We start from the raw sequence: 57,671 nt of genomic DNA, 5'->3' as shown, positions 1-57,671 counted from the left end.
ACTTCAATGCCCTCTGATGCATTTTTGTGGATATCAGTAGCATCATAAGTAAAATTTTCTGACGCCATATTCATGATATTGGTCGCATTCAGATTATAATTTAAACTCGCATTCTGCCAGATATTGGCTCCCGCTGTTTCCGTAATATTCAATCCTACAGAATTGCTTTTATTCATTCCGACATTCGTATTCATATTCTCCAGAACATCAATATTAAAATTCCTGCATTTAATATTGATCGTTTCAGGGGCTGTAATATTGATATTGCTTCCCGTGGTATCCAGATGGATCTTATTGCCGGATTTATCGGTAATGATAATGCTTTCATCTTCCGTGAAAACCACTCGGTGGCCGCTCCGCGTCTGGATCGATTTTACACGGTTATCCATCCCGCCACCCAATCCGATGCCGCCATGGAACATTCCGCCCATGACAAAAGGACGGTCAGGATGATTGTGTACGAAGTTGACCATCACCTGATCGCCTACTTCGGGAATCGCAACATACCCCCGGTTTTGGGTGATCTGCTCTGTACCTCCCGCATCAGGACTCATCATTCTGATAAAATGAGTTGTATCGTTCGTCTGCCAGTCGAACCTCACCTGAACCCTGCCCTGTCCTTCCGGATCGGTGTTCGAGATCACCGTGGCGATCTGTGGTTCGGCTTTCGGGGTTGAAAAGTCAGGTTTCGGGAGAAAGCCCGTGTCTGAAGCGATCCCGTGGAAGCTTCCCGTGTAATGACCGATTGCATCAATTTCATGCGTGGTTTCCGTCACCATGATTCTCGTGAAATAGGAGGTTTCATTCGTATCAGGTTTCCGCATTTCGATGTCGACTGCGCATCCCGGATGTAAAAAAGGAACCGTTGTAGAACCTGAAAGATTAAAAACATTCACGCCCTCACTTCCCGATGTGCTTTTCTGCGAATATTCTACATCCAAATGGGTCGTAGCTTTAATGGGGGCAACACGCAGTGAAGGAGTTTTATAAATACTATCGTTGTGCTGATACGCTGTTTTGGCCAAATCTCCGACATGACGGATCGGGGTCTCTCCTGAAGTCAGCTTCTCGTTCTTGCTGCTGTTGTAACCGTAGAACTGAGGTTTGGTGTGTACCGCTTTCAGCTCTACTTTAATGTCGTTGGCACTGCTTCCGTACGTCAGTCTGATCGGTGTGTTCTGAGCAGGAAGTTTCCCGAAGTGAAGCACTTCGCCGTCGTAGTAGAACTGTTCGCCATACGCTTCTGCCATTCTCGCCAGGTAATTGTAATGCGTCTCGTCGTACTGGCTGCTGTAGACAATCTGTGAATAATCGTGGGTATCGATCCGGATATCGAAGCGGCTTTTATCTAAACCCTGTTTGATGACTTCTTCGGCGATGATTCCCATATTCACAGGCTGGCTGCCTCCGAAGCTTTGGATGTGCGGTGCTCCGTCGAGTAAAATGGTCGGGCTGTAACCGGATAAAACAATATTCCCAAGACTCATTTTTTCCTGACTGAAACCTACCCCCGTAATAACGCCCACAAAGGTGCGTTCCGGACTCCTGTCGATGTCTTTGTAGGAAATAACGGCGGTCAAACGTTTGCCTAAAAACCTGTTGGCTTCTTCTAAAGTATGGGTCTGACGGTCTCCCAAAGTGTCGTGAGCCAGAGTAAGGGTAAACTCATGATGGCGGCGTGCGCTCTGGGTGAGCTTAAAATGTTTGTAATATCTGATCACCTTACCTTCTATCACCAAAGATAATTTTACCAGACGGTTGATCCCCGTATGATGGCTCTCTGAGATTCCTTCTGCATTCTGAGAAGGGCGGAAGGATGAACCTCGGCTTTGTTCTGCGGTATTCATATTGTTGTGATTGTGTGGTGGTTTAAAGTTATTAAATTTTATCTGTTCTTACCGTTTTTTAAAGATTAAATTTTGGATTTTTAACTTTTAAATTCGTCAATACTTATGAAAAATAATCCTTTCGCTGACAGGGATTTCTAAAACCTACTTCCCCGGAGACCGGAGAGAAATCCTTCAACTTCACTCAGGATAAACTATAGACGGAAAATTGCTGCAAATAACATTTCAGGCAAAAAAGACCGTCCTGCAGGACGATCTTTGCTTTGTATACAATAATACTGAAAAGTGAAAAATTTTTAGCTTGACGGCCAAAGACCTTCGTAAGCTGCGTTTCCGTAATTGATCTTCTCGGCACTCACTACAAAGCTGATGAGCATTGAGTTTTCGTCTACCGCATCGAAGTCTACCTCATGCTGGATCACGTAGCCGTTTTCCCAGTTCAGGGTAATCAGCGTGCCTTCTTCATGAGATTTGTTGAACGTGATCTCGCCCGAAGTCGGCTTGTATTTTCCGTTCAGTAAAGATTCCAGAATGTCTGACTTTTCTGTAGCCTCGATCGTTAATTTGATGATTGCATTCGACGGATCTGAAGCCACTCTCCCAGAAACATCCGTGGAGCGCGATACGCTGTAATTAAGCTTTAATAACTTCTGACCCTCGCTCCCGTTGAATTTTAAGATTCCTCTTGAATTTGATGCCATGTGCCGTAAATTTTAATCGTTAATATATGTTGATTTGTATTTTGTTTACCAAAGATAATTCCAACCAAACTCATTCTGAAAATTTTAAAGCATTATTTCAAAATTTGTAGTAATTCTACGATTTTAATATAATAAATCACAATCTAAGGAAGTGTAAAAAGATTTAAATAATTTCATTAAGCTTGAAATCTGTGGTGTACAAAACTTTATATTGAGTATAGGAATGAGTGATTTCCAAAGATTTGATGAGACCTTTGTCTTTTGAAAGAATATATTTTCCTGTGTAATAAATTCCGGAATGAGAAGCTTGGTTGAGAATAATCTCATCATCATTTTCTGAAATATCCGCAACCTGATGAATAGCTGTCAATTCATTCTCCAAAATTATTTCAAAGTGAGATTTCCCGTTTTTGAATTCGTTACGAATGGGTGCAAAATAGGTTTTGATCAACTCATCATCCTTCATTTTTTTCTGAAATAATTCTTCATTTTGAACAACATATTCAAATTCTTCAATATAGATTTCGGCATACTGATCCGGAAACTGATCTTTCAGTTTTTCTTTTATTTTAGGGAAATTTTCAATGGTCTCTTGTAAAAGATTTATTCTCAGAATTTCACCTTTTTGATTGGTGTGAATTTCTATCGGATTGATTGATTGAATACAGCCCATTGCCAAATCTCCCATCTTTGCGTGATTTTTATTGGAGAAATTGTTTTTTGAAAGATGAAAAGTATGGTTTCCAAATTCATTTTTTATCCATTTTAAAGAAAACTCATAAGAAAAGGAATTTTTTGTCTGTATTTCATCATCTGAAGCTGATTCTGTGATACTTACTTTATATTTTGAATGTAAATTTTCCGGGATAAAATTGATTTTCGGATTTTTCTGCGGACTTTTGAAAGGTGCATCATTTCTTGAATTGTATTTTTGAACCATTACATTATTGGGAAGAAACAATTTTTTTCCTGCAATGAGATTTTCATCAATCAGATCTTCGCTCGCACAATTCTGATTGTGAAATTCTTTAATGTATATTGGATTTTCTAAATTGATCTGATCGGCAACGCTTTGCAGAGTGTCTCCCGGACGAATGAAATGAAGCATCATACCTTTTCTTTGTTCTTTAAGTTAGTCAACTAAATACTGCTGTTGATTATCGTAATCGCAAATTGCTGCTTGATAATTATTTTCCTAATCAGCATTGTATATAATTTTTCTAACGACAGATTCATTTTTTTTATTCAGTTCAATATCTGTAATTCCACCTTCATAAAGCATCTCAATCAGAACTTGATTTTGCTTTATTTTATAGGAAATCTCAATGATCCCATTCTTGTTAATTTTTTCGGATGTATTACTCTTAGGAAGCTTTTTCAATAGAAATTCTGCATCTTTCACTAATGATTTTTTAACAATTTCCTCATAAACCTCGTCTAAAGATTGATTTGAAACCGTACATTCTTCACCTGAAAGCATATCTCCCGTAATTTCTTTACAATTTGTTTTATTTAAGCCTGCGGCTTTATTTTCTGTTCTTTTTTGAGCAGTTATTCCGCAAAGCTTTCTAAAATCATATTTTTTCAGAAGCTCTTTATTGTAACTGACGTCAGATGGCTCTTGCGGATCTGATGTGATATCATAGAGTTTCTCTGTATCCGGAAAAAAATGAAGCCAGGCAACCGCACTTTCTATGGTCTGTTTCTCTACAGATTCTGACTGATTTTTTACAAAGACTTCCAAAACAATCTTATCATCAGACTTACTTTCTATTTTAACAAAAATATCTTTGTAATTTTTTACTGCTGTAATATTACTCGATAAAACAATTTGCCGGAAAAACTCTTCACAATTAATTTCAGAATCTTTTGTATCAATTTGCTGTTGTGGACTTTGAGCTGTTTGTACTATGGCATTTCCATCTACTTTGCTGGAAGCCTTTTGGCATCCAAACATGAATAAAACGAAAAAAACTATTGCGGTGTGCTTCATTTTAATTTGATAAATATTTTAAATTTTATTACAAGGCATCAGTAAATCTTGCTCTAACGTTCTGAAGAGATGTTCTGTATGCGGTTTGTGCGGTTGTATCTCTACTGTTAAACCATCTTGCGTAATTTCCCTGATACTTGATGATGTATTTTGCTTTGTATTCCATTCCGGCGATTACTGAAGGTAATTTCACAAATTCTTTTGGCTTGTCGGTAATTTGCGCATTTCCACCGGCACCACTTAATCCTTTTCCTTCAAATGCACTCCATGTTCCTACCGGCTGCTCGACAAAAAGTGTAGAATCCCAGCCGTAATAAGGTGGCTCTCCAAATGCTTCCATACCTCCGGTACCACAGTGCTGATACTGTTTTGAAGCAAAATGCGCAGTTTCTAATCTGTACATTTTCTCGACAATAGTAACCAAATCTTTTCCGGTAACCTCAACTTCTTCTTCAGAACCTTCCCATTTCCAATTCCATTTACTATCCTTGTAACGGTTGTAAAGTTCCTCTATCGCTTCTTTACCGTCTTCTACAGTAAACAATTCATCATCACCTGTATCTTCTTCAAAAGTGTTGCGATAACCTTCCTTCAGAATTTCCAGAGGGTCTACCAAATCACTTCTCCTTTTATAACGGTTATCTCCAGACAAAATATGATTGGCGTTTAAATCAAATCCTTCGCTTCCCGTATAATGTTCAAAATGAATCATATAAATCGTATGACCGCTGATTACAGTAATCCCCTGAAGATAACCTGTAACGCCCAATTTTTGACCCTGTACTACTTTATCACCTTCTTTCACTTCTTTTTTGCTTGGAGCAACCTCTCCGTAATTAATGATAAATTCTCTTCCGTCATTGGTGGTATGATGTACCGCAATATAATCTGTTCCTGCATAGAAAGGTGCTGTTTTCAGGACTATACCATCTGCCATTGCTACAATTTCGGTTTCCGGTAATGTATATAAATCTCGACCGGCGTGTTTTCGCTTGCCTCCGCTTCTATTAGAATTAAAGGTGGTCATGTTACTTCCTTGGCTTGCTGCCCAATAATAATTTTGTCCCCATGTTTTACCTGTATCATTTTCAGGTTTTACAAGCAATGGGAAGATTACCGGTTTTGTTTTTGTCATCTGGAAATATGCCCCGTCAGACTTGAGGAAATCTTTTTCATGCGATTTTTCACCTTGCGCTTTTGCCTGCAGGTATAAAAATTCAGGTTGTTTTTTATAGAGCTTAAATTTAATCGTATCATTTTGAGCATATGCTTTTATTGCTAATACACTTTCAATGTCGCTTACAAAAGCTGTTTTATCATCTGCAATTTTAGGGTTGTTGGCATTTCCTTTTTTTGCGATATCTAAGATAATCCCGGCAATTCTTTTCTTATCGGCCTCATTGCTTATCGTATTCGGACCTCCAAATTTATACGTATATTCTCCTTCTTCTTTTCCTTTTGCTATTTTTTCTCTCCAAATTTTAAAATCATCATTAGATTTAGGTCTCAGATGAACCGGTACTTTCGCAACTCCGTTTTCTATGGTTGCTTTAAATTCTGTTTTCTCAGTTCCCGGAACTTCTCCTGTCGTAGGTGGAGCTTGTTCCATTTGAGCTTCGGTTATTTCTAAAATTGGCAGTATAGCTCCCGCAGAGCCCTTCAGTAAGCCATCTTTTTCTTTGATGATGATTGTTGCCTGTGTTCCATTCAAACCAGATGTTCTGGCAACCAAATAAACTTTAGAATCTATCGGAGCACTGTTAATTTTTTTGAATTCTGCGCCTAATTTAAAGGCTGGAATGGTAACTGTTTTATTATTTACAGTATCTGTTCCATATTCATTTGCAGTGAGAGCACCTATGATGGCTTCCTTTGTGGTATACTTTTTTTCTTTCTTTAAAGTACCTGCAACTCTTCTCAAAATAGAATCAGCAACTTTTGTTTTTTCTTCAGCTGTTGATGTTTTGTTATTTGCTTTTCTTCCGCCAAAAGTGTAAACATGATTTCCATCTGCTTCACCCGTTAGTTTCGAATATTCTTTTTTGGCAAAATAAGCGTCCAATAAATTTTCAACTCCAGAATCTTGTACGATACTTACCGTTCTTCCACCATCAGTCTGTCGCGTGGGTGGTTTTGCAGGTGTAATTGTTCCTGGAGACTCTGCCCAATCCCAAAGATCCAGATTATTCCACCAGTCAGTTACCGTATCCACAATTCCTTTCTCTTCTTTTTGAGACTGTGGTTTGTCGGCTGCTGGTGAGTTTGGAGCTCTTGGCGGAACATTATTGTTACGAGGTTGGGTTGGTTGAGCCGTTGTAGAATTATTTGCAGGTTGCTGCGGTCTTGGCTGTGCGGTTGATCTCGGAGTGTGTGAGGGGTTATTTACATTAACATTTTCAGTTGCATGTTTTCTGTTCTGAAAATATTCTACCGTAACATAAAATTCTAGCTTTTGAGGATCTGTCTCGCCACGCATTGCTTTTTGCATCAATGCTCGGGTTAACATAAATTCTGCTACGGCAACTCCGCTGGAATTAACGGTTGCTTCTTTAGTTTCAATTAAAAGATTGCTGGTGTTATGACCATCTCCTGTTGCATCATCTTCCCATAGAGAGAATTTTAGTTTTTGTCCTGATAAGTTTACACATTGTGCTCTTGCACGCATTTTTTCGGTATAACTAAAAACTGTTCCGGGTGAATCATCAACATACTGAAGTTCAACTTTATTAATTCTTGGAATAGCAACAGGCTGCGGCGAAATTTCTATGGATGAAGGTCCGTCTCCTTCAGACTCGTACAGATATGCCTCAAGACGGTATGTATTTCTTTGAGCCACCTCCCCGAATGTGAAAACTCCTGCACCTGTTTTTTTTATATTTGTAGTGGTAAATCTACCATTGGAACGTTTTTTAAACAATTCCCAGGTAACACCAGTTGTATTTCTTTCTGTTTGCGGTGTTGCAGGGTACCAATCGGTAACGGTATAAGTGGTTTGTTCTCCTATTTTTGGAGAAGGATTTCCTGCTATTTTTGAAACTCCTCTTTTTGTCATCACAGAACTATTTACAGATTAATAAGCGTCTAATTCACTTTCCAAAGCCGTTTCTTTGAATGCTTTCACATCCACAAGAGGATTTATATGTCTAACGATTTTCTCATCAGCATTTCTCACATTTTGCTTGCTCATTTCGCCACGTTGTCCGTGATCTTTAATGGTAATTTTACCGCCGACAGTACATTGAAGCTCAGAAATTTCAGTCACGACTTTTTTACCCATAACCAAAACTTTCTCGTAGGTTTTCTGCCATTTTCCTGCAGGAGCATACGAGCAGGGAAGGTATCCGCTGGAGCTTGGCTTGAGTTTACATTTTCCGAAACTGGGACCTGCCGGATTAAACTGCAAATCGTCTTCTGTAACGGCGAGATAATCTGCACCGCCTTCAGCATCATTCCAGTAATGTTTTTGATGGGTTGTAACTTTATGCTGTGGGAACTGATCACCTTGATTACACTGACATTTCCCTTTTTGAACGACAAAGTGTTTGCCGTCATGAGATGATGATTGCTCTGACATATTTTGTGATGTTTGGTAACCAAAGATAACGAAAAGATATTAAACATAAAAAAAACGGAAAGTAAATTTCCGTTTTTTTTGTATTATAAGTTATTAATGTTGAGTATATTCCGGTGCATCTGCAGGTAAAGTAGTCGGCATAAAATATTCATTAAGCCAGTAAAATTCCTGTCCGTTCTGCTTGATTTTTACAGCAGGATTATTTCTGTGGGTAAGCATTCTTTCAGCCAAATCTTTGTAAAATTTGAAATAGGTTCTCGCCTGATCGTTGGTAATGATCTTTGATTTTTTCCAGCCTTTCAATTTATATTTTGACATCAATTCAGCTTCAGAATTATCAAACCCGGTACTCACTCCTACTGCGTAAGACATGGGCTGCTCATACAATTCTCCTTTATCTAAAAATTTAAGGGTAGGATTGTATTTTTTCAGAAGTTTGATGTACTCTCTGACCGCTCTTGACTGTTTAAAATCTGTTCTTGCAGCTCCTGTATTTTCATATACTTCAGAATAAAAAGCTTTAAGCTGATCATATTCGGTTTCAGAAATTAAAATTCCCTTTTCCATTCCCGGATCAAATTCTTTTAGTTCTCTCGGAATATAACCTTTCACTAAAAAAGGATTCCCGTAATTAATCAACTGTGCCGCAATACCGGAAGGAACCGGATTGGTAAGTCCGGGGTAAAGATATTTATATTTAAAATCTACATCTGTTCTTCCCGCTCCAACAGATGAATGGAAATAATCATTTAAAGATTTATCGATCATATTGTTGTCTAATGTCACCTGAGCGATAAGACTATCAACCGATTTTTTCAGGAAACCGGGTGCTGTAATATCACCTTTTTTAGGAAAAATAACAAACCCCGGAGCCATACTCTGCTTAGGAAAATCTAGTGAATAAAAGCCCGCATCACCTTCAATTAAATTAAAATTATTCTTCGTTAAAACATCACTTTGATTGATGATTTTCTGTTTTTTTAGCTCAGCAACGTTTTTGGCAGTATTTGTAACAATATTCTCTGCCATCAAAACGAAGTCATTGTACGTATCTGAAGATCTTGCACTCGTCTGGAACATAATCACTTTCGCCTGAGCCTGCGTTAAAGAATTGATAACGCCGTACATATTGCCGCTGTTGGCAGAGGTGCCGATTGTGATCACGATATTGGTTTCGTCCGGAACTTCAGACAGTAAGTTACCAGCTGCAATCAAACCTTCGTTGACAGGTTGGTTACCGCCTATACTCTGGCAATTCATCTCATTGACTTTCTGATCAATAAATGTTGTGATCTTGCTGTAATCTTTGCTTAAAGGAGACGGAACTACGTTTTCACCGCAAGGATTATTTTTATAAAGTACAACACCATATTTAACTGAATTAAAATATGACGGTTTTTCAAATCTTAGCTGCAGATCCTGTAAAAGTGATTTTACGATTGGGGCATACGGTGCATTTGATGAGCTTATGTCTAAAACAAAAACGATGTTTGCTCTTTTATTTTTTTCTGTAATTTCTCGGTATCTGTCAAAATAAATCGGTTCGCCCAAAACATTGTAGACGTAATTTTTGCTGTAGTCTAAAATATTGGTGAAGTATTTTGTTTTGGTATCTGCTGCAAGAGTATCATTGAGGGGTAAGTTTACAGGGAAAATATTTTCAAGAGGTGTTCTTTTATCAACATCTGTAAGTAATATGGCTGTTCTTTTTTCTGAATCTGTCCCTCCCGGGGAACCTTCGTGAATACCTAACGCAGTCTCTTTTATTCCGGTAGGGTTTTTCATTTTAACAGCAGAACGTTCTCCCCATGCGGAAATTACATCTGAACTTACCCAGCCATATAACCCTGTACTGATGCTGTCTATATCAATAGACGGTCTTTTTCCCACTAAAAATCTTTTGTTATTTTCAGCTTGTTTGTAGACATACACCATCTGACCGTTCGGAATTTTCACAGGAGCATTTTCTATCAGGCTTGGCGAATTAAAAACCATTATAGAATCGTTTTTATAGTAACGTTCTGCACTTCTGATCACTTCCGGATTGCTGGGTACTACGGCAACTTTCACAGGATAGCCTGTCTGTTCGCTTTTCAGAGAATTACTCCACAGAAGAAGGTCAGATTCCGGAATCCAGCCGTAAGTTTTTATATTTTTTGACGAAACTTTTTTCATTAAAGCATCAGGAATATATTCTGCTACTTTTACCATGCCGTCTCTATGTTTCAAAACCATCAAAGGCTCCAAAAATTTGACTTCTTTATACGATTTTTCGTCACTTTTATCAAGATAGGCTGTGTTTCTTGAACGATCTGAGATTGCAATCCACGGGACAGATTTCTTCGGAAATCCATCGATTACTGAAGCTTTATCGATATGACCATACTGTTTGGGTTCAGGTGTTTTTTTTGAAGGTAATTTTACCTGACAGCTTACGAGCAATATAGAAAAACCTATATAATATACCGCTAGAGGAAATTTATTTTTCATCTTAATTTTCTTTATGATGGTGGTGTGTCCGAAAAAATTCAGAACGATAATATTTATTTGCTTTGGTTGACATCTACTTTGGTAACGCAGTTTTGTGCATCATCGTAATTCAGTTTTACAGTCTGTATCACATTATTTTTATCAAACTGAAGACCTGCGCAGTAGAGATAAAAATTATTGACCTTGCTGTCGCTTACCTGTACAATAGAGTTTTCGTTATTACACAAATATTTGCTGAGTAAATAATTGTAATGCATATTAAAACTGTTGCCATTGGCAATTTGCTGCAGGTGGTATTTAAAGTCATTATCTCTTTTTTCATAAAAATCATCTACGGCAACTTCTTCTTCAACCTCATTGTATTCTGCCACAATTCTTATTCTGTGTAAAATAGGTTCTTTATCTGCATCGGTAGTTAATGTTACGACATAGTCACCTGGGTTTTTGTAAGAATATGTTGACAGTTTATCTCTAGAATTTATTCCTGATGTTTCTCCAAAGTTCCAGGTAAAAAGTTTGCCGTCTGATAATGCCCTGAAGTTTACATTTTCAAACTGCATCGCCTGAATAGGTGCATCTATGGTGGTAGGTATTCTTATACTGTCTTTTGCTTCTACCCTTTTTGAAGAAACAATGATGGGATACGTTTTGGTGTATTTATCATCAATAATCAACGTTACGCTGTAATAACCTGGCTTGTTGAAAAAATGATATCCTTTATTCTTATCAGAAGTGTTACCATCTGCAAAATTCCATTTTCTCTGTTTTGCAAAAGGTGTTTTATCTTCAAAAAACAACGTATCTCCCACGAGAATTGTAGAAGGATATACAGCGCCTACAATATCATCCGACGAATGAATAACTTTTTTTTGAAGCCACAATGCGACGAGTGCGGCAAGCAGCAATGTAGCAACAACACCGATAATGATGTTTTTCCTGTTCTTCTGAAAATAATTCATAATAAATTTTTGTGATGTGTGTTGATAACTTGGTTCTTTTTATTTTGATCTGAGTGCGTTGGTTCGGTCAAATAATCTCTGCTCGTTGTCTTTATAGCCCATTTCGCAGTTTTTTACGATTACTTCCAGCCTTTTGACATCGTCAGTGATATATTTTATCATCTGTTTATCTTCCCTATACATATCATAAAAATCTGCAATGAGAGGATATGCATCTACTCTTCTATCCGGAGTAATAAATCTTTTTTTTGTTGATGAAATAAAATCACTATTCTTTCCAATCTCATGAATTGCCATCACATCAGAATTTTCCGGGCTGAGATGCGATATCTTAACAAAAGTGCTGTCTACGGTGGGCTGTAATTTCTTTTGTTCGATATCAAACTGTGATTTTTGCTCAAGAACTCTCAATGTAATAACATCAGATGAATCAAAAGGTGACTGAAATTTATTTAAAAAGATAATCCCCAAAAATATCATTGCTGCTAAAAGCATAAGAATGAGATATAAAAACTGAAAACGTTTTTCTTTTTTCGATAATGTAATTTGTCCCTGCATACTTTAATATTTAAATTGATCTATCTCCTTCTACCGGTAAATTTTCTGGTGGGATCTACTTTTAGCTCTTTTACAACACCTGCATTTTTCCCCTGGCATCTCAGCAGCTGGCTTCGGTGATATTCTTTCTGGTTAGAAACATCAATGATTTTTGTTTTAAGTTCCAGCATAGGACCTATGTTTTTTAGTAAAACAGCATACGGTTTCAGATTATCTGAACTGTCTGCGCCCATGATGCTACGGGCATCATACAATTCATCGGTGATCTGCCTTCTGAGGGCGATGTCATTTTCTACTTTATTGATGTCAAGAAGAGACATCAGATGATGGATACTGTCAACTTTTATTCTCAGGACTTCGCTTCGTCCCAGAAGTTCTGCGTATTTTTCAGCTTCATGTTCCATACCTTGCCGTTGGGTATGGTAACTTTTGAAAAAGAAAAATACTGCACAAAAAGAAATTAATGATAAAACTACGAACGACAGAATAAATTTCCAAACACCTATCCTGACGTCGGATTTATTCAATTTTTTATCTCTATTTACAGACATAATCGTGATTTGGTTTGGAGTGTGAAAATAGAAAAAAAATATATATTCACAAAATAAAATGCAGACTTTGCAACATATTTACTATTATTTAATATTAAGTTTAATTTTGTAATCCAAAAGATTTTATTACTTTAGTAATCGAAATTTTACTTTAAAGCTACCAAATCACAAAAATAAAATGAGTAAAATGCTAACCAATACGGTTCGGTTTTCTATAGCCGACAGCGATTTTTATTTTAAAAAAATAATGATCAAAATGCTGCTGGAAAACCCATTCAATATGCTTCTTAATGACTGTAATAATGGGCACGAACTCATCAACAGAATTTACAGAAAACAGGAAGACGTTTTCATCATAGAGTTATTTATGCCGGTACTGAGCGGCCTTGAAGCGATTAAATTTATCCGGAAAAACAATCATGAAACCCCTATTATCACTTATTCCGGAACTTACCAGGAAGATATGGCTGAAATTTTAAATAAAATCCCGAATATCTATTACTGCCAAAAAAACAGCACGGTTATTAAAGATATTATCAAAGGTCAGATTACTTCTAAAGATTTTGATTATCAAGCTTACTCCGAAAGCTGGAAACAGCAGCCACTGGCGGTTCAGGAATACATGAACCGACAGAAAAAAGCCAGGAAGAGCTGTCTTCAACAGAAATTCAGTTGATCAAATTCTGCTATGAAGGCTTCAGTAACAAAGAGATAGGGGAACAACTGAACCTGAGTACGAGAACTATTGACACCTACATCAACCGACTTACAGAAAAGCTCGGTTTAAAAACAAAACTACACCTCATCCGCTTCTGTGTAGAAAATGGATACTATAATTCTAGCATGTAAAAGGTCTTTTTGCAGATTAAATTTCCACTAAATATAAAATTGTCAGTCTCTTAAGCGAAATATTTTCGCTACTAATTTGCTACTATTCATTTTTTTTGACTAAATTTGCACACCTAAAATTTAAAATTAAAAAAGGAAATGACAAAGGCAGAATTGGTAAACACCATCTCAAATAAATTGGGAACAGAAAAGAATGAAACACAGAAAGTTGTAGAAGCTTTTATGCAGGAGATCAGGACTTCTATGTATAATGGAGACAATGTTTACTTAAGAGGTTTTGGTTCTTTCATCGTTAAAACTAGAGCAGCAAAAACGGGAAGAAACATTTCTAAGAACACTGCAATCGAAATCCCTGCACACAATATCCCTGCTTTCAAACCATCAAAATCTTTTGTGGAAAAAGTAAAAACTAAAGTTGCAGTAAAATAAGAATAACAATTGAATATTAACTAGTTACAAAAAAATTTAACATTATGCCAAGCGGAAAGAAAAGAAAAAGACACAAGGTTGCAACACACAAAAGAAAGAAAAGAAGAAGAGCAAACAGACATAAGAAAAAATAATCTCAACTAGAGATTTTGTAATATAATAATATAGTTGGTGTTTATATTTTGTAATATTCGCCAGCTATATTTTTGTTTGTTACCACAAGATTTCAAAGTGCCAGAATTTAATTATTAGAATTTCAATAATTTATCATTATCATTACTAAATTAAAAAAACTAATAGTATAAATATCTGAATCAACTTTAATCTCAAAAAAATTATCTTATATCAAAATGAAGAAAGAACTTATAATTTCGCACGAAGATGAGCTTACAAAAATTGCTTTGTTGGAAGACGGAAGATTATGTGAACTTCATGAGGAAGAAGACAAAAATGATTTTGTAGTCGGAGATTTGTTTATAGGAAAAGTAAAAAAACTGGCTCCCAACCTTAATGCAGCATTTGTAAATATCGGGTATGATAAAGATGCCTTTTTGCATTATCAGGATCTTGGGCCACAGTATCTTACCTATAAAAAATTCTTAACAGATACGGTTTCTAAAAAGCAGAATGCTTCAAGCTTAAAAAATTTCGAATTACAACCCGAGATTGATAAAAATGGAAGTGTAGAAAAGGTAATCGCAAAAGATGATGTAGTCATTTTACAGATCACCAAAGAACCGATATCAACAAAAGGCCCGAGAATTTCTACCCAGATTTCTCTTACAGGGCGTTTTTTAGTCTTGATACCATTTGATAATAAAGTTTCTATCTCAAAAAAAATAGGCAGCTCTGAAGAAAAAATAAGACTCAGAACATTGATAGACAGCATAAAACCTGAAGGTTTTGGCGTCATCATCAGAACTGTTGCCGAAGGAAAGAAAGTTGCTGATCTTCACAATGATATGAATCAACTGATTCAAAAATGGGAAAATACTTTTAAGAATATTCAGAAAAATAAGGTTCCTTCTAAAGTATTAAGTGAAGACAATAAAGCATCATCTATTTTAAGAGATAATTTCAATCAGGATTTCGTAAATGTCTTTTGTGACGACGAACAAATGGTTGAAGAAATGAAAAATTATCTGGAAGTCATTGCTCCTGAACGGAAAAATATTGTTCAGTATTATGATTCCCACATTCCTCTCCTCGAATATTATAACGTTGAAAAGCAGCTTAAACAAAGTTTCGGAAAACACGTTAATATTCCAAGTTCAAAGGGTGCTTACCTTGTGATAGAACACACTGAAGCACTGCACGTAATCGACGTCAACTCCGGAAACAATATTACAGCCGGAAATACTGCTACCAAAGAACACGGACTGAACGTGAACAGAATGGCAGCCACCGAAATAGCAAGACAGCTACGTCTGCGTGATATGGGCGGTATTATCGTCATCGATTTTATCGACATGGTAAACCCAGATCACCGAAGAGATTTGTTTGAACATCTGAAAACAGAAATGAGCCGTGATAAAGCACGTCACAAGATTCTGCCACCAAGTAAATTTGGACTGATACAAATTACCAGACAGAGAAACCGTCCGGAAAAACAAATCGACATTAAAGAAGAAAACCCCAACAAAGACGGAGAAATTGTTGCTCCGATTGTCATTGTTGAGAAAATGGAAGATACCATCAGAACCATCATGCAAAAAGGTGATAAAGGGAAACTTTATCTGCATGTACATCCTTTCGTAGAAGCATTCCTCACAAAAGGAATCAAAAGTATACGGGTAAAATGGTATTTGAAATACAAAAAATGGGTCACCATTATTCCAAGGGATTCTTTTAAATATTTAGAATACAAAATCTACAATTCGAAAAAAGAAGAATTAAGCGGATATTCTAATTAAAAAATCATTAAAACCTTCAGAAATCTGAAGGTTTTTTCTTTAAAATCCACCTATTTCCATCCCTATAACTATATTTTTATAATTTATAAATTCAATCAGATTTTATAACTGTGTATTACATCCCTACCTGCATTTTTATAATTCACTTTTTATATCTTTTCGATATTTCGTAAAAGCCCACCAATAAAGGATTTACAACTCTAAAATTGGTTTTTTATTCAAGTTATATATCACAAAATTTAGAAATAAAAATGATTCATTACGAATAAGTTAAAATAACCTCGATTAAATTACATTATTCAGTAAAAACTTACGTTTATTTGCCAAAATTTGATAGTTTTTTCGTACATTTATTTAGTAAAAACTAAGACCGATGAACCATAATTTAACAATTTTTGATGAACCTCTTTTATACACACAAGGTTTATCTAAACTGCTCGTACAGAATAAAATATTCAGTTCCATCGAGATTTTTAATAATGTAGAAGATTTACTGGAACACGTAAAAGAAAATCCTCCAAAATTTTTAATGATCAGTTCCAATATCCTGATGTTGAGCGAACTGTATCATTGTGTTGACAATATCATTTCACAAAACAAAACGATTAAAATTATGATCATAGGTAACTCATACGATGTGATCGTGATCCGCAAACTTTTTAACAAAGGCATCAAAAGTTATCTCGATAAAAACAGCTGCTACGAAGAATTTATCAAATCTGTAAATACTTTGAAATCTGATGAAATATACATCTGTGAATATGCCAAAAAAATGATGATTAACTTTATCAGCAGCGAACAGGAAAAACACAGTCCAAACATTAAGGAACCACTTACCCGACGCGAAATGGAAATTCTGAAATTAATTTGTGACGGACTGAGCAGTAAAGATATCGGCGAACAACTTTTCATCAGCATTAATACAGTAGAAACACACAGAAAAAGAATCCTCATGAAACTGAATGTAAAAAACTCAGTAGGTGTTGTAAAATATGCAATGGAAAATAATATTCTCAACTGATTTTCAAAATCCTGAATAAAAAAAAATCAAAACCCTCATAGGTTTTGATTTTTTTTTAGATTAATTACCAATTTTCTACTCGTAATCTGGCATTTCTCCATTGGTGAAGAGTATAGCTCTGTTAAAATCTATCATCAGATTATTTAGATCAATTGCCACTATATTTTTTTGTGAAATATTATCGTTTGAAGTATTCATCAAAATGATTTGAGAATTGTTGGGTGAGAATCTAGGGTCTAGATCGTTAGTACCAATAGGTCTGTCACTTTCCTGAGTGACATCCAAAATAGTATTGTTGACCATATTGTACAAGAAAACATGAGAGTCTAACTGTCTGTAATTAGAATCCTGATAACCTGAAACATCATGGGTGAATAAGAGTTTTTGTCCGTCTACAGAAAAATTAAGTCCTCCCGAAGCACCTGTTGGAGCAGAAAATACGTTTTGTAAAACATTTCCCAGCATATCAATAATCAATATTTTGGTATTATAACCGCTGAAATTGTTGGTCTTGATTGCAATTTTGGTGTTATCATAGCTCCAGTCTACTTCTGAAATCAGACTTCCATCCGGGGTTGTATACATTAATTGCTGTCCTGTACCGTCTTTATTGATTTTATACAATTTATCAAAATTTGAATAAATGAAAGCACTTCCTGTAGTGTTCCAGGAAAAATCTAATTCGTTCTGATTAAATCCTGCAACAGGAATCTGGGTTACTTTAAAAGGATTTGATCCGTCAGGATTCACTGTGAAAATATGGCTTCCGCCTGCATCTGTTCTCAAAAAAGCAATTAATCCGGCATTATTATTTTTTCTTGGTCTCCAGCTGTTGTGAGATGAGCCGGTGAGCTGAAAATTATTTCCCAAATGATCACTTGAGATAATCACAAAGTTTCCGTTTTGTTTTCGAACATAATGATAGCGATTAGCAGGAACACTATTGGTCGTAAATTTAAATAATGGACTCAAAACATCCGGATGAATACCATCTGATACTGCAATCTGCCAAAAATAACTTACCCCAAACTGCAAATTTGATAAAGTATAATTTTTAACCTTTAAATCGTTGACCTGAATAACATCTGTATTGATATTATTTTTTACGGTAAGTTTGTATGTTAGACTGTCGGTTTTATCAGGATCGGTGGCGCTCCAGCTCAACTGTACAGATAATGGCTGTGTTACTGCATTATCAATCGGGCTTAATAATTGCGGAGTTGCGGGCGGAGAATTCAGAGATTCGTCATCACTCATCTCAAAAACGATGGTAACGATTTGGTTTTCACTTTGAAGATTCACTGCCTGAAAATTGGAAACATACCCCGAAAGTTCAGCTTTTACAGAATAATTTCCTGTGGGAAGATCTTTTATTTCAAACATCCCGTCTTTATCACTGAACACCGTCTGTGTACTTGGCGTGGTAAATATTTTTGCATTTACTATCGGCTCGTTGGTTCCTTTTTTACAACTCTTCCTTTCAGTACACCTTTTTGAGCCTGCTCTACCAAATCTTCACTGCATGAAGATAGTGAGAAGAGTAAAATCAGTATTGAGAGTATTTTTATAGATGTTTTCATAGTAAGTCTTATTTTTTTCCGATATAAAAATTGATTCCTAAAGCGAATCTTAAGGCCTGATCTTTCCTTTTGCCATTCACAAAATTATCCCAGTCATCTGTGAAGCCCATATCATATTGTGATGAAAGCCTAAGACCTAAGTTTTTTTGAACTAAATATTCCAGTCCGCCCCCAAACTGACCTTTGTATCTTGTTTTATCTGTGGAAAACATAGAGCCTAAACCTGCATAAACATAAGGTGAAACTTTAAACTGAGGAATAATAAGATATTCCAGATTAATTTCTGTTGCTACAAAAGTGCGGGATATAATATTTTCGTTTTCTATTGTAAAAATATTGGCGTTGGCTTCGAGATTAAAATTGTCGGCAAAAAAATATTTAACTCCTAATTTTCCACCCACGGTGGTTTTGGGATTTACATAATCTCCTCTTCCTTTATTGGCTTCTATCTGTCCGAATATTGAAACATTCTGTCTATCTGTGACAGGATATTTATTTCCGATCAGGCGGTCATTACTCATTTTCTGCTCTGCATTATATTCATCAATCAATTTTTGATATTTCGAAGGCACATCAATCGCTTTTCCCCAGATTTTATCTCTTATTCCTTCTACAATTAAAGATTTAACGGCTTTTTCAATTGCATCTGTCACCGCCATTTGGATAGGTTCGTTTTGAGTTACTCCTACCTCAGCTTCTAATAACCTTTCTGCATCTACATATTTGAAGAAACTTCCATTGACACTTGTTGAAAGAATTGTTTTTGAAACATATACGGTTTTGAGGATTTCACCATTTAAAGTAGAAACAGCCCGAAGATAAATAGTGATTCTGTCTTGTCTATATTGCGAAGAAGCTCCGATACCGAAGTATCTCGCACCAATCCCACCAGTCATGATATTGCTGTCATAAGAGATTACACCGCCTTCTAAGAGCGTTCCTGCATAAAGTAACGGTGGTAAAGCCTGGCTGTTTTTGTCTGCATCTTTAAGATATTCCTGACGTGTTGATCTGATGATTTGTCTTTCGTTGAGAAGATTGGCAATATTTTCTCTTTCGATAGGCGTAAACCATCTGCTGTCTTCCAGTGCTTTAATAAGAATGGTTGTTGTGCCTTGCGGAACTGCTGTACTCCAGTTATTACCATTTTCTGAGGGTTTGTACTGCCCGGTCTGGTCACGGAATTTGTAGACTCCTATTACAATTTTTTCTTTCGGTAACGGTAAGTTGCGAAGTTCTGCAGTATAGGGTGTAATTTCTCCCATCATCGACTTTTCTTTCTCAGCAGGAAGCCCCAGAATAGAAGTGCAGGATTGCATTACATACAGAAACGCAGTGCCAAATACGATTCTGAATTTCGTATAGATTTTCATGGTAAATTATTAGTTTATTTTAAATTACTTCGGAATTACAATTTCGGATTGCTCACCCGTATTGGTATCCAAAATACTGATCATCATCCCCTGTCCTGTATTGGTTATCTGGAGATAAAGCGATCCGAACATATAATTGCCCGCCTGTACACCTCCCGAACCAAACTGATCCTGAAATAATTTTCTTGACAACTCACTCAGAACCTGACGATTGAGACTGTCTGTAAAATTACTCAGTGAACCGGAATTTCCCGAAAGTCCTGTAGTATCTTTATCATCAAATTGATTTTGAGCAGATGCTGAACTCAGTAACCATTGATAATTAAACGTATCTCCGCCGAATGCAGGATTGATCGGTTTATAAACAAGCTGCTGAGATTTTGCCAGAAAAATTCCTGAGAAAAACAGGAGTGTTATGATAAAAGTTTTCATGGTAATTGGTTTTTTAGTAGATGAATTCATTCTTGATGAGGTTCTTCCGGGCATTAAAATCTTTGATATACCTCAAAGTATAATCAAGCTGTTCTTTCAGATAATCTTCACTGGGACTGGTCATAAAACTGTAAACCAGTTTATCATCCATCTGAATATTGATCTGTCCGTTTGTGCCTCGTGTGGGCAATTCGGTAATCGTAATAGCAGAATTACTCTTATTAGGCATCTGACTGTACTGGATGTAAAACAGATCGTAAAAATCTTTCCCTACCTTGCTTTTCGTTTCATCAATAGTCAATCCGCTAAGTTCGAAAGCTTCTGCTTTTTCTACAGTATTTGCTGTTTGTTTAAAAAAATCCTGATTGATTTCTAAGCTATCTTTAGCCAAAAGTTTTTGGGTCTGCTCATCACGAATGTACAGGAAGGCTTTTAAAGCATCTTTTTTATCCAGATTCACGTTCATTTCAGATAAAGCTTTGCTGTCATTGGGATTAATAGAAAATTTTCCGCTTTGCTTATTATTCGAGAGATTTCCGCTTGCTCCTTTTTTAATCGAAACCAAAAGATAATTCAGTTCCTGATAGGTAGAAGTATTATTGGTAATAAAAGCTTTTATTTTTAATTGCTTTTCGACAAAATCCTTTTCAATTTTTGCAACAATTTTTTTGTCGTCCTGCCCATAAATATTTACAGACAGGAAAACAAAAAAAAATGTCCGAAATATGAATATGAAATTTTTCATCTTTGTGAATTAATAATTTCTCATAAACACAGCCATATTATCGCCTTTTACATTCAGATGCATTCCTTCTGATATGCTGTTGCTTCCTGTGATATCAACAATATTGTTATGACCTTGAGTTGTAATGGCTGTTTTTGCTTCTTTTGATGTGAAAGCATTGTTATAATATATACTGTTTTGGTCGCCAAATTGCTGAATAACAATCTGCGTTCTTGAGTTAATCTGTAATTCTGCATTATTCTGATTTCCTGCCTGAATTATTTGAGATACAGAAGATGTGGATGATAATTGTTCAGAATTTTGCATGGTAATCAGATCGATCGCCGTTTGGCTGTTGATTTGATTCCAATCTATTTGTTGCGACTTCGCCAACATCGTGGAGAGAAGTACAAGAGTAATAAATATTTTCTCAAAAATTTTCATTTTTATTTTTTTTAAAGGTACTTGAATACAGTGCCACACGAAACACGTTAAACAGTTATAGTATAAAAATCATGGTTTCCCGTTAATGCATACAGTGTTTATACGGATTGTTTATTTTACCAAAAAGGAGAAACCGAAGTCTCTCCTATTGCTAAATTTAAATTGAATGAAATTAATTTCGGTTTGAAAAATAGGTAAGAAATAAACTTCCTACTGATTTCAATTGAAAGAAATTCTCTTATTGTAATTATTGATTTACTGTAATCATATTTCCGCTACCTGCCTGCATAGAAGAGTGTAAGTTACCATTGCTCATCTGATTTACAGAAACTGCATTACTTGTACCGTTTTGAGTAACATAAGATTCGTTACCAGTTACATTAAGAGCTGATGCACCTTGGTTGATTGTAGCCGTGTTGCTGCTTCCGATCTGGTAGCTTTCTGAGGTATTTCCAGTCCCGTATTGATTAGAAACCAAAAGGTTGCTGTTTCCGTTAGATTGTTCTCCCACAGATACATTGTCGTTTCCTTGTTGATACATATCAATAAAATTTCTGTTGCTCATACCACTTGCAGTTCCGCTTTGTGAAGAACTTGCATAATTATTATTTCCGATCTGATCGATCTCAGTTCTGTTATAATTATTGCTTTGAGTAACGTAAGCTTCGTTATCATTACCGTTTTGATCAGACTCCATAGAGTTACGGTCACCGGTTTGCATTCCGTCTGCATAGTTTCTCAACCCTGTTTGATATTGTCCGGCTTCATTGCTGTTTCCTACCTGATCCAGATAAGCGTCGTTATTTCTGTTGTTTTGGCTTTGCATTGCTGAATTATATGTTCCGCCAGATTGGTTAGCAGATACCATGTTGCTGGTTCCGTTTTGATTTTGTACAATCCAAGAAGAACCTCCTGATTGTATTGCAGCGGCACTGTTTAAGTTTCCGTCCTGATTTTGCTGTACAGAATGATCATTACCCGCTTGAGTGGCAGACGCATTATTTAAATTTCCATCCTGATTTTGATTGGATGTCTGACGAGATCCTGACTGTACTAAAGAAGCATTGTTGAAATTTCCGTCCTGATTTTGATTGGCATCATGACCATTTCCTGCCTGACTTGCAGTTGCAGTGTTGAAGTTTCCGTCCTGAACCTGATCTAAATCATTCAAATACCCCACCTGAGAAGAAGTAACAGTATTAAAACTACCATCCTGTGTTTGGATAACATCATTTGCTGTGCTGTATACACCTGTTGGACGAGTATATCCTACCTGACTTTGTGAAGCGGTAGCATTGTTAAAATTACCATCCTGATTCTGAAGTATTTTAGATCTTACATCTCCACCACCCTGAGTAGCAGTAGTTGTATTGAAAGTACCATCCTGATTTTGTGCAATTTTAGACCCGTAAGAAAATTGCTGAGTTGCAGTTGCGTTGTTTCTTAAACCATCCTGATCCTGAGCTACTTCAACTCCTCCGGCTGAAAAACCCTGACCCTGTGATACAGTTGCATTATTCAATGTTCCGTTTTGAGTAGTCTGTGCCTTATTGCGTGCGCTGTTACTTCTTTGGTATACATTTACACTGTTATTGTTACCAGTCTGCGTAGAAACGTTTTCATTACCAAAAGATTGCAAACCTAGCTGTGTAACTGTTGCGGAGTTATTGTTTCCTCCCTGTGTTACTGTGTTATCACTGTTTTGAGCATAAATGAAGCCTGCTGATAAAACAACAAATGCTCCTGTTACAAATTTTTTCATGGGTAAATTTTTATTGGTTAGTGATACAAATGTAAAACTATAACAAGTCGTAAAAAGCCATCATAAAAAGGTAAATTGTAAATATCACTACATACAGTTTGTACCGTAACTGTTTTCAGTTTTGGCTGATCATTAATAACAGGTATTAATAGTTTAGGTATAAATACGTAAAAATTTTTGCTGAAAATTATCTGTTATTAATATCAATTTCTGTTCCTTTTTATAAGATATATTAGTAAATTTGAGATATGGAAAGTTTTGGAAAAGATTTATTGCAAAAAATCAAAAAAGCCCAGTTAGGAGGCGCCAATGCCCACGGAGTTTTCTCACCGCCATACCGTGAAGTCTTTACCCATAAAGAAATCTTAGAAAAAAACCCGAAATTTGCCGCCGTAAATATTGTTTTATATTTAAGAGATAATGAATGGTATTTTCCGCTCATTCTGCGTACAGAAAATGAGCGCGACAGACATAGCGGACAAATATCTTTACCGGGAGGAAAACGCGAAGAATTTGATCGGGATTTTGCAGATACAGCGATCCGCGAGACTTCAGAAGAAATCGGTTTAGAAAAACCTTATGTAAGAATTATCCGTGAGATGTCTCCCATTTACATTCCGCCCAGCAATTTTTATGTTTATCCGTACATATCATACTCAAAAAGAAATCCTGAGTTCATTTTACAGGAAAGTGAAGCCGTAGAGGTGATAGAATTTCCGATTACATCATTTTTAAATCTTCCTGATTCGCCGGAGATTATGTCTTTACCGGGAGCCGGAGGAAAAGAAGTTCCTGTAATCAATTTCAATGATTATATCATTTGGGGAGCTACAGCAATGATCCTCAGCGAATTCAGCCAGTTGATTAAAAAAATGTAACTTTGCACATATTATGTTTAATTGAAAAATGGCGAAGAAAAACATATTTACCGATTCGTTCGGCACCCCTTATTTTCTTAAAAGATTAATTATTTTTATTCTGGGGATCGTTTCTTACAGAAGATTTAATGGTTTTAATAAACTCAAAATCACCGGTACAGAAAATTTGGTAGATCTTCCTGATTCTAATGTCCTTTTCGTATCCAACCATCAGACTTACTTTGCAGACGTCGCAGCGATGTACCACGCATTCTGTGCAGTGAATAATGGATATTTAAATACCATAAAAAATCCTATTTATCTCCTTAATCCTAAAATAGATTTTTACTACGTTGCTGCCGAAGAAACCATGAATAAAGGGATTCTTCCAAAAATATTTAAAATTGCCGGCGCAGTAACCGTTAAAAGAACATGGAGAGCTGAAGGCAAAAACGTCAACAGACTAGTTGATCTTAGTGAGATTGATAATATCATGAAGGCGCTTGACAACGGCTGGGTAGCTACTTTTCCGCAGGGAACGACCGCTGCTTTTGCACAAGGCAGAAAAGGAACTGCCAAACTGGTGAAAAATCAAAGACCTATTGTTATTCCTATTAAAATAAACGGGTTCAGAAGAGCGTTTGACAAAAAAGGACTTCGTGTAAAAGTAACCGGTGTAAAGCCTACAATGGAATTTAAAAAACCTTTGGATATTGATTACGACAAAGAAAATGCACAGCAAATTCTTTTGAAAATCATGACTGCCATTGAGCAAACAGAAGATTTTAATCTACTCCATACCTACGATGAAGAATTAAAAATAAAAAAGACAGAGCAACCCAACCCATAAAAAATTAAAAAGTCATTATGAAAAAATTAATAGCAATATTATTATTAATCATGATTACTGTTTCCTGCAACAGCCAGAAAATTTATTCAGATTTTGACATCAGTTATTCTAAAAGCGGCGGTCTTTCACCTATCTACGAAAATCTATTGATCAAGGGAAATGATGTAAATTATTCTTTTGAAGGTCAGAATAAGAAAATTAAAACAAGTTTTAAACTTACCAACGAAGAATTACAGAATTTAAATCAGATTCTGACACAAAATAATTTCAGACACATTGCAGAAGATCATAAAAAGATCTATGACCGAGTTGCCATTGCCATTAATGTAAAAAAAGGAGATAACAGCGCCAATAAAACCGATGCAAGCATGATTATGCCCAAACATCAGAAAAATTGGGATCAGATTGTTACTGCTTTCCAGAATATCATCAGTAAAAACGTAAAAAACACTCAATAATTTTGAAAACACATTTCATTGCCATCGGAGGAAGCGCCATGCACAACCTCGCCATTGCGTTAAAAGATAAAGGATATGAAGTTTCAGGCTCAGATGACGCCATTTTTGAACCTTCAAAATCAAGACTTGAAAATAAAAATATTCTTCCAGAAGAATTAGGATGGTTTCCCGAAAAAATCACCTCAGATATGGATGCTATAATTCTTGGAATGCACGCTCATCAGGACAATCCCGAATTGGCAAAAGCAAAAGAACTTGGCTTAAAAATATATTCTTATCCTGAATTTCTTTACGAACAGGCAAAAAATAAAACCCGTGTTGTAATCGCAGGATCTCATGGGAAAACTACCATTACTTCAATGATTCTGCATGTTCTGAATTTCCATCAGAAAGACGTAGACTTTATGGTAGGAGCTCAGCTGGAAGGTTTCGACTGTATGGTAAAACTGACGGAAGACAATGATTTTATGGTTTTGGAAGGGGACGAATATTTGTCTTCCCCCATTGATCTGCGCTCAAAATTCTTGTTGTATCAGCCAAACATTGCTTTAATGAGCGGAATTGCATGGGATCACATCAATGTGTTCAAAACTTTTGATGATTACATTGAGCAGTTCAGAAAGTTTGTAGCAAGCATTACTCCGGGCGGAATTCTGGTGTATAATGAAGAAGACACAGAAGTAGTAAAGGTGGTAGAAAATGCGGAAAATTATTTCAGAAAAATACCTTACAAAACTCCGGAATATGAGCTTAATGACGGAAAAGTATATCTAAAAACTGAAATGGGTAACATCCCTCTTTCTGTTTTTGGAGCGCATAATCTTCTGAATCTTGAAGGTGCAAGAAATATCTGTCATCATCTGGGAATTATGGATGAAGAATTTTACGATGCCATCATGAGTTTCAAAGGTGCTTCAAAACGTCTTGAAAAAGTTGAAAGACCGGATAATGGAATTTTATATAAAGATTTTGCACACGCTCCAAGTAAAGTAAAAGCTGTGGTGAAAGCGTTTTGCGAGCAATTTAAAAATCAAAGAAAATACGGTTTTCTTGAGCTACACACTTATTCAAGTTTAAACCCTGTGTTCTTAGAACAATACGATCATGCAATGGACGGATTGGATGAAGCGATCGTTTTCTATTCTGAAGATGCTTTGAAAATTAAGAGAATGGAACCAATTTCTCCCGATTTAATCAAAGAAAAATTTAAAAACGAAAACTTAAAAGTTTTTACCAATGCAGAAGAACTTCATGCATATTGGGATTCATTAGATAAAACGCAAGGTGTTTTTATGATGATGAGCTCGGGCAATTTTGGCGGATTGGATTTAACGAAATAAAATAGATCAAAAAAAATAAAAAACTCCTTTTCTGATTGAAAAGGAGTTTTTTTGTCTTAAATATCTGCCACAGCATTCAGCATTTTCTCTTCCCAGGCCGGATCTTTCGGATCGAAAAACAGTCTTTTATCTGTGTTCAGAGAACGAACAATATTCATTTCATCCTCAGTTAATTCAAAATCAAAAACATTGAAGTTTTCCTCAATTCGGGACGGTGTTACAGATTTTGGAATCACACAGAAACCCTCCTGCAAATGCCATCTTAAAATCACCTGAGCAACGGTTTTATCATATTGTTCAGCAATTGATTTCAATTCCGAGTTATTCAGTAATTCTTCGTTTCCATTTCCAAGCGGGCTCCATGGTTGGGTCACAATATTATTTTCTCTGTTGTAAACCTGCAATTCATTCTGTTGGAAAATGGGGTGCAATTCAATTTGGTTGACTACAGGTAGTATTTTTGAATTTGATTTCAGTTCCTCTAGTTTTTCTACCGTAAAATTACAGACTCCGATTGCTTTTATTTTCCCTTCACTGTACAATTCTTCCATCGCTTTCCAAGCTCCCAAAAAGTCTCCGAACGGCCAATGTATCAAATACATATCCAGATAATCGAGCTGTAATCGGTCTAAAGTTCTCTGAAATGCGCTTTTTGCTTTTTCATAGGTGAAATCCTGAACCCATAATTTTGAAGTGATAAATAAATCTTCTCTGTTTACACCACTGTTCTTGATGGCATTTCCGACACCAATTTCATTTTGATAAATTGCAGCCGTGTCAATCATTCTGTAACCAGTGTGGATTGCTTTGATTACGGTATCTTCACAAACTTTCTGATCTTCTATTTGCCAAACTCCAAAGCCAAGAGCAGGAATTTCAACATCATTATTCAGTTTAATGACTGGTTGATTGGGGTAAGTTTTATTTTGCATAATTCTAGTTGTTTCGTAATTTAATATTATTAATTAAAGTATATTTTTTTCATATCAGTCCTTAGGTTATTCAGATTTTGTACCAAAAAAATTGTCATATCTTCTTCATATAGAGTTTAGCTCATCATTTTTCTGAACAAACTTTTAATATGATCAATCTCAGTTTGATACATTGTTTTTTTTCTGCAGCCGAAGTACAAAGTGTTTTCTAATTTTTTACCACCTTCCCAAATCAGTTTCACCTCACCATTTTCCAGTTCATTTTTACATAAAAAATCAGGCACGACCGCCAAACCTGTTCCGCCCTTCAGACAACGGATGATTGAATTCAGATTAGGTACGATATAATTGGGTCTGAACTTAGGTTTATGCCCAAAATTCATCAGCCAGAACTGAAAAAGATGCTCCATATCTCCTGTAGTTCCGTACCATTTTTCCTGTTTCAGCCAATCTTCAATTTTTTGGAGATCTTTCGTTTTTAAAACCTGATTAAAACTTTCTGTATCCATGTTTTTTCCGCCAATTAAAATTATTTGTTCAGACGAAAAAGCTTCGTGCAAAATATTGGGCGAAGTTCCTTTTTTTGGAGTAATAATTAAATCCAGAATACCTTTATCCAGCTGGTCAAGCATTTCAGGATATTGCCCAAAACCAATAATTAAGTTAAAATCTAAAGATGAAACATATTGCTCTAAGGTTGTCTGAAAAGTCTCAAAACACATTCCTACACTAATCGTCGGTGTGCTTTTTTCGGTAGATTTCTGAAAGTTTTTTTCTACTTCTTCAAGTTTTGTTAAATGTTCCGAAACTGCGTTAAATAAAACTTTTCCTCTCTCGGTCGGAATCATTTTTCTTCCGGTCCGGTCGAATAATTTATACCCTACATACGCTTCCAGAGAACCAAGATGCAAACTCACTCCGGGTTGTGAAATGAAAAGCGACTCTGCAGCTCCGGTTAATGTTCCGGTTTTATAAATCGCTTTAAAAGTTCTGTACCATTCTAAATTGACCATAGAATTTTAATTTTAAAATGAACTCGTTGACTTGCATTTTCACTTCGCAAGTTAAGAGTTAGTTTTTAATAATTGATATTTATAGTATTATAATTATAATACAAAGGTATAATTTATACTATTTTTATTATACATATCCCTGTTATAACTTTGCAGTATAAAATTTAAACATTTACCAAAATGAAAAAAATACTGATCATAAACGCCGGGCAAAATTTCGGACATTCCGGAGGAAAATACAATCAGACAATTGCAGAAAACACTTTGGAAGCTTTGAAGCCTTTTGAAAATATTGATATAAGAATCTCGAATATCAGTGAGGGTTATGATAAAAATGCAGAAGTTGAAAAATTCGTTTGGGCAGATTACATCGTTTATCACACTCCAATCTGGTGGTTTCAGTTACCCAATGGTTTCAAGAAATATATTGACGAAGTTTTCACAGCCGGTCACGCAAAAGGAATCTACATGAGCGACGGAAGATCTTCAGACAATCCGAAAATCAATTACGGAACAGGTGGAATGTTAATGGGCAGAAAATACATGCTTACCACAAGCTGGAATGCACCGGAAACCGCTTTTACACTTCCCGGAGAGTTTTTTAATGAAACAAGTGTTGACGACGGACCTTTGTTTGGTTTCCACAGAATGAATGCATTTATTTCTTTAGAAAAATTAGAAAGTTTTCACTTCCATGATGTAGAGAAAAATGCGGATATCGAACGTGATATGAAACTGTACAGAGAGCATGTAAAAAATGTTTTTGAAAAAGAATTACAACCACAATTTGCCTCATGAAAATTTATTTAACAGCCATCATAAAAGCGAAAGAAGAATACCAAACTGAAGTTTCGCAAGTTCTTCAAAACATGGTTGTACAGACCAGAAAAGAGGAAGCTTGAGAATTGTATACGCTTCACCAAGGAATTGAAGACAAAAATCAATTTATTTTTCTATGAAATCTGGAAAAGTGAAGAAGGTTTAGAAAAACACAATCAGCAACCATATATTCAAGATTTTGTTTCTTTGATTGATGAAAAATTACAGGAAAAATCACAGATTTATAAAACTCATCGTATTTAAACAAAAAAACCACTTTTCAGAATTGAAAAGTGGTTTTTTAATACTGATTTTAATTTTTTCCAACCGGCAAATGGGTGCTGATCGCAATCCTGTTCCATGCATTGATGGTTACTATTGCCATGATAATTTCTACAATCTGCTTTTCGTCATAAACCTGTTTTGCCTTATAATAAGTTTCTTCAGACAATCCTTTTTGGTGAATTAAAGTAATTTCTTCTGTCATCTCAAGAAGAAGTTGCTCTTCTTCGGTATACAATTTTTTCGCTTCTCTCCAAGCGCTCAATACAAAAATTCTTTGCGGGGTTTCTCCATATTTTATAGCATCTTTCGTATGCATATCGAGGCAAAAAGCACATGCATTAATCTGTGAAGCTCTGATCTTTATTAATTCTTTTTGAATATGGTTGAGCGAAATATTCTGAAGATAACCTTCAAGCCCTATCATAGCTTTGTAAGCTGCTGAATCTGTGTTTTCGATGTTTACTCGTGTACTCATTTTGTTTGTTTTAAATTTCTGATACAAAGGTCAGTCATTCAAACATCAAAAATCTTAAACTGGTTTAAGAACGTAATTTCGCTCTTATTTCGCTCAGATATTCCGGAGTAAAACCCAAAAATGAAGCCAGTAAATATTGCGGAATTCTCTGTATAAACCAAGGATAAAATGTACTGAAGTGAATATAGTATTCTTCTTTATTCATTTCATAGATGTAGCGGATTCTTTTCTCGGCTGCAGCATAAGCACGCTGATAAACCATTCTGAAATATCGTTCCATTGTTGGGTGTTTTTCAAGTAAAAGTTCCTGAGATTGGAAATCTATGACCACAATTTCCGATTTTTCAACCGCCTGTATATTAAACTGAGATTTCACTTGTTGTTCGAATGCGAAATTATCAGCAATCCACCAGTTTTCGATGGCAAATTCTGTAGTTTGCTCTACCCCTTTTTCATTGATGAAGAACTTTCTGAGGCAACCTTTTAAAACAAAATATTTAAACTTACAAACCTCACCTTCTGACATCAGATTTTCTTTTTTATTGACCTCCAAAACCTGAAAGTAAGAAAATATTGAAGCAAATTCTTCGTCACTTATTTTGATAAATTTATCTAAATGTGCTTTGAAAGTTTCCATTTTTGAAATTGTATAACCAAACTTAACTTTATTTTTTTAGTTTTACAATCACAAAACAATAATTATGGAAATCGTTGCTAAAATACTCATCGCCGTTGTCGCTTTAGAACATTTATACATTCTCTGGATGGAAATGTTTGCCTGGGAAACCAAAGGAAAAGAAGTTTTTAAATCGGCTTTACCTGCTGAATTATTTAAACCCACAAAAGGTTTAGCCGCAAATCAGGGATTATATAATGGTTTTCTTGCAGCCGGTCTGATCTGGTCGTTCTTTATTGAAGACGAAAAGTGGCAAACAAATATTGCTTTATTTTTCTTGGGATGTGTTGCGATTGCAGGAATTTACGGTGCTATTTCTGCGACAAAGAAAATATTTTTTGTTCAGGCGCTACCTGCTATTTTAGCGATTGTTGCGGTTTTGTTGAAGTAAATCACCTATTTCAAATCAATATAAAGTTTGTCATTTCTCACGTTTAAAGACTAGAAATTTCCAACAACTTCTTCTTCATTTTTTCAGGTTTAAACTCTCCTTCATGGTAATACACCAACTCCTGATTTTCATTTAAAATAATCCACAATGGATAAACAGGTTGGTTTTTATTTTTAGACAAAGCCAAAGCCAACTCATGAATTCCGGAATTTCCGTTAGGCAAATAATTGAATTCTTTTCCCTGAAAATGGATCTTATCTTTTGTTTTCTCCGCTTCGAAGTTGATGAAATAAAATTTTTCCTTGATCAGTTTAACTAAATCTTTGTCTTTATTGATGTTATAAGATTCGATCTTACAAACGGAACACCAATCGGTATACAAATGAATAATAATTGGTTTTTTATTCTCTTTCTGTATTTTTTCAAAATCTGAAAAAGTACCTGTTTTCATCTGCGAAAGATAAAAATCAGGCACTAAAAATAATACTAAAAAAAATACTAACCTTTTCATTTTAAATTATATTTCACTCCTAGAAAACCTCTTATTCTCTGCATAGAAGCATACCCATACGTTGTATCAAAACTATAGTTGTTCGGATTATTAATGGGATCATCTACATTTTTATCGAACGGATCAAACGGTCGCATCAACGGATCTTTCGGAGTAAAATTGAACAGATTTTTCACACCACAATACACTTCAAAACCAGAATCAAAACTTTTTGAAACCTGAATATTGGCCAAAGAAAACAGTGGAGAATATTCCGGACGGTAATCGTTGGGTAAAACAGGAAGTCGCATGGGTCCATAGAATTGTCCTGTAAAATCTATTGCAAGATTATTTGAGAATTTGTAGGTTAAATTATATGTTCCACTCCATTTTGGGGCATGAAGTTGTCGGGATTTTTCTTTTTCTCCATCAAATTTTTGATAAACATCCAAATAAGTAACTCCCAGATTTACACTTAACGGAAAATTAAAACTGAAATCAATATTCATTGAAGCCCCTCGGGAAATTCCATAGCCCTTAAGATTATCATAAATAATTTTATCGGGTTCAGAATCAAAATCACCGACAATTTTATTGCTGAAATAGGTATAAAATGCAGACGCATCTACATTAATCAATCGGTCGCCGGCAGTAATTTTCCAGACATAATTTAAATTTCCGTTGATCGATTTTTCTGGTTTTAAATTAGATTGAATGACCACTTCACGAGAACCCGTCAAAGCTGCGTGATCTTCTGTAAATAAATTCACAACTCTGAAACCTGTTCCAAAATTAAATCTTAAAGTGTGATAAGGATTCGGAGAAAACTTCCATGCAAAACGGGGCGAGTGAACAGAGTGGTGAATCTTATCATAATCAAAACGGTAACCCACCAACAACGTGTTTTTTTCATTAATTTCCCATTGATCCTGAATAAATGCTCCGAAAATAGGAGATCTCATCGGTTCGTTCGTAAATCCGTCTGCAGACAAAGTTCCGGGAGTACTGTCGTCATAAAAGGTTTTTTTGAAAGTGGCGCCCAAAATCAAATCATGATTTCCCAATTTTTTGTCCCAATACGTCTGTGCAAAAGCCACTTTTTGTGTCGCATCAAAAGGATTGCTTCCATAAAAAGAATTTTGATCATGAAAATTATAAGAAAATTGTGTTACAATATTTTCTTTCATCGGCCATTGATACATCCCGAACGCCTCTACCCTGTTGGTGTAAACACTTTCTCCATATACCTCATTGCTTCCACGATAAGATTTGTTCCATTGCATTTCTCCGCCAAAACGGTCTTCGTATAAGTATCTCAAGGCAAAACTTGCCAAGCGGTTGTCTTTCCGCTGGAAATTCCATTTATTAAAAACTGAAATTCTGTTTTGAAGCGCAGCGTCTGTGAAATTGTCTTTATTCTGATCTGTTTTTTCATTGAAATTAAAATAATTTAAACTCAGTAATGAAGCTACATTTTTACCTACATTGAATTTTGTAGAAAGATCAATGTTATTTTCAGCCCAGCTTGTGGTCATCAGATTGACACTCAGTTTTGGTGCTGTCAATGCGTTTTTTGTAATAATATTGATAACGCCGCCCATCGCTTCAGAACCGTATAAAGATGACGCAGGACCTTTCACCACTTCAATTCTTTCAATAAGACTGTTGGGGATTCCACTTAAACCATAAACTGTTGAAAGCGAGCTTACAATCGGCATTCCGTCAATTAAAATCATAGTATAAGGACCTTCCAGACCATTGATGTGAATATCTCCGGTATTACAAACCGAACAGTTCAGTTGCGGCTGCACTCCATTGACCATTGCGATGGCTTCAAAAACACTTGGTGTAGGGTTTTTCTGGAAAAATTTCTGAGTGTAAATTTCTACTGCGACCGGACTTTTTGATTTACTGACCGGTTTAAGTGTTCCCGTAATCACTACATCGTCAATCACTTTTATTCTTTCCTTTTTTTCCGGAACTTTTACTGAATCAGATTTTTTATTTATATCCAAACTATCCGTTTCCTGAGAGAAACAGAAACCCGAAAAAAGTATAGAAAAAAAGAATATTCGCTTCATGAAATTAAAATTGTTAGACAAAGCTAACAATTATTTTTGAATACCAAAACTAAATGATCAAAGTCGTTGAATTAAAATTCAGAAGAAATGATTAAATTTGAGAAAATATAAAGGTAAAATGAGATATCACCAATCAGGGAACATCCCTCAGAAACGGCATACGATTTTTAAATCACCTGAAGACAAATTTTATTACGAACAACTATTTGGTACAGAAGGCTTTCACGGTATTTCTTCTCTGCTGTACCATGTTCACCGTCCTACGCAAATCAAATCAATTGGCGTAGCCAAAGATGTTACTCCAAAAATTGCGGTTGACAAAAACGTGACACCAAGAATGTTTAAAGGCATGAATGTGACGCCTGAAGACGATTTTTTGGACAGCAGAAAGTTTCTTTTGGTCAACAATGATCTGAAAATGGGATTGGCGAAACCAAGAAAATCGATGGATTACTTTTATAAGAACGCCGAATGTGACGAACTTTTATTCATCCACGAAGGGAGCGGAATTTTAAAAACATTTGTAGGAAATCTTGAATTTTCTGTTGGGGATTATTTGATCATACCGCGCGGAACAATCTATCAGGTTGAATTACAATCTGAAAATACGGTGTTTTTTGTGTTGGAAAGTCATTCTCCTATTTATACACCGAAGCGTTACAGAAACGAATTTGGTCAATTGTTGGAGCATTCGCCGTTTTGCGAAAGGGATATTATTGCCCCAACTTTTGTAGAGCCAAGAGACGAAAAAGGAGAATTTTTGATTAAAGTAAAAAAAGAAAATCAGATTACCGATTTCATCTACGCAACGCATCCATTCGATGTTGTGGGTTGGGACGGATATTTTTATCCTTATAAATTTAACATTAAAAACTTCGAGCCGATTACAGGAAGAGTTCATCAACCGCCACCGGTTCATCAGAATTTTGAAGCACACAACTTTGTGGTTTGTTCGTTCTGCGCAAGAATGTACGATTATCATCCGTTGGCAATTCCTGCACCTTACAATCACTCGAATATTGATTCTGACGAAGTTTTATTTTATACAGAAGGCGATTTTATGAGCCGAAATCATATCGATTTAATGGATTTCACTCTTCATCCGGGAGGCATTGTGCACGGACCTCATCCGGGAGCAATGGAAAGAAGCATCGGGAAAAAATTCACTGAAGAATATGCAGTGATGGTTGATCCATTCCGTCCTTTGAAAATCACTGAAGAAGCGATGAAAGTGGAAGATCCTACTTATAAAACTTCTTGGCTGGAAAGTGAAGATCATAGTTTGGAAGATCGTTCACAGGAGTAATTGATAAATTACCTAAAAAATTTAATAAAGGACTGAATGCATTGCATTGGGTCCTTTTTTCTTAGTTGACAAACTAAACATGACAAATGTTTTCAAAAAGAGAGACTGAAGATTAGATTAAATTTAAACATTATGAGCTATCTTTAAAGTATAAAATAATAGGTAAGACATCCATAAAAAATCTTAATATGTATAATTATATAAGTGCAGAAGAAGCTGTATACACTGTAAAAAGTGGAAACCGAATATTTTTTCACGGAAGTGCATGTACTCCGAATCATTTAATCGATGAATTGGCGAGACAATCTCACAGACTTGAAAATGTAGAAATGGTTTCTATAACTCAACAAGGAAATGTAGAGATAGCAAAACCCGAGTATAAAAACAGTTTCTTTGTTAATTCTCTTTTTGTTTCTACTCCCGTAAGAGACGCTGTAAACTCTGAAAGAGGAGACTTTGTACCTGTTTTTTTAAGTGAAATTCCTATCTTGTTCAGAAATAATATTTTACCGCTGGATGTAGCATTAATTACAGTTTCACCACCCGACAAACACGGTTTTTGTACATTAGGAACTTCTGTAGATGTTGCAAGAGCGGCTGTAGATACTGCAAAACTGGTCGTGGCCATCGTAAATCCTTTAATGCCAAGAACGCATGGCGACGGTATGATTCACATCAGTAAAATCCATAAATTGGTTTGGCATGAAGAAGAACTTCCTACCGTTGATTACGGTGCAAAAGTAGGCGCCGAGGAAATGTTGGTAGGGAAAAATGTAGCCGAACTCATAGATGATAAATCTACTTTACAGATGGGTATAGGAACAATTCCTGATGCTGTTTTAAAATGCTTGGGAAACCACAAAGATTTGGGTGTCCACACAGAAATGCTGAGCGATGGTGTGATAGATTTAATACAAAATGATGTCATCAATAATAAATACAAGGGCTATAATGACAATAAAACAGTTACCAGTTTCTGTTTCGGAACCAAAAAACTTTATGATTATGTAGATGACAATACGGTTTTTGCATTTAATGATGTTAGCAATGTGAATTTCCCTATCAACATCATGCGCAATAAGAAAATGGTTGCTATCAATTCTGCTATTGAAATTGATCTCACCGGACAGGTTTGCGCAGATTCTATCGGAACTTTACAGTACAGCGGAATTGGCGGACAGATGGATTTCATGCGTGGAGCCGCTTTGAGTGAAGGCGGAAAACCCATCATTGCTATTACTTCCAGAACCAAAAGAGGAGTTTCCAGAATTGTTCCATTTCTAAAACAGGGAGCAGGAGTTGTAACAACAAGAGGACATATTCATTGGGTTGTTACAGAATACGGAACTGCCTATCTGTATGGAAAAAATCTGCGTCAGAGAGCGCAGGAACTCATCAGTATCGCACATCCGGATGATAGAGAAATGCTGGAAAGAGCTGCGAACGAAAGATTTAAACTTTAACATTATTTCACATTTTTTAGGCAAGAAAAAGATGTACATTTATTTCTGATAATTAACGAATCACCAACAAATGGTGTATTCGGTAATGTATTTGAAAAAAATTCTTGAAAAAAATAACACATTTGAAAACGATATATAATTCTATAAAAGAGGAGGTAAGAAAAAATATTAAAGTAAGAGATTCTGTTCTGGGGAACGTAAATGATTGGAAAAGGAGTCATTATATTATACTCTCAGAAATCATCAAAAAAGAGCTTGCCCAGTCTGAGCAACTGAAAAAAGAAAAGATTTTTGAATTGGGAAATACCATTTCACACATTACGCTGCAACGTTTTTTTGAAAATGATTATCAGGATAAAACCCATAACGATCTCCGCTTTTTGAAAACACTGGATAAAATCTGCATTTTTTTAGGGTTTAAAGATCTCAGCTGCTATATACATCATAATAAAGAAAATTTCGCTATTGTTGGATATGAACTGACAGGGGGTGAATTTACAACTGATATTGCATACAATTACTGTTCAAAAGTTTTCGAGTTATATAAAAATTTTCCCACCCTGAAATTGGAACTGTTTAAAGATTTAGTTTTTGATAAATCACCGTTTTTAGAAAGAGCAACATCATTCTCCAGAGAACTTTGTGATAGAAATTTCGAATTGGTTACCAAAAACAATCGTTCAAATTTTGAGGTATTTGATATCAATATCATCACTGATGAACCCGATAAAAAGATTTTGGAAACTCAGGAATTTTGGAATCTTCTTTTCAAAGTAGGAGAATCCGGAGAAGAACATTTTGTAAATCAATTAAATACACAAATTTATTTCATCCGTAAAATTGATAATGTGTGGAAGATTTGGGATAATTACAATCCTGATGCAGGAAGATTAAATAATAAAAAATAAAAGCCGCAAAAAATTACAGCTTTCATTGTCTGAAATAATATTTCTTATCATTTGTGATTTATTATACAAATGTAGAAAACATATCAAAATAACAATAAACTTAAGTATACTTAACTGAACTTTAATATTCTGTAACGATAATACAATCGTCTGCACATCAATAATGTTTTTTAATTATTTATCAGAATTTCGTAATTTGCAAACTATAAAATAAAAGTAAAATAGAAAATATGTCAACACTTACATTTGCCGAAAAAATTGCTCAGGCGGAGAACTTTTTGCCGATCAACGGTACAGATTATATTGAATTTTATGTGGGAAATGCCAAACAGGCTGCTCATTTTTATAAGACTGCATTTGGTTTTCAGTCTTTAGCTTACGCAGGACCTGAAACTGGTGTAAGAGACAGATCATCGTATGTTCTTCAACAGGGAAAGATAAGATTGATCTTAACCACAGGTTTAAAATCTGAATCGCCAATCAGTGAGCATGTAAAAAAGCATGGTGACGGAGTGAAAATTTTGGCACTTTGGGTTGATGACGCATATTCAGCATTCGAAGAGACCACTAAAAGAGGAGGAAAACCATATTTAGAACCTGTAACTTTAACTGATGAGTACGGCGAAGTAAGAATGTCCGGAATATATACATACGGAGAAACCGTTCATATGTTTATTGAAAGAAAAAATTATTCTGGTGCTTTCATGCCCGGTTATCAAAAATGGGAAAGTGCTTACAACCCTGAAGAAGCAGGATTGCTTTATGTTGACCACTGTGTAGGAAACGTTGGCTGGGACAGAATGATCCCTACTGTTGAATGGTATGAGAAAGTAATGGGATTTGTAAATATTCTATCTTTTGACGATAAGCAAATCAACACAGAATATTCTGCACTGATGTCTAAAGTAATGTCAAACGGAAACGGTTTTGCAAAATTCCCGATCAACGAGCCGGCAGAAGGAAAGAAAAAATCGCAGGTTGAAGAATACCTGGATTTTTACGAAGGTGAAGGTGTACAACATATCGCAGTTGCAACAAAAGACATTATCCGCACAGTAACCGAACTTAAAAAACGTGGTGTAGAATTCCTTTCTGCTCCACCGGAGGCATATTACGAATTGGTTCCTGAAAGAGTAGGTCATATTGATGAAGATCTTAAGAGACTTCAGGATTTAGGAATTCTGATTGACCATGATGAAGAAGGTTATTTACTACAAATCTTTACAAAACCTGTAGAAGACCGTCCTACCCTTTTCTTTGAAATCATTGAAAGACATGGTGCACAAAGTTTCGGTGCTGGTAATTTCAAAGCACTTTTCGAAGCTCTGGAAAAAGAACAGGAAAAAAGAGGTAATCTTTAATTTTCAAATCAACTATAGAGTTTTGTCAGGATGCAGATCTTGACAAAACTTTTTTATAAACACAAGCTTATGAGAAAAGTAATCATTACAATTATTTTATTTGCCAGTATCGGATTACAGGCGCAAAACTATGGTGGGATCAATGAGATCCTTCGTCGTCTTGAAGAAAGAAAAGGCATTAATCAAAATCTGGAAAACGTAAGTATTGACAACAAAAAATTTGTTCTTATCAAAGATTTCGCAGATCATACAGAGCGCAGCTTTATTGTACTGAAAGGAAAAGATGCTACATACATAGAAATGTTCGATGATAAAACAACCGGACAAAGTACATCCAATGTTTTTTCGGGAGATATTATCAGAAAAAAGAATATCATTTCTTTAAGAGCGGATAAACTTGAAAATAAAAAGATACCAATTCCTGTTTCAAAAACACTTCTTTTAACAAAGCAGAAGGAAATCATTTATCTGATCGATATCAATTCCAGGGACCGATGGATTGATGAAGAATCTTACACTAAAAAATCAAAATAATAACGCCTAAAAGACTACTTTTAAACTCAAAACCTCAAACTATGCATATTATGAAATCATTTGTAGAATATCATTCAGATTCAGACTTTTCAATACATAACATTCCTTTCGGAGTTGCCGTATTTAACAAAGAATTTATCGCCTGTTGTACAAGAATCGGTGATCAGGTAGTTGATCTTGCTCTATTATACGACCTTTCGTATTTTGATGAAATTGCAGGGTTAGACGAAAATGTTTTCGAAGCATATACTTTAAATGAATTCATCGAATTAGGAAAACCTGTAACCAATGCAGTCCGTCTTAAAATTCAGGAATTATTGCTCGATGGTTCTATCTTATCTAAAGATGAAAAAACCATTGAAGATGCTTTTTACGACCTGGATCAGGTTAAAATGATTATGCCGGTTCATATTCCTAATTATACAGATTTTTACAGCAGTATCGAGCACGCAACCAATGTTGGAAAAATGTTCAGAGATCCGGCAAACGCTCTGCTTCCAAACTGGAAACATCTTCCTGTAGGTTATCATGGAAGAGCTTCATCCATCGTAGTTTCAGGAACAGACATCAACCGTCCTAAAGGTCAGATGAAACCTGCCGATGCAGACAAACCTGTTTTCGGACCTTGCAAACAACTTGATTTTGAACTAGAAATGGCTTTCATCATCAATCAGAATACCGAAATGGGAGAAAGCGTATCGACAAAAGAGGCGGAAAACGCAATATTCGGGATGGTGGTTTTCAATGACTGGTCAGCAAGAGATATTCAGTCTTGGGAATATGTTCCTCTGGGACCGTTTTTAGCCAAAAATTTCGGTTCATCTATTTCTCCGTGGGTTGTTACGTTAGAAGCTTTAGAGCCATTCAGAACAGCATCTCCTACGCAAGATCCTGAAGTTTTAGACTATTTAAAATTTGAAGGAGATAAAAATTACGACATCAATCTTGAAGTCTATATTCAGCCTGAAAACGGAGAACAAAATCTGATCTCTGAAAGCAATTACAAATATATGTACTGGAATATGACGCAGCAATTGGCTCATCATACCGTAAACGGCTGTAATCTGGAAGTTGGCGATTTGTATGCAAGCGGAACGATCTCAGGAAACGATCCGAAATCTTATGGTTCAATGCTTGAATTAACTTGGAGAGGCCAAAACCCTATCACTCTAAACAACGGACAGGAAAGAAAATTCATTGAAGATAACGACACCGTTACCATGAAAGCCTGGGCTGAAAAAGAGGGCGTAAGAGTTGGTTTCGGAGAAGTTTCAGGGAAAATTATTCCGACCAAGTAAATTTATTACAAAACGTTCATCTAACAGTCACCGAATTTGAGGGGGCTTAATCAAAAAATAATGTTTAAAAACTTTTAAGTTTTAGATAAAAAATGAAAACAGTACTTCCATCAGAAATAACTCCCGTACAACTGCAAACCATCATGCAAACAGCCGTTTCACCACGACCAATTGCATTGGCTTCTACAATTGACAAAGACGGAAACAGCAATTTGTCTCCTTTCAGTTTTTTCAATATGTTCAGTACGGTTCCACCGATTTTAATTTTCTCGCCTTCAAGAAGAGTTCGGGATAATACTACGAAACATACTTTACAAAACGTTCTTGAAGTTCCGGAAGTTGTTATAGGAACGGTTAATTTTCCAATCGTACAGCAAATTTCTTTAGCATCAACAGAATATGGTGATGACGTGAATGAATTTATAAAATCCGGATTAACCATGAAAGATGCAGATTTGATTCAACCAAAATTAATCGAAGAATGCCCCGTAAATTTTGAATGTCAGGTTTTAGAAGTAAAATCTTTGGGAGATCAAGGTGGTGCAGGAAATCTGGTTATTTGTGAGGTAAAAAAAATTCATATAAGGGAAGAATATCTCAATGAAGAAGGAAATTTAGATCAGGCGAAATTAGACATGGTTGCCCGTCTTGGTGGAAACTGGTATTCTAGAAACAATGACAACAATCTTTTTGAAGTTCCAAAGCCATTGGTCACAAAGGGAATTGGTTTTGATCGGCTTCCTGATGCAATAAAATACAGCAAAGTATTCACAGGAAACGATTTGGGAATGTTGGCAAATGTTGAAATTTTACCATCTGAAAATTGTTCTGATGATGAAAACATCCATCTCGAAGCTCAGAAATTATTGCTGGAAAGTAAGATAGATGATGCCTGGAATTTATTAATTAAATAATTTTAAAAATTAAAAGGAGTGAAAATTTTCACTCCTTTTTTTATTCCTTAATGCAAAACATTTAGTAGCAACATTGCCAACGTCCATTTGCATTCTGACTTTCTGTGCCAAAATTAGGAGAAGCACATGGAGGTACAAGACATCTACCAGATCCATCACTAAAATAGTCGCTAAAACAACCACTTAATGTACATTGCAATACTTTGTCTCCTCCCGAAATGTGTTTTTGAGCTTCTCTGCTTAATTTCTGAGCATTTTTTAAATTTAATTTTTTCATAATTACTTGTTATAAAGTTTGTTATTGGTATTTACGAAGTTATCAAAAAAATTAAATATTTCAACTAAAATTGAAAAATATATTTTGTGATTTGAAAACTACATTTTTTCACGAATAAATTCAATACATTTTCCGACAACTAAATTTAAATCTTCGGGCAAATTATCGTCTTCCCAAGGTTCTTTTGCTCCAAAAGTATGATTGGCATTTTCAACTAAAAACAATTCACTATTGGGATTCAGAATATGAAGATGTTCAGAATTCTTCAATTTCACAGACTCGTCTGAAGTACCATGAATAATCAAAACATGCGCTTTTGCCATCTCCATAGAACGTTCAACATCAAAACGATGCGGATTATTTGCAAAATCTTCATAGAATTGATAATAATGAGGCATCTGCTGTTTTGTTCTCGCATTTTCCACGTAATAAACACCGTTATTTTGCCACTCTGTCAGACTCTCACCTTTAGGAAATCGTTCAAGATTATCAACACTTGCCAAAGTAATCAAACCATTGATTCTCATATCTTCGCAGGTTTTAACAATAGAAATTCCTCCTCCCCGACTATGTCCGAGCAAAATTATTCTTTGGTCATCCACTTTTGGATCTTTGATGAAATGATCTATAACAAATCCTAAATCTGAAAGTTCTTTTGAATAATTATTGTTCCCAAAAGATTCCAGATCATCAAATTCATTCGGATTTACAATAGTAGTTCCATTATAAGAAAAATTGAATTTGACGAAGAAAAAACCTGCTTCTGCAAATTTTTCAGCCATCAAATTCCACGCACCCCAATCTTTATATCCTTTATAACCATGAACGAAAATCACCAAAGGAATTTTATTTTCTGATTCCGGATAATAAGCATCGGCAAGAAAATCTTTGGTTTCAGGGTTTGAAATAATGATATTTTTATTTTTGACAATGTTCATAATTTTTTATTTTTGAATTTAGGTAAATCTCGCAGAATTATTGACTTATAAAATTTGTAAAAATAATTTCAATCCTAAAAATAACACAAATACAATTAAACACAAACTAAAATCTTATTTTTGCGTTATGTTAGATTTACGAACGGTTACCGTCATGCGTTACATTCTTCCGCTTCGGGAAGGCGGTTCACTGCCTGCTTTGGCAGAAGCTGATGATGATTTTAAATATGTATTAAAATTTCGTGGCGCAGGTCATGGAGTTAAAATGCTCATCTCAGAACTCCTAGGCGGGAAAATAGCCGAAGCTTTGGGATTGCCGATTCCTGAGCTGGTTTTTGCGAACCTTGATGTAGATTTCGGAAGAACAGAAGCTGATGAAGAAATTCAGGATTTGCTTAAGTTTTCTGAAGGCCTCAATTTGGGTTTGCACTATCTTTCAGAATCAATTGCATATGATTCCAGTATCAAAGTTGACCCTTTTCTTGCATCAAAAATTGTATGGCTGGATGCTTTTATCACCAACATCGACCGTACTTTTAAGAACACCAATCTTCTGATGTGGCATAAAGAATTGTGGGTGATTGATAACGGTGCATCTTTTTACTTCCATCATTCCTGGCAGAATTTTGACACGGCAGCAAAAACTCCATTTAAATATGTGAAAGACCATGTTCTACTTCCACAGGCTACGAAATTAGATGAAGCTGAAAAATTTGCTCACGAGGTTTTAAATGATGAGATTTTCAGAGAAATTGTAAATCTTATACCACAAGATTGGCTGCATTGGGACGATGCAGAAGAAGGTCCGGATGAAATTCGTGAGGTTTATTTTAACTTTATGAAAACCCGATTAGAAAATTCGCAAATCTTTGTAAACGAAGCCAGAAATGCAAGAGGATAAAATATACGAATACGCCGTGATACGATTGGTACCAAAGGTTGAAAGAGAAGAATTTTTCAACATCGGGCTGATTATGTTTTCAAAAAGAGAAAAATTTATTCGTGTAGCGTTTTATCTGTGTCCGGATAAATTTAAACTCATCAAAAGCAAATTGGATTATGACGACATCATTCAAAATTTAGAAAGTTTCCGGAAAATAGCCATTGGTGAAAAAGACGCAGGACCGGTTGCCCAAATGGAAATTCCGGAACGGTTTCGGTGGTTAACTGCAGTAAGGAGCGCAGTTGTACAGACTTCCAGACCTCATCCCGGAAAATCTAAAGATCTGGAAAAGACTTTTGGTAAACTTTTTGTGGAGTTAGTAAAATAATACGTTTCAATATTTTTAATTATGATTTCAGCAACAAAAAATATACATATCAACAGGTTTTTTCTAAACCTGTTTTTTATTTTCTTTTTTTCAGCTTCCATTTTCTCACAAACATCAAAGAGTGCTTTACTTCAGGAGAAAACTTCAGTTCTTGAGAATATTACATACAAAAAGGATAGCAAAGGCAAAAATTTACAATTGGATATGTACAGACCAAAAAATTCTGCTAATGAAAAATTGCCTGTTGTGATTTTTTTACATGGAGGTGCATGGGCATTGGGAGATAAAGTAATTACTCCCGATAATTATATTGAGCAGACCATTTTAAAACTTACTGAAAAAAATTATGCAGTTTTAAGTGTCAATTATCGTTTGGTGAGTGAAGATGTTCATTTTCCCGGCCCGGTTGAAGATTCTAAAGATGCGGTAAAATGGGTGAGAAAAAATGCTGATCGATATGGTTTTGATTCAGAAAACATCGGTTACTGGGGAGTTTCGGCGGGTGCACATCTTTCATTACTTTCTGCATATACTCCCGACAGTGAGTTTGTGGGCGATCCTGATCTTTCAGAATATTCAGGAAAAGTAAATTATGTAGTGGATAATTTCGGACCGACTGATATCAACAGGCTTCTCCACACCAGAGCGCCAAAGCCTTTATTATTCATCGTTGGTTTAATTTCGAAAAAAATCATTGATATCAGAACCAATATTGCGAAAGGAATGACTGGCTACGATATCAAAACTGAAAGAAAAAAAGTAATTGAATTCAGTAAAACAATTTCTCCTCTTTATTACACTCAAAATACTGTTCCTACCTTAATTCTTCATGGTGACAAAGACAAAGTTGCTCCGATAAGGCATTCAAAAAGATTAAACAAGATGTTGAATAAAGCAGGAACGGAGCATTTTTTTATTGTGGTAAAAAAAGGTAATCACGGATTTAAAGACACCGACACTGTTTATCAAAACGAACTTAATAATGCGATGGTTGATTTTATTATTTCACAGAAGAAATAAATACTAAAAACGTATATAAAAAACAAAATTTCAAAATATCTATTTTTTCTTCACTGTCTCAATCCTTTTAATTTCATTTAAAAGCAACGGAAAAGCAGGATGAGCCATTCCGCCATGATCGAAACCGCCGAGTTCGTATAAAACTGTTTCTTTATGACCTTTCAGCTTCATCATTCTCCACAGGTAAGCGTTTTCCTCATATCTTCCGAGCAGTTCTTTCTCCCGATCACCTGTAATCAAAAGCAAAGGCGGTGCATCTGAGCGAATAAAATGCAGTGGCGCCATTTCATCAATTCTGGCGTCAAGCTCATCAATTCCTTTTTCTTTTCTTGTGGTAAAATGGGAAATCATTTGTCCGCTAAACGGGATAATTCCGGCTAATTTGTTGGCATCAATTTTATATTTCCCTAAATAAGATTTATCCAGACCAACCATGATTGCAAGATAACCTCCTGCAGAATGTCCGGTAATAAAAATCAACTCTTCACTTCCTCCGTATTTTTTGATATTATTAAAAACCCATGCAGTTGCTGCAGCGGCATCTTCAATATATTTGGGAGCATTTACTTTTGGTGACAATCTATAATTTACACCAATCACGGCAATTCCTTTATTTTTTAATTCTTCAGGAATATCTTTTTGTCCGCCAGTCAGACCTCCTCCGTGAAACCAGATTATCGTTGGGAAATTCTTTACATTTTTTGGAACATACACATCTAAAACACACCTTTCATTAATATAAATATCAGATTGATTGGTTTTCTCATCGTAATAATGAACATTGGAAATAGTCTGATACTCCTGAGAAAAATATGGAAATGAAAACAGGAAAACAGATAGGATGACAAGGATTTTTTTCATTCTTAAAATTTATTGAAATCTAAAGATAGGAATTTACGTAAAAATGAGCTTCAGTAATTAAACATTCAAAAAAGAAAAACGGATTCAAAAAAATTGAATCCGCTTTGAAAATCAAACTATAAACTATTAAAAATTGAAATTAAGTCTTGCAAAAACGTATCTTCCGTTCTGCCCAAACTGAGAGGTAGAACGCGAATATATAAACTGATCATTGTTGGTTGAAGCTGTAAGGTTTTTGGTTGGGTAAATATCAAATAAGTTATTAACTCCCGCCGTTAAGCCTACACTTTTTGTAAATTGATAAGCCAAAGAAAGATCAGTAATGATTTTATCTGTAATAGTCTGATGTTCGTTTGGCGAAATCACTCCGTCTGCATTTGCATCTATAATATCCGGGCTGGTCACTTTTCCGAAATAGGTATTTCTAAGATATAAACTTGCATTTTTCCATGAAATATTGTGAGATAAGCTTGCCTTGGTTCTTGGCACCGCTTCTTCAAGATAAATTCTTGCCGCTTCAGAAAAATAAGTATTTTCAAGATTAGCCGCCTGTAAAGATCCGGAAGAATGGATTCCACCCACTCTTTTGGTTTGGTTTAAGTTTAAAGCAAAACTGTTATCAAGTTTAAAATCTGGAAATCTCAAAGTGTGTGAGACAACAACATCCAACCCTTTAGTTTCAGTATCAATGGCATTGGTGAAAAACTGAGCCGCATTGACAGCTTCAGCATCAAAAGCTACCGGAGCAACCGTTCTTGGGAATTGCCCGGTAAGGACAACTCTGTCATCAATTCTGGTAAAATATCCATCGGCTGTAAACGTCAGATTAGCAGAGGGGATTCTGTAAGTGAAACCTGCACTTGCCGATTTTGAAGTTTCCTGTTTCAGCTTGGGAATTCCCAGAAGTTCTGCCAATTTTGAATCATTACTGAAAGTTCCTACTTCCTTCAAAATTCCGTCTGTAAAGAGCGTGGATGTCACATTATAATAAATCTGGTGAATGGACGGCGCACGGAAACCCGTAGAACCAGCAAATCTGAAATTCAAATTATCAGCCAGTTTAATTCTTGAAGCCAGTTTATAATTAAAAGTAGACCCAAAATCTGAGTAGTTTTCATATCTCGCAGCGACATCTACCAAAAACCAGTCGGTAAAATTTAATTCTACATCTGCATATCCTGCAATGGCCTGTCTGTTTTTGTTGACTGCATTGATTGGCTTAAATCCGCCAAAAACCTGCGATCCGCCCGGAAGAGCGTTTCCAAAGAAATCCGTAGGTCGTGGAGTTGTTCCGTTCCATAAATTTCCGGCGGCATCATAAGTAGCATAAGAAGCCTCTTCACCTGCTGTGATTTTGAAATTTTCATACCGGTGTTCTGCACCGAAAGCGACGTTAATCCCTTTCCAGACATCATACTTTTTAGAAAAATCTAAATTGAGCGTATTTTGAGAAAAACGCAATCCTCCTGCATCAAACTCATTTGGAGAAGCGAATCTTAATGAAGTATTTCCTGTATTTTCTATGGTATAATCAAAAGAATTTCTCCCGAAAGTATTGCTGAAATCTACATCCCAACCGTTCCAATTTCCTTTTATTCCTGTAGACAAAGATAAATCCTGAATGCCTGTTCCTATTTGAGGAAGATAGCCGTCAGAATATAAACCTGTAAACGTTCTGCTTTGGTTAGGTCTTCTGTAAAAACCTCCCGAAGTCCCTTGTCTGAAGCTGTAACCACCAAATGTATATACTTTCCAAAGATCATTTAACGGAATTTCAATATTGGCAAAAAGCTGATTGTTATTTAATTTCGACTGTCCGACCTGCATATTAAAATCTTTTCTTGAAAGACCTCTGTATGCTAATTCCTGATCGGTAACATTCGCGCCCAAAATACTTTGCAGCCCTGCAATGGTATTTGCCCCCTGAATCTGACTTTGCAACTGAGAAGAAAAGTAATCCACACCTTGAGCATATTGATGAATATAATTGATCAACTGTTGGGAGTTAGGAGTGGTTCCGATATTTGTAAACAACGACGAAAGATTGACACCGTCATTCAAAGCACGCCTTTCGATAGCATTATAGGCATTATAAATAGATCCACTTTCTGTTCCTGCTCTGTAAGTTGGATCTCTGAATTGTGAAGACCAGGTAATATTATAAAAACCGCCTTTATTACCTATTTTATTACCATAATTCAGGTCAACCTGTATATTTTGTCCGTCAAAATCTCCGGTATGATCATTTGCGGTTGGTGTAAGATTTCCTCCATAAGTCAATTGTCCGGTAAGCTTTCCGATGTCTCTTTTCAAACCTAAATTAATCACACCAGCAATAGCATCAGAACCGTATTGTGCAGAAGCTCCATCTCTTAACACTTCAATTCTGCTGATCGCAAAAGACGGTATTGCATTTAAATCTGTTCCTACCGTACCTCTTCCCGGCGACCCGTTTACATTGACTAAAGCAGAAGTGTGCCTTCTTTTTCCATTAATCAAAACCAAAACCTGATCGGGACCCAAACCTCTCAACTGCGCAGGATCTAAATGATCTGTTCCGTCTGCATTCGTCTGAATCGTTGAGGTAAATGATGGTGCAGTGGCATTAAGGATCTGTCCGATTGTAGTCTGTGGTAAAACAATCGATGCTTCTTTTATATTAAATACATCTACAGGAACGGGGCTGTCAACTTTTGATCTTGCACCGCTTCTCGATCCCAGAATTACTACTTCTTCAACATTTGCCGTCTTCACTGTATCTTTTTCCTGAGCTGCTGCATAAGTTCCTAGGAAAAACAAAACTGAGACAGATAAAATAGTCTTGTTAATTTTCATCTATTATAATTTAAAAATTCTACTTTTCGTTTTTTTACGAGGAGCAAATGTATATTATATTTATTAGTCTACAAAAAAAGTAGACTAATAAAATATAGAAAGTTTAGATCTTCAAATTATATTTTTTTAAATTTTGGTAAGTTTAGCGTATTTCAGGATCAGATTCTTTTCGCCTTCGTGCAGGAAAACAACTTTCGCCTTGATGTTTTGAGGATCAGTTCCATCCAAAAATTTCACTTCGCCGATTCCGAAACGGTCATGTCTCACCTTGTCGCCCACTTCAATATCCTGTGAAGAAGCTCCGCTTGGATTGATGATTTTTGCAGTGCTTACAGGTTTTAATTTCCTCGGTTCAGCAATCGGTTTATCATTTTCGGCTTTTGCAATAGTCTTTTTTTCTACTTTTTTAAAGCTTCTCATTTCTGAAGGATGCTCATCAAAAATATTGGAAGTAATCCCGGCGTTGTTGATAAATCTGCTTTCAATTGCCGGATTGAGCAATTCAAGATACTGCTCGTCAACTTCACTTAAAAATCTTGAAGGTTCAGCATCGGTAATTTTACCCCACTGAAAACGGGAAACCGCATACGAGAAAAACGCCTGCTTTTCAGCTCTTGTCAAGGCTACGTAGAACAAACGTCTCTCTTCCTCAAGATCTTCTCTGGTTGCCGAACTCATGAAACTCGGGAATAAATTTTCTTCCAATCCCACCAAATGTACGACAGGAAATTCAAGACCTTTTGAAAGGTGAATTGTCATCAGAGAAACCATATCTTCTCCATCATCCTTTCTTTGCGTATCGGCAGAAAGTGCAATATTTTCAAGAAAATTTGGTAAACTTGGATCACCATCTTCCAATTGCATCTGTTCTTCGATAAAACCCTGCATCGAGTTCATCAATTCCTGAACGTTTTCTACACGTGAAATCCCTTCCGGTGTCTGATCGTCTTTTAAAAATTTAATCAAACCGCTTCGCTTTGCCACTTCCATTGCAACACTGTAAGCTGTTTCAGTTTTCAGCAAAACCTGAAATGCTTTAATCATCGACCAGAAATCGCTCAGTTTGGTTAAAACGCCATTGTTGAATTTTAATTGTGGTGCATACATTCCCAGATTGTCTAACACTTTGGATACCGAAACGTTTTGAGCATCAGCAAAAACAATTAATTTATTCTGAGTCGTTTCGCCAATTCCTCTGGTAGGGTAATTGATGATTCTCATTAAAGCTTCAGAATCGTTTTCATTCACCAAAAGACGAAGATAACCGATGAGATCTTTTACCTCTTTTCTTTGATAAAAAGACAGACCTCCATATACTTTATACGGAATATTTTTTCTTCTTAAAGAGTCTTCAAAAGCTCTCGTCTGAGAGTTGGTACGGTATAAAATCGCAAAATCACTGAATTTTTTTTGTTCTCTGTTGCTCAGTTCCCAAATATTTCCTGCAACGAAGTTGGCTTCATCAGCATCGGAAAGTGAACGGTACACTTTTATTTTTTCTCCTTCTTCATTTTCACTGAAAACATTTTTCTTAAACTGTTGCAGGTTTTTTGCGATAACCACATTTGCAGCATTTACGATGTTTTGTGTAGAACGATAATTTTGTTCCAAAGAAACCGTCATCGCCTCCGGATAATCTTTTTTGAAATTTAAAATATTGTAAATATTCGCACCACGGAAAGAGTAAATTGACTGTGCATCGTCTCCGACCACACAGATATTTTCAAATTTTGAAGCTAAAGCTTTCACAATCAAATACTGAGAGTGATTCGTATCCTGGTACTCATCTACCAGAATATATCTGAATCTGTCCTGATATTTAGCTAGAACCTCTGGAAACCTGGTCAATAACTCATTGGTTTTCAACAATAAATCATCAAAATCCATTGAGCCGTTTTTAAAGCACGCTTCTACGTATTTTTCATAAATTTTTCCAATGAATTTCATGTTGGCTTTTTCGTCAGCTTCCATTAATTCTGGATTGTTGTAATATGCTTTTACCGTGATCAGATTATTTTTGTAATTGGAAATTCTTGCCTGAACTTTTTTAGGTTTATATAAATCGGCATCAATGTTCATGTCTTTCAGTACTTTTCTGATGACATTCAGAGCATCCTGCTGATCGTAAATCGTAAAATTGGAAGGATAACCCAGATAATGCGCTTCACTTCTCAGAATTCTTGCAAAAACGGAGTGAAAAGTTCCCATCCAAAGACTTCTCGCATTGCTTTGTCCGACTACTTTTGCGATACGTTCTTTCATTTCTTTAGCAGCCTTGTTGGTAAAGGTCAGCGCCAGAATATTAAAAGGATCAACGCCATTGGTAATCAAATGCGCAATACGCATCGTGAGTACACGCGTCTTTCCAGAACCTGCACCGGCAAGTACCATCAAAGGTCCTTGTAATGTGGTAACGGCTTCATATTGTGGTTCGTTGAGTCCTTTCAGATAATCCATACAGCAAAAAAATTTGGGAACACAAAATTAGTGTATTATAAGGAGATTTCAAATTATGAGCTTAAATGTTTAGGCTAAAAATTCAGACAAAAAAATCAGCAAAAAATATTCTGCTGATTTCATAATTTATTTAAAAATACTTTATTTAGCGTACTTTTTGAGTCTGTCTACCATATCACCAAGATCAAATGGTTTTGCAATAAAAGCATCTGCTCCCGCATCTAATGCAGACTGTTCTAAACCACGGCTTGCCGACATAATCAAAACAGGAATATCTTTCAGATTTTCATCTGCTTTAATCTCTCGGCAGATATCTCTTCCGTCTTCACCGGAGAGCCACATATCCATAAGAATGACGTTGGGTTTCGAATCTGCACTCAAAGTTTTCAGCATATCTGAACCTTTATAAAATTTTTCAATCTCAAATCCTTCAAAATCAAGCATCATTTCTATCGAATCTACGATTGCCGGACTGTCATCTACCACTAAAACTTTTGTTGCGTTGGGCATTTTGTTTATACTTTTTTACTTTTGGGGATTTCGAAGCAAAAATCAGACCCTTTTTCTTCCGTAGAAAGTACATAGATGCGACCTCCGGACCTCTTGATGATTTCTGATGAGATGTAAAGTCCGAGACCCAAACCCGGAAAAGTATGCTCTTTTGAACCACTTACTCTGTAATATTGTTCAAAAACTTTCTGCTGCTTATCTGAAGGAATACCTATTCCGAAATCTTTCACACTGAAAGTTACCGTATTATCCTGCAATTTTTTGGTAATAATCACCTCATCTGCATCCGGAGAATATTTAATCGCATTGCTTATGAGATTGCTCATTACCTGAGAAATACGGTGACGGTCTGCATATACTGTACCGATCTGAAACGGCTGTATGATAAGCTTATGCCTGGAGTTCATCTGCTGTTCTGCAACAATTTCTTCGGTAAGTTTATCGAAATCAAATTCATATTCGTTGAGTTGAATTTTTCCGTTCTGTATTTTGGTAACATCCAGCAAATCACTAATCAAAACTGTGAGAACTTCTATCTGAGCGTCCATTTTTCTGGCGACCTCTGCGTTTTTCAAATCATTCTGTCTTACAAGATTTTTCTCTATAAATTGGGTGTAGATCTTCAGGCTCGTCAAAGGAGTTTTCAGTTCGTGACTCGCAATTCCGAGAAAATTATCTTTTTGTGTCTGCAGTTGTTTAAAATCATCAATATCTGTGAACGTACCAATCCACTGTGAAACTTCGTTATTTTCATCCAAAGTAGGTACTGCTCTTCCGAGAAACCAACGATATATTTCGGGATTTTTAGGATCTATAAACTGATATTCCATCTCAAATGGTGTTCTGGCTCTTACACTTTCTGCCCAAACAACTTCTACTTTCGCATGAATCTCAGGACTGATTACTCTTTTGAAACCTTCAGACGGATTTTCATCTCTGTCGAAACCAGTGTACCTGTACCAATTGTCATTCATGTAATTCAACTGTCCGTATTTATCACAAGTCCATACAAATTGTGGCATAGAATCTGCCAAATCTCTGAATTTTTCTTCCCTTTTCTGTATCTCTTCACGAGCAATCACCAAATCTGTAACATCAACTGCTATATTGTAGATAGCATAGACTTCGCCCTTCTCATTTTTCAGTGGTTTGTAAGAAAAATTAAAAAAATAGCTCTGAAGTTTTCCGTCTACTACCAAATCCACCCTATCTTCTTTCGCAGTATATGTTTTTCCGGTTTTAAAAATATCTTTAAGAATACCGATAAAAGGCTGACCTTCAAGCTCAGGCAAAGCATCTTCCAATTTAAGTCCGATCACGGAAGCATCTTTCCCCCATGTTTTAAGCATTAAATTATTGGCTAGCTCTATATACAAATCATTGGTGCGATAAATAGCAATAGAATAATCTGAATTTTTGATTAAATCTTCAAAACGATATTCGCTTTCCTTCAGTTTTCTTTCTGAAATCACCTGATCGGTTACTTCGGTTGCTACAACACTAACGCCGATAATTTTTCTTTCATCATTGAAAACAGGAGAATAAATAAAGTTAAAAAAATGTTCTTCCAGATATCCGAATTTATCTAAAAATACAGGGAGTTTATTACCATTAAAAACCTCGCCTTTTCTGTAAACACTGTTAAAAATTTCTACAAAACCCTGAGATTTTATTTCAGGTAAAGCTTCGAATAAAGGCATCCCAACAATAGAAATATCTCTGCCCCACAATTCTAAAATCTGCGGATTGGCATTTTGTATGACAAGATCATCGCCAATCAATAAACACATCGCAACAGGAGCCTGACTGAATAGCGTGATCAACGATTCCGGTGAAACATTTTGTTCTAAAAAACTTTTCATGAGATAGAGCTGTTAAACTTTATAATTAATAATTAATTGAGAGAAAACTTCTTTTTTGAACCAAGTCTCGTTCCAATTTTTAAAACTACAAAATTTTCTTAAAAATTTGTAACATTTGATGTATTTTTGGTACATATTGACTAAACAATTTCTATTTATGAAAAAACGACTTTTTAGTGTTGCAGCTGCTGCTTTTTTTGGAGTAATGCTGAATGCACAACAAATCAAATTCGAAGAATATGATCTGCCAAACGGTTTGCACGTAATTCTTCATCAGGATAATTCTGCTCCGGTAGTTACTACAGGTATCATGTATCACGTAGGTGGAAAAGACGAAATCAAAGGCAGAACAGGTTTTGCACACTTTTTTGAACACCTTTTATTTGAAGGTACTCCGAATATTAAAAGAGGAGATTGGTTTAAAATCGTATCTTCAAACGGAGGGCAAAACAATGCCAATACAAGCATGGACAGAACATACTATTACGAAACTTTCCCTTCAAACAACGAGCAATTAGGTCTTTGGATGGAAGCTGAAAGACTACGTCATGCTGAGATTAATCAGATTGGTGTAGACACTCAGAGAGAAGTTGTAAAAGAAGAAAAAAGATTGAGAATGGATAATCAGCCTTACGGAAATCTGATGAACGCCATTCAACAAAATCTTTTTACTAATCACCCATACAGCGGTTCAGTAATCGGGTCAATTGATGATTTGAACTCTGCAAAACTGGAAGAATTCAGAGATTTTTATAAAAAATATTATGTTCCAAACAATGCAACTTTGGTTGTTGCAGGAGACATCAAGCCTGAGCAGACAAAAAAATGGATTCAGGAATATTATGGCGGATTGACTAAAGGAACTGTAACTCCTAAAAACTTCCCGAAAGAATCTCCTATAACTAAAGAAACTGAAAAGACTGTTACAGATCCTAACATTCAGCTTCCAGCATATATCTTTGCATACAGAAGCCCTTCAAACAAAGACAGAGATGCTTATATTCTGAATATGCTTTCATCTTATTTGAGCAGCGGGAAATCATCTGTTTTATACAAAAAACTAGTAGATCAGGAGAAAAAAGCCTTAGAAGTACAGGCATTTAACCTTGGTATGGAAGATTACGGTGTATTCGGTTTCTTTGCAATGCCAATGGGAGCTACAACAAGACAGACTTTACAGGCAGACATTGATGTTGAAATCAAGAAGCTGCAATCTACTTTGATTTCTCAGGAAGATTATCAAAAACTTCAGAACAAGTTTGAGAATCAGTTTGTAAATGCTAACTCAAGCATTCAGGGAATTGCTGCTTCATTAGCAACTAACCACGTATTGATGGGAGATACCAATTTGATCAACAAGGAGATTGAAATCTACAGATCTATCACAAAGCAAGATTTGCAGAATGCTGCGAAGAAGTATCTGAATTCTAACCAAAGAGTAATCATTAATTACGTACCTGAAAAAAAATAATTCTTACAATAAATTCAAGATATTAGATATTCAAGATAGAAGACTAAAAATTAGTTTACATCTTCAATGCAACTATCAATTTAAATAAAGAATTATTAAAATTAAATTTTTACAAATGAAAAAGCAATTAACATATATAGCAGTAGCATTTTTATTCACAGGAATGCTTTCTGCACAAAAAATTGATCTTAATGCAATGCCGAAAGCAGGACCAACTCCTTCGATCAACATTGCACAGCCAAAGACTTTTCAGTTAAAAAACGGTTTAACTGTAATGGTGGTTGAAAACAACAAATTACCTAGGGTAAACATGAGCCTTTCTATGGACAGACAACCTTATTATGAAGGTGATGTTGCAGGAGTAAGCGAAATCATGGCAGACCAATTGGGTAACGGTACAACGACTTTAAGCAAAGACGAATTCAACAAAAAAATTGATTTCTTAGGCGCAAACTTAGGCTTCAATTCAGGAGGAGCATCTTCTAATTCGCTTTCAAAATATTTCCCTGAAGTTTTAGGTTTAATGGCTGATGCAATCATCAATCCTAAATTTTCTGCTGATGAAATTCAAAAATCAAAAGAAAGAGCCGTTGAAGGTATCAAAAGTGAAGAAAAAAATGCTTCATCCATTGCTTCAAGAGTTTCTAACGCTTTGACCTACGGAAAAAATACTGCAAGAGGAGAATTTGAAACGATAGAGTCTGTTAACAAAATTCAATTGGCTGACGTACAAAACGTTTATAAAAAATATTACGCACCGGATAATGCTTATTTGGTGATCGTAGGTGATGTAAAGTTTGACAAGGTAAAACCAATGGTAGAAAAAGCTTTTGCCAACTGGAAAAAAGCCAACACAGCTTTCCCACCTTTAGAGCCTGCTTCAAATGTTGCTAAAACAGAGATCAATGTGGTAGATGTTCCTTCTGCAGTACAATCTGTAGTTTCTGTAGGAAACATCAACACGTTGAAAATGAAAGATCCTAATTACTTCCCTGCTACAATTGCCAACTATATTCTTGGTGGTGGTGGTGAAGCCAGACTTTTCATGAACCTTCGTGAGAAAAACGGATTTACTTACGGTGCTTACTCTAGCATGAGCGCAAGCAAATACTCTCCTGATTTTTCAGCAGAAGCAAGCGTAAGAAATGAGGTTACCGATAAGGCTGTAAAGGAATTCATGAATGAAATCAACGGAATTTCTACAGTGAAAGCTGACGAACTTGCCAATGCAAAAGCTAAATTAAAAGGAAGCTTCATCATGTCTCTAGAACAGCCTGCTACTATCGCAAGATTTGCAGTAAGCCAAAAAGTAAATGATCTTCCAGCTGATTTTTATACAAATTATTTAAAATCAATTGATAAAGTAACTGCTGCTGATGTTTCGACTGCGGTGAAAACTACGATAATGCCAAACCAAAGCAGAATTTTCATTGCAGGTAAAGCTTCTGAAATTTCTGAAGGATTAGAGAAATTAGGATATCCGGTAAAATATTATGATGCCAATGCAAATCCTGTAGGGAAACCAATTGTTCAGAAAGCTGATGCAAGTGTAACTGTAGCGTCTGTTGTAGATAAATACATTACTGCAATTGGAGGAAAAGAAAATCTTTCAAAAGTTTCTTCATACACTACGACCGCATCAATGTCTGTACAAGGACAAAATATTGATTTTAAGAGCATCAAAGCACAGGGAGGTAAAGAACTTACTGTAGTTTCTATGGGAGGCATGACTCTTCAGAAACAAGTTTTTGACGGTAAAACAGGATTTTCTGAGCAAGGTGGACAAAAAGTAGCCATGACTAAAGAAGAAATTGCTGACAACTTAAAGAACACTGAACTTTTCGAAGAATTAGGCTTTGCTAAATCTGCAGATTATAAATTGGCAGGAATCGAGAAAATCGCGGGTGAAGATTCTTATGCAATCAAATCTGCTGACAAAACATATTATTACAGCGTAAAAACCGGTCTTAAAACAGGAGAAACCGAAACTGTAAAAGCTCAGGGACAGACGATGACAGTACCCACTACTTTCGCAGATTACAAAGATGTTGCAGGTGTGAAAATGCCTTATACCATCAATGTAAACCAAATGGGTATGGATATGACCATGAAAGTAAAATCTTACGAAGTAAATCAGGCTAAAGACACTGATTTCAAATAAGAATAAAGTATATTGAAGAAAAGCGGCAACAATTGTTGCCGCTTTTTGTTTTTAGTGAAATCTTTATTTTGCGGTTCTGTAAAAAAACATTAAATTTGCCCATTCAAAAAGATATTAAAATTAATGGATACTATATTTACACTATTGATGGTTCTTATTATGATTGCCAGCGTTTTATTGGTAATTGTTGTTATGGCTCAAAACCCTAAAGGTGGCGGTCTTTCAAGTACATTCGGAGGAGCATCTTCTGCCCAGTTTGGAGTACAGAGAACGAACGACTTTATGGAGAAGTCAACCTGGACGTTAGGAGCGGTAATCATCGTTCTGATTTTAATCAGCGTGGTGGTAATGGGTAAA

54 protein-coding genes (2 of these 54 running past the window's edge) are annotated in these 57,671 nt (G+C 35.8%); 24 read left to right on the top strand and 30 right to left on the bottom strand.

Annotated features, from left to right (window positions below):
* From ACZZ9T_RS08115 to tssO (ACZZ9T_RS08070), 10 genes are all read right to left on the bottom strand, one after another.
* Window positions 1–1,847: the 5' portion of a type VI secretion system Vgr family protein gene (locus ACZZ9T_RS08115; RefSeq protein ID WP_463441648.1), read on the bottom strand. Its footprint begins 79 nt before the window's first position; 1,847 of the gene's 1,926 nt are visible here — the first part of the coding sequence; the start codon lies at window positions 1,845–1,847; its stop codon lies off the left edge, out of view.
* Window positions 1,848–2,143: 296 nt separating this feature from the next.
* Window positions 2,144–2,548, bottom strand: coding sequence for a type VI secretion system tube protein TssD (gene tssD, locus ACZZ9T_RS08110; RefSeq protein ID WP_463429230.1), 405 nt, complete (start codon window positions 2,546–2,548; stop codon window positions 2,144–2,146).
* Window positions 2,549–2,711: 163 nt separating this feature from the next.
* On the bottom strand, window positions 2,712–3,659 hold the full coding sequence (locus tag ACZZ9T_RS08105; RefSeq protein ID WP_463441647.1) for a hypothetical protein: 948 nt from the start codon (window positions 3,657–3,659) through the stop codon (window positions 2,712–2,714).
* A gap of 84 nt (window positions 3,660–3,743) precedes the next feature.
* A complete protein-coding gene (locus ACZZ9T_RS08100) occupies window positions 3,744–4,541 on the bottom strand; it encodes a hypothetical protein (protein WP_463441646.1) in 798 nt (265 codons plus the stop codon).
* A 28-nt stretch (window positions 4,542–4,569) separates the two neighbouring features.
* On the bottom strand, window positions 4,570–7,593 hold the full coding sequence (locus ACZZ9T_RS08095) for a M23 family metallopeptidase (RefSeq protein ID WP_463441645.1): 3,024 nt from the start codon (window positions 7,591–7,593) through the stop codon (window positions 4,570–4,572).
* An 18-nt stretch (window positions 7,594–7,611) separates the two neighbouring features.
* Window positions 7,612–8,115, bottom strand: coding sequence for a DUF4280 domain-containing protein (locus tag ACZZ9T_RS08090; protein WP_463441644.1), 504 nt, complete (start codon window positions 8,113–8,115; stop codon window positions 7,612–7,614).
* A gap of 93 nt (window positions 8,116–8,208) precedes the next feature.
* Window positions 8,209–10,605, bottom strand: a complete 2,397-nt coding sequence (gene tssR / locus ACZZ9T_RS08085; RefSeq protein WP_463441643.1) for a type VI secretion system protein TssR domain-containing protein — start codon at window positions 10,603–10,605, stop codon at window positions 8,209–8,211.
* Window positions 10,606–10,658: 53 nt separating this feature from the next.
* On the bottom strand, window positions 10,659–11,564 hold the full coding sequence (locus ACZZ9T_RS08080) for a PKD domain-containing protein (protein WP_463441642.1): 906 nt from the start codon (window positions 11,562–11,564) through the stop codon (window positions 10,659–10,661).
* 39 nt (window positions 11,565–11,603) lie between these two features.
* Window positions 11,604–12,122, bottom strand: a complete 519-nt coding sequence (gene tssO / locus ACZZ9T_RS08075; RefSeq protein ID WP_463441641.1) for a type VI secretion system TssO — start codon at window positions 12,120–12,122, stop codon at window positions 11,604–11,606.
* 20 nt (window positions 12,123–12,142) lie between these two features.
* On the bottom strand, window positions 12,143–12,673 hold the full coding sequence (gene tssO, locus ACZZ9T_RS08070; protein ID WP_463431175.1) for a type VI secretion system TssO: 531 nt from the start codon (window positions 12,671–12,673) through the stop codon (window positions 12,143–12,145).
* A gap of 178 nt (window positions 12,674–12,851) precedes the next feature.
* Between tssO (ACZZ9T_RS08070) and ACZZ9T_RS08065 the strand changes: the two genes are divergently transcribed.
* From ACZZ9T_RS08065 to ACZZ9T_RS08045, 5 genes are all read left to right on the top strand, one after another.
* Window positions 12,852–13,349: a response regulator gene (locus ACZZ9T_RS08065; RefSeq protein ID WP_463441640.1), complete on the top strand. Its 498-nt coding sequence runs from the start codon at window positions 12,852–12,854 to the stop codon at window positions 13,347–13,349.
* Entirely contained in the window at window positions 13,346–13,522 is a 177-nt protein-coding gene (locus ACZZ9T_RS08060; RefSeq protein WP_463431171.1) for a response regulator transcription factor, read from the top strand. Before ACZZ9T_RS08065 ends, ACZZ9T_RS08060 begins: the two co-directional genes overlap by 4 nt.
* 138 nt (window positions 13,523–13,660) lie before the next feature.
* Entirely contained in the window at window positions 13,661–13,951 is a 291-nt protein-coding gene (locus ACZZ9T_RS08055) for an HU family DNA-binding protein (protein ID WP_034674127.1), read from the top strand.
* Window positions 13,952–14,301: 350 nt separating this feature from the next.
* Entirely contained in the window at window positions 14,302–15,864 is a 1,563-nt protein-coding gene (locus tag ACZZ9T_RS08050) for an Rne/Rng family ribonuclease (RefSeq protein ID WP_463431157.1), read from the top strand.
* A gap of 373 nt (window positions 15,865–16,237) precedes the next feature.
* A complete protein-coding gene (locus tag ACZZ9T_RS08045; protein WP_463431155.1) occupies window positions 16,238–16,885 on the top strand; it encodes a response regulator transcription factor in 648 nt (215 codons plus the stop codon).
* Between the two features lie 75 nt (window positions 16,886–16,960).
* Here ACZZ9T_RS08045 and ACZZ9T_RS08040 read toward each other — a convergent pair whose 3' ends face one another.
* From ACZZ9T_RS08040 to ACZZ9T_RS08010, 7 genes are all read right to left on the bottom strand, one after another.
* Window positions 16,961–18,289 (bottom strand): hypothetical protein, encoded by a 1,329-nt coding sequence (locus tag ACZZ9T_RS08040; RefSeq protein ID WP_463441639.1) that lies wholly within the window; start codon window positions 18,287–18,289, stop codon window positions 16,961–16,963.
* Between the two features lie 38 nt (window positions 18,290–18,327).
* Window positions 18,328–18,465: a hypothetical protein gene (locus ACZZ9T_RS08035; RefSeq protein ID WP_463441638.1), complete on the bottom strand. Its 138-nt coding sequence runs from the start codon at window positions 18,463–18,465 to the stop codon at window positions 18,328–18,330.
* Between the two features lie 8 nt (window positions 18,466–18,473).
* Complete coding sequence (locus ACZZ9T_RS08030) at window positions 18,474–19,838, bottom strand: CsgG/HfaB family protein (RefSeq protein ID WP_463441637.1); 1,365 nt, start codon at window positions 19,836–19,838, stop codon at window positions 18,474–18,476.
* Window positions 19,839–19,862: 24 nt separating this feature from the next.
* A complete protein-coding gene (locus ACZZ9T_RS08025) occupies window positions 19,863–20,270 on the bottom strand; it encodes a curli production assembly/transport component CsgF (RefSeq protein WP_463441636.1) in 408 nt (135 codons plus the stop codon).
* A gap of 13 nt (window positions 20,271–20,283) precedes the next feature.
* Window positions 20,284–21,015: a CsgE family curli-type amyloid fiber assembly protein gene (locus ACZZ9T_RS08020; RefSeq protein ID WP_463441635.1), complete on the bottom strand. Its 732-nt coding sequence runs from the start codon at window positions 21,013–21,015 to the stop codon at window positions 20,284–20,286.
* 9 nt (window positions 21,016–21,024) lie between these two features.
* Entirely contained in the window at window positions 21,025–21,438 is a 414-nt protein-coding gene (locus tag ACZZ9T_RS08015; RefSeq protein ID WP_463441634.1) for a hypothetical protein, read from the bottom strand.
* 247 nt (window positions 21,439–21,685) lie between these two features.
* Window positions 21,686–23,200, bottom strand: a complete 1,515-nt coding sequence (locus tag ACZZ9T_RS08010) for a beta strand repeat-containing protein (protein WP_463441633.1) — start codon at window positions 23,198–23,200, stop codon at window positions 21,686–21,688.
* Window positions 23,201–23,448: 248 nt separating this feature from the next.
* Here ACZZ9T_RS08010 and ACZZ9T_RS08005 point away from each other — a divergent pair, with 248 nt between their 5' ends.
* Genes ACZZ9T_RS08005 through ACZZ9T_RS07990 form a run of 4 tightly spaced genes read left to right on the top strand, consistent with a single transcriptional unit; the run spans window position 23,449 to window position 26,705 of the window.
* Complete coding sequence (locus tag ACZZ9T_RS08005; protein ID WP_463431141.1) at window positions 23,449–24,078, top strand: NUDIX hydrolase; 630 nt, start codon at window positions 23,449–23,451, stop codon at window positions 24,076–24,078.
* A 28-nt stretch (window positions 24,079–24,106) separates the two neighbouring features.
* On the top strand, window positions 24,107–24,907 hold the full coding sequence (locus ACZZ9T_RS08000) for a lysophospholipid acyltransferase family protein (protein ID WP_463431139.1): 801 nt from the start codon (window positions 24,107–24,109) through the stop codon (window positions 24,905–24,907).
* Between the two features lie 17 nt (window positions 24,908–24,924).
* Entirely contained in the window at window positions 24,925–25,365 is a 441-nt protein-coding gene (locus tag ACZZ9T_RS07995) for a hypothetical protein (RefSeq protein WP_463441632.1), read from the top strand.
* Between the two features lie 2 nt (window positions 25,366–25,367).
* Window positions 25,368–26,705, top strand: a complete 1,338-nt coding sequence (locus ACZZ9T_RS07990) for a UDP-N-acetylmuramate--L-alanine ligase (RefSeq protein WP_463441631.1) — start codon at window positions 25,368–25,370, stop codon at window positions 26,703–26,705.
* 56 nt (window positions 26,706–26,761) lie between these two features.
* On the opposite strand, the gene ACZZ9T_RS07985 is transcribed toward ACZZ9T_RS07990, so the two are convergent.
* Window positions 26,762–27,637 (bottom strand): aldo/keto reductase, encoded by an 876-nt coding sequence (locus ACZZ9T_RS07985; protein ID WP_463441630.1) that lies wholly within the window; start codon window positions 27,635–27,637, stop codon window positions 26,762–26,764.
* A gap of 116 nt (window positions 27,638–27,753) precedes the next feature.
* Window positions 27,754–28,650: a LysR family transcriptional regulator gene (locus ACZZ9T_RS07980; protein WP_463441629.1), complete on the bottom strand. Its 897-nt coding sequence runs from the start codon at window positions 28,648–28,650 to the stop codon at window positions 27,754–27,756.
* A 180-nt stretch (window positions 28,651–28,830) separates the two neighbouring features.
* Between ACZZ9T_RS07980 and ACZZ9T_RS07975 the strand changes: the two genes are divergently transcribed.
* Window positions 28,831–29,448, top strand: a complete 618-nt coding sequence (locus tag ACZZ9T_RS07975) for an NAD(P)H-dependent oxidoreductase (protein ID WP_463441628.1) — start codon at window positions 28,831–28,833, stop codon at window positions 29,446–29,448.
* A 334-nt stretch (window positions 29,449–29,782) separates the two neighbouring features.
* Here ACZZ9T_RS07975 and ACZZ9T_RS07970 read toward each other — a convergent pair whose 3' ends face one another.
* Together ACZZ9T_RS07970 and ACZZ9T_RS07965 are read right to left on the bottom strand one after the other, a co-directional pair.
* Window positions 29,783–30,229 (bottom strand): carboxymuconolactone decarboxylase family protein, encoded by a 447-nt coding sequence (locus ACZZ9T_RS07970; protein WP_463441627.1) that lies wholly within the window; start codon window positions 30,227–30,229, stop codon window positions 29,783–29,785.
* A 64-nt stretch (window positions 30,230–30,293) separates the two neighbouring features.
* Window positions 30,294–30,866, bottom strand: a complete 573-nt coding sequence (locus ACZZ9T_RS07965) for a Crp/Fnr family transcriptional regulator (protein ID WP_463431122.1) — start codon at window positions 30,864–30,866, stop codon at window positions 30,294–30,296.
* Between the two features lie 64 nt (window positions 30,867–30,930).
* Between ACZZ9T_RS07965 and ACZZ9T_RS07960 the strand changes: the two genes are divergently transcribed.
* Window positions 30,931–31,296, top strand: coding sequence for a DUF1304 domain-containing protein (locus ACZZ9T_RS07960; protein WP_463441626.1), 366 nt, complete (start codon window positions 30,931–30,933; stop codon window positions 31,294–31,296).
* Between the two features lie 43 nt (window positions 31,297–31,339).
* Here the strand turns inward: ACZZ9T_RS07960 and ACZZ9T_RS07955 are convergent, their stop codons facing one another.
* Together ACZZ9T_RS07955 and ACZZ9T_RS07950 are read right to left on the bottom strand one after the other, a co-directional pair.
* Window positions 31,340–31,807 carry a thioredoxin fold domain-containing protein gene (locus tag ACZZ9T_RS07955; protein WP_463441625.1) on the bottom strand — a complete coding sequence of 156 codons (468 nt, stop codon included), beginning with the start codon at window positions 31,805–31,807 and terminating at the stop codon, window positions 31,340–31,342.
* The gene (locus ACZZ9T_RS07950) at window positions 31,804–33,867 is read right to left on the bottom strand and encodes a TonB-dependent receptor plug domain-containing protein (RefSeq protein WP_463441624.1); all 2,064 of its coding nucleotides are present in this window, start codon (window positions 33,865–33,867) and stop codon (window positions 31,804–31,806) included. The genes ACZZ9T_RS07955 and ACZZ9T_RS07950 overlap by 4 nt, the downstream gene beginning before the upstream one ends.
* Before the next feature lie 118 nt (window positions 33,868–33,985).
* On the opposite strand from ACZZ9T_RS07950, the gene ACZZ9T_RS07945 reads away from it, so the two are divergent.
* From ACZZ9T_RS07945 to ACZZ9T_RS07915, 7 genes are all read left to right on the top strand, one after another.
* Entirely contained in the window at window positions 33,986–35,173 is a 1,188-nt protein-coding gene (locus ACZZ9T_RS07945; RefSeq protein ID WP_463441623.1) for a homogentisate 1,2-dioxygenase, read from the top strand.
* Window positions 35,174–35,361: 188 nt separating this feature from the next.
* A complete protein-coding gene (locus ACZZ9T_RS07940; RefSeq protein ID WP_463431112.1) occupies window positions 35,362–36,636 on the top strand; it encodes an acetyl-CoA hydrolase/transferase family protein in 1,275 nt (424 codons plus the stop codon).
* Between the two features lie 122 nt (window positions 36,637–36,758).
* Window positions 36,759–37,544: a hypothetical protein gene (locus tag ACZZ9T_RS07935; RefSeq protein WP_463441622.1), complete on the top strand. Its 786-nt coding sequence runs from the start codon at window positions 36,759–36,761 to the stop codon at window positions 37,542–37,544.
* 230 nt (window positions 37,545–37,774) lie between these two features.
* The gene (hppD, locus tag ACZZ9T_RS07930) at window positions 37,775–38,905 is read left to right on the top strand and encodes a 4-hydroxyphenylpyruvate dioxygenase (protein WP_463441621.1); all 1,131 of its coding nucleotides are present in this window, start codon (window positions 37,775–37,777) and stop codon (window positions 38,903–38,905) included.
* Between the two features lie 69 nt (window positions 38,906–38,974).
* Window positions 38,975–39,439, top strand: coding sequence for a hypothetical protein (locus ACZZ9T_RS07925; protein ID WP_463441620.1), 465 nt, complete (start codon window positions 38,975–38,977; stop codon window positions 39,437–39,439).
* Window positions 39,440–39,489: 50 nt separating this feature from the next.
* Window positions 39,490–40,737, top strand: coding sequence for a fumarylacetoacetase (gene fahA, locus ACZZ9T_RS07920; RefSeq protein ID WP_463441619.1), 1,248 nt, complete (start codon window positions 39,490–39,492; stop codon window positions 40,735–40,737).
* 92 nt (window positions 40,738–40,829) lie between these two features.
* A complete protein-coding gene (locus tag ACZZ9T_RS07915; RefSeq protein WP_463441618.1) occupies window positions 40,830–41,651 on the top strand; it encodes a flavin reductase family protein in 822 nt (273 codons plus the stop codon).
* Window positions 41,652–41,712: 61 nt separating this feature from the next.
* Here ACZZ9T_RS07915 and ACZZ9T_RS07910 read toward each other — a convergent pair whose 3' ends face one another.
* Window positions 41,713–41,928, bottom strand: a complete 216-nt coding sequence (locus ACZZ9T_RS07910) for a hypothetical protein (protein WP_463441617.1) — start codon at window positions 41,926–41,928, stop codon at window positions 41,713–41,715.
* Between the two features lie 98 nt (window positions 41,929–42,026).
* Complete coding sequence (locus ACZZ9T_RS07905; RefSeq protein WP_463441616.1) at window positions 42,027–42,866, bottom strand: alpha/beta hydrolase family protein; 840 nt, start codon at window positions 42,864–42,866, stop codon at window positions 42,027–42,029.
* A 127-nt stretch (window positions 42,867–42,993) separates the two neighbouring features.
* Here ACZZ9T_RS07905 and ACZZ9T_RS07900 point away from each other — a divergent pair, with 127 nt between their 5' ends.
* The 3 genes from ACZZ9T_RS07900 to ACZZ9T_RS07890 are packed head-to-tail and all read left to right on the top strand — an operon-like array spanning window position 42,994 to window position 45,157.
* Window positions 42,994–43,767, top strand: coding sequence for a HipA family kinase (locus ACZZ9T_RS07900; protein ID WP_463441615.1), 774 nt, complete (start codon window positions 42,994–42,996; stop codon window positions 43,765–43,767).
* The gene (locus ACZZ9T_RS07895; protein ID WP_463441614.1) at window positions 43,754–44,137 is read left to right on the top strand and encodes a DUF3037 domain-containing protein; all 384 of its coding nucleotides are present in this window, start codon (window positions 43,754–43,756) and stop codon (window positions 44,135–44,137) included. The genes ACZZ9T_RS07900 and ACZZ9T_RS07895 overlap by 14 nt, the downstream gene beginning before the upstream one ends.
* A 21-nt stretch (window positions 44,138–44,158) precedes the next feature.
* Window positions 44,159–45,157: an alpha/beta hydrolase fold domain-containing protein gene (locus ACZZ9T_RS07890; protein WP_463441613.1), complete on the top strand. Its 999-nt coding sequence runs from the start codon at window positions 44,159–44,161 to the stop codon at window positions 45,155–45,157.
* 39 nt (window positions 45,158–45,196) lie between these two features.
* On the opposite strand, the gene ACZZ9T_RS07885 is transcribed toward ACZZ9T_RS07890, so the two are convergent.
* The 5 genes from ACZZ9T_RS07885 to ACZZ9T_RS07865 all read right to left on the bottom strand — a co-directional run bounded on the left by ACZZ9T_RS07885 (window position 45,197) and on the right by ACZZ9T_RS07865 (window position 53,682).
* Window positions 45,197–46,018 carry an alpha/beta hydrolase gene (locus tag ACZZ9T_RS07885; RefSeq protein ID WP_463441612.1) on the bottom strand — a complete coding sequence of 274 codons (822 nt, stop codon included), beginning with the start codon at window positions 46,016–46,018 and terminating at the stop codon, window positions 45,197–45,199.
* 126 nt (window positions 46,019–46,144) lie between these two features.
* Entirely contained in the window at window positions 46,145–48,853 is a 2,709-nt protein-coding gene (locus tag ACZZ9T_RS07880) for a TonB-dependent receptor plug domain-containing protein (protein WP_463441611.1), read from the bottom strand.
* Between the two features lie 126 nt (window positions 48,854–48,979).
* The gene (locus ACZZ9T_RS07875) at window positions 48,980–51,310 is read right to left on the bottom strand and encodes an ATP-dependent helicase (protein ID WP_463441610.1); all 2,331 of its coding nucleotides are present in this window, start codon (window positions 51,308–51,310) and stop codon (window positions 48,980–48,982) included.
* A gap of 141 nt (window positions 51,311–51,451) precedes the next feature.
* Window positions 51,452–51,820, bottom strand: coding sequence for a response regulator transcription factor (locus ACZZ9T_RS07870; RefSeq protein WP_463441609.1), 369 nt, complete (start codon window positions 51,818–51,820; stop codon window positions 51,452–51,454).
* 5 nt (window positions 51,821–51,825) lie between these two features.
* Window positions 51,826–53,682, bottom strand: coding sequence for an ATP-binding protein (locus ACZZ9T_RS07865; protein ID WP_463441608.1), 1,857 nt, complete (start codon window positions 53,680–53,682; stop codon window positions 51,826–51,828).
* Between the two features lie 157 nt (window positions 53,683–53,839).
* Between ACZZ9T_RS07865 and ACZZ9T_RS07860 the strand changes: the two genes are divergently transcribed.
* The 3 genes from ACZZ9T_RS07860 to secG form a co-directional block, all read left to right on the top strand.
* Complete coding sequence (locus ACZZ9T_RS07860; protein ID WP_463431084.1) at window positions 53,840–55,153, top strand: M16 family metallopeptidase; 1,314 nt, start codon at window positions 53,840–53,842, stop codon at window positions 55,151–55,153.
* A 115-nt stretch (window positions 55,154–55,268) separates the two neighbouring features.
* On the top strand, window positions 55,269–57,314 hold the full coding sequence (locus tag ACZZ9T_RS07855; protein ID WP_463441607.1) for a M16 family metallopeptidase: 2,046 nt from the start codon (window positions 55,269–55,271) through the stop codon (window positions 57,312–57,314).
* 123 nt (window positions 57,315–57,437) lie between these two features.
* Window positions 57,438–57,671: the 5' portion of a preprotein translocase subunit SecG gene (gene secG, locus ACZZ9T_RS07850; RefSeq protein ID WP_463441606.1), read on the top strand. Its footprint extends 111 nt past the window's final position; only the first 234 of its 345 coding nucleotides appear in the window; the start codon lies at window positions 57,438–57,440; its stop codon lies off the right edge, out of view.

The sequence above is a fragment of the Chryseobacterium sp. AC417 genome (genome assembly GCF_979258215.1).
Note: the sequence above shows the minus strand (reverse complement) of the source record. Positions and strands in the feature narration are given on the sequence as shown.

What these genes read in the sequence shown, in the direction of transcription:
- tssD (WP_463429230.1), bottom strand. Translation starts at nt 2,548, where the DNA reads ATGGCATCAAATTCAAGAGGAATCTTAAAATTCAACGGGAGCGAGGGT.
- ACZZ9T_RS08105 (WP_463441647.1), bottom strand. Translation starts at nt 3,659, where the DNA reads ATGATGCTTCATTTCATTCGTCCGGGAGACACTCTGCAAAGCGTTGCC.
- ACZZ9T_RS08100 (WP_463441646.1), bottom strand. Translation starts at nt 4,541, where the DNA reads ATGAAGCACACCGCAATAGTTTTTTTCGTTTTATTCATGTTTGGATGC.
- ACZZ9T_RS08095 (WP_463441645.1), bottom strand. Translation starts at nt 7,593, where the DNA reads ATGACAAAAAGAGGAGTTTCAAAAATAGCAGGAAATCCTTCTCCAAAA.
- ACZZ9T_RS08090 (WP_463441644.1), bottom strand. Translation starts at nt 8,115, where the DNA reads ATGTCAGAGCAATCATCATCTCATGACGGCAAACACTTTGTCGTTCAA.
- tssR (WP_463441643.1), bottom strand. Translation starts at nt 10,605, where the DNA reads ATGAAAAATAAATTTCCTCTAGCGGTATATTATATAGGTTTTTCTATA.
- ACZZ9T_RS08080 (WP_463441642.1), bottom strand. Translation starts at nt 11,564, where the DNA reads ATGAATTATTTTCAGAAGAACAGGAAAAACATCATTATCGGTGTTGTT.
- tssO (WP_463441641.1), bottom strand. Translation starts at nt 12,122, where the DNA reads ATGCAGGGACAAATTACATTATCGAAAAAAGAAAAACGTTTTCAGTTT.
- tssO (WP_463431175.1), bottom strand. Translation starts at nt 12,673, where the DNA reads ATGTCTGTAAATAGAGATAAAAAATTGAATAAATCCGACGTCAGGATA.
- ACZZ9T_RS08065 (WP_463441640.1), top strand. Translation starts at nt 12,852, where the DNA reads ATGAGTAAAATGCTAACCAATACGGTTCGGTTTTCTATAGCCGACAGC.
- ACZZ9T_RS08055 (WP_034674127.1), top strand. Translation starts at nt 13,661, where the DNA reads ATGACAAAGGCAGAATTGGTAAACACCATCTCAAATAAATTGGGAACA.
- ACZZ9T_RS08050 (WP_463431157.1), top strand. Translation starts at nt 14,302, where the DNA reads ATGAAGAAAGAACTTATAATTTCGCACGAAGATGAGCTTACAAAAATT.
- ACZZ9T_RS08045 (WP_463431155.1), top strand. Translation starts at nt 16,238, where the DNA reads ATGAACCATAATTTAACAATTTTTGATGAACCTCTTTTATACACACAA.
- ACZZ9T_RS08035 (WP_463441638.1), bottom strand. Translation starts at nt 18,465, where the DNA reads ATGAAAACATCTATAAAAATACTCTCAATACTGATTTTACTCTTCTCA.
- ACZZ9T_RS08030 (WP_463441637.1), bottom strand. Translation starts at nt 19,838, where the DNA reads ATGAAAATCTATACGAAATTCAGAATCGTATTTGGCACTGCGTTTCTG.
- ACZZ9T_RS08025 (WP_463441636.1), bottom strand. Translation starts at nt 20,270, where the DNA reads ATGAAAACTTTTATCATAACACTCCTGTTTTTCTCAGGAATTTTTCTG.
- ACZZ9T_RS08020 (WP_463441635.1), bottom strand. Translation starts at nt 21,015, where the DNA reads ATGAAAAATTTCATATTCATATTTCGGACATTTTTTTTTGTTTTCCTG.
- ACZZ9T_RS08015 (WP_463441634.1), bottom strand. Translation starts at nt 21,438, where the DNA reads ATGAAAATTTTTGAGAAAATATTTATTACTCTTGTACTTCTCTCCACG.
- ACZZ9T_RS08010 (WP_463441633.1), bottom strand. Translation starts at nt 23,200, where the DNA reads ATGAAAAAATTTGTAACAGGAGCATTTGTTGTTTTATCAGCAGGCTTC.
- ACZZ9T_RS08005 (WP_463431141.1), top strand. Translation starts at nt 23,449, where the DNA reads ATGGAAAGTTTTGGAAAAGATTTATTGCAAAAAATCAAAAAAGCCCAG.
- ACZZ9T_RS08000 (WP_463431139.1), top strand. Translation starts at nt 24,107, where the DNA reads ATGGCGAAGAAAAACATATTTACCGATTCGTTCGGCACCCCTTATTTT.
- ACZZ9T_RS07995 (WP_463441632.1), top strand. Translation starts at nt 24,925, where the DNA reads ATGAAAAAATTAATAGCAATATTATTATTAATCATGATTACTGTTTCC.
- ACZZ9T_RS07985 (WP_463441630.1), bottom strand. Translation starts at nt 27,637, where the DNA reads ATGCAAAATAAAACTTACCCCAATCAACCAGTCATTAAACTGAATAAT.
- ACZZ9T_RS07980 (WP_463441629.1), bottom strand. Translation starts at nt 28,650, where the DNA reads ATGGTCAATTTAGAATGGTACAGAACTTTTAAAGCGATTTATAAAACC.
- ACZZ9T_RS07975 (WP_463441628.1), top strand. Translation starts at nt 28,831, where the DNA reads ATGAAAAAAATACTGATCATAAACGCCGGGCAAAATTTCGGACATTCC.
- ACZZ9T_RS07970 (WP_463441627.1), bottom strand. Translation starts at nt 30,229, where the DNA reads ATGAGTACACGAGTAAACATCGAAAACACAGATTCAGCAGCTTACAAA.
- ACZZ9T_RS07965 (WP_463431122.1), bottom strand. Translation starts at nt 30,866, where the DNA reads ATGGAAACTTTCAAAGCACATTTAGATAAATTTATCAAAATAAGTGAC.
- ACZZ9T_RS07960 (WP_463441626.1), top strand. Translation starts at nt 30,931, where the DNA reads ATGGAAATCGTTGCTAAAATACTCATCGCCGTTGTCGCTTTAGAACAT.
- ACZZ9T_RS07955 (WP_463441625.1), bottom strand. Translation starts at nt 31,807, where the DNA reads ATGAAAAGGTTAGTATTTTTTTTAGTATTATTTTTAGTGCCTGATTTT.
- ACZZ9T_RS07950 (WP_463441624.1), bottom strand. Translation starts at nt 33,867, where the DNA reads ATGAAGCGAATATTCTTTTTTTCTATACTTTTTTCGGGTTTCTGTTTC.
- ACZZ9T_RS07945 (WP_463441623.1), top strand. Translation starts at nt 33,986, where the DNA reads ATGAGATATCACCAATCAGGGAACATCCCTCAGAAACGGCATACGATT.
- ACZZ9T_RS07940 (WP_463431112.1), top strand. Translation starts at nt 35,362, where the DNA reads ATGTATAATTATATAAGTGCAGAAGAAGCTGTATACACTGTAAAAAGT.
- hppD (WP_463441621.1), top strand. Translation starts at nt 37,775, where the DNA reads ATGTCAACACTTACATTTGCCGAAAAAATTGCTCAGGCGGAGAACTTT.
- ACZZ9T_RS07925 (WP_463441620.1), top strand. Translation starts at nt 38,975, where the DNA reads ATGAGAAAAGTAATCATTACAATTATTTTATTTGCCAGTATCGGATTA.
- fahA (WP_463441619.1), top strand. Translation starts at nt 39,490, where the DNA reads ATGAAATCATTTGTAGAATATCATTCAGATTCAGACTTTTCAATACAT.
- ACZZ9T_RS07915 (WP_463441618.1), top strand. Translation starts at nt 40,830, where the DNA reads ATGAAAACAGTACTTCCATCAGAAATAACTCCCGTACAACTGCAAACC.
- ACZZ9T_RS07910 (WP_463441617.1), bottom strand. Translation starts at nt 41,928, where the DNA reads ATGAAAAAATTAAATTTAAAAAATGCTCAGAAATTAAGCAGAGAAGCT.
- ACZZ9T_RS07905 (WP_463441616.1), bottom strand. Translation starts at nt 42,866, where the DNA reads ATGAACATTGTCAAAAATAAAAATATCATTATTTCAAACCCTGAAACC.
- ACZZ9T_RS07900 (WP_463441615.1), top strand. Translation starts at nt 42,994, where the DNA reads ATGTTAGATTTACGAACGGTTACCGTCATGCGTTACATTCTTCCGCTT.
- ACZZ9T_RS07895 (WP_463441614.1), top strand. Translation starts at nt 43,754, where the DNA reads ATGCAAGAGGATAAAATATACGAATACGCCGTGATACGATTGGTACCA.
- ACZZ9T_RS07890 (WP_463441613.1), top strand. Translation starts at nt 44,159, where the DNA reads ATGATTTCAGCAACAAAAAATATACATATCAACAGGTTTTTTCTAAAC.
- ACZZ9T_RS07885 (WP_463441612.1), bottom strand. Translation starts at nt 46,018, where the DNA reads ATGAAAAAAATCCTTGTCATCCTATCTGTTTTCCTGTTTTCATTTCCA.
- ACZZ9T_RS07880 (WP_463441611.1), bottom strand. Translation starts at nt 48,853, where the DNA reads ATGAAAATTAACAAGACTATTTTATCTGTCTCAGTTTTGTTTTTCCTA.
- ACZZ9T_RS07875 (WP_463441610.1), bottom strand. Translation starts at nt 51,310, where the DNA reads ATGGATTATCTGAAAGGACTCAACGAACCACAATATGAAGCCGTTACC.
- ACZZ9T_RS07870 (WP_463441609.1), bottom strand. Translation starts at nt 51,820, where the DNA reads ATGCCCAACGCAACAAAAGTTTTAGTGGTAGATGACAGTCCGGCAATC.
- ACZZ9T_RS07865 (WP_463441608.1), bottom strand. Translation starts at nt 53,682, where the DNA reads ATGAAAAGTTTTTTAGAACAAAATGTTTCACCGGAATCGTTGATCACG.
- ACZZ9T_RS07860 (WP_463431084.1), top strand. Translation starts at nt 53,840, where the DNA reads ATGAAAAAACGACTTTTTAGTGTTGCAGCTGCTGCTTTTTTTGGAGTA.
- ACZZ9T_RS07855 (WP_463441607.1), top strand. Translation starts at nt 55,269, where the DNA reads ATGAAAAAGCAATTAACATATATAGCAGTAGCATTTTTATTCACAGGA.